This is a genomic window from Fluviibacterium sp. S390 (assembly GCF_049800695.1).
Taxonomy (GTDB): Bacteria; Pseudomonadota; Alphaproteobacteria; order Rhodobacterales; family Rhodobacteraceae; genus Meridianimarinicoccus.
This window is the reverse complement of the sequence record NZ_JBNAFN010000010.1, coordinates 1-57671: the sequence shown is the minus strand read 5'-3', so window position 1 is coordinate 57671 and position 57671 is coordinate 1. Positions and strand designations below refer to the sequence as shown.

General features: G+C 65.9%; 40 protein-coding genes and 1 pseudogene (1 of these 41 running past the window's edge). 21 read left to right on the top strand and 20 right to left on the bottom strand.

What is annotated here, in order from left to right; genetic code table 11:
* The 8 genes from ACP15K_RS09985 to ACP15K_RS09950 form a co-directional block, all read left to right on the top strand.
* Positions 1–511, top strand: the 3' portion of a protein-coding gene (locus ACP15K_RS09985) for a carbohydrate ABC transporter permease (protein WP_193142980.1). Its footprint begins 371 nt before the window's first position; only the last 511 of its 882 coding nucleotides appear in the window; its start codon lies off the left edge, out of view; it ends in the stop codon at positions 509–511.
* A gap of 4 nt (positions 512–515) precedes the next feature.
* A complete protein-coding gene (locus ACP15K_RS09980; RefSeq protein ID WP_193142979.1) occupies positions 516–1628 on the top strand; it encodes an ABC transporter ATP-binding protein in 1113 nt (370 codons plus the stop codon).
* A complete protein-coding gene (locus tag ACP15K_RS09975; RefSeq protein ID WP_424990424.1) occupies positions 1625–3124 on the top strand; it encodes an FAD-dependent oxidoreductase in 1500 nt (499 codons plus the stop codon). Before ACP15K_RS09980 ends, ACP15K_RS09975 begins: the two co-directional genes overlap by 4 nt.
* A 51-nt stretch (positions 3125–3175) precedes the next feature.
* A complete protein-coding gene (locus ACP15K_RS09970) occupies positions 3176–4765 on the top strand; it encodes a GMC family oxidoreductase (protein WP_193142977.1) in 1590 nt (529 codons plus the stop codon).
* Positions 4766–5794: a LacI family DNA-binding transcriptional regulator gene (locus ACP15K_RS09965; protein ID WP_424990423.1), complete on the top strand. Its 1029-nt coding sequence runs from the start codon at positions 4766–4768 to the stop codon at positions 5792–5794.
* Positions 5795–5815: 21 nt separating this feature from the next.
* Positions 5816–7912 (top strand): FAD-binding protein, encoded by a 2097-nt coding sequence (locus tag ACP15K_RS09960; RefSeq protein ID WP_424990422.1) that lies wholly within the window; start codon positions 5816–5818, stop codon positions 7910–7912.
* 194 nt (positions 7913–8106) lie between these two features.
* Complete coding sequence (locus ACP15K_RS09955) at positions 8107–9111, top strand: LacI family DNA-binding transcriptional regulator (RefSeq protein WP_424990421.1); 1005 nt, start codon at positions 8107–8109, stop codon at positions 9109–9111.
* 291 nt (positions 9112–9402) lie between these two features.
* Complete coding sequence (locus tag ACP15K_RS09950) at positions 9403–10551, top strand: CaiB/BaiF CoA transferase family protein (RefSeq protein WP_193142973.1); 1149 nt, start codon at positions 9403–9405, stop codon at positions 10549–10551.
* Between the two features lie 44 nt (positions 10552–10595).
* Here the strand turns inward: ACP15K_RS09950 and ACP15K_RS09945 are convergent, their stop codons facing one another.
* The 6 genes from ACP15K_RS09945 to chvE form a co-directional block, all read right to left on the bottom strand.
* Complete coding sequence (locus tag ACP15K_RS09945; RefSeq protein ID WP_424990420.1) at positions 10596–11513, bottom strand: dihydrodipicolinate synthase family protein; 918 nt, start codon at positions 11511–11513, stop codon at positions 10596–10598.
* 94 nt (positions 11514–11607) lie between these two features.
* Complete coding sequence (locus ACP15K_RS09940; protein WP_424990419.1) at positions 11608–12531, bottom strand: Gfo/Idh/MocA family protein; 924 nt, start codon at positions 12529–12531, stop codon at positions 11608–11610.
* On the bottom strand, positions 12531–14273 hold the full coding sequence (gene araD / locus ACP15K_RS09935; RefSeq protein WP_424990418.1) for an L-arabinonate dehydratase: 1743 nt from the start codon (positions 14271–14273) through the stop codon (positions 12531–12533). The genes ACP15K_RS09940 and araD overlap by 1 nt, the downstream gene beginning before the upstream one ends.
* Positions 14274–14276: 3 nt before the next feature.
* Positions 14277–15509 (bottom strand): multiple monosaccharide ABC transporter permease, encoded by a 1233-nt coding sequence (gene mmsB, locus ACP15K_RS09930; RefSeq protein ID WP_193142969.1) that lies wholly within the window; start codon positions 15507–15509, stop codon positions 14277–14279.
* Between the two features lie 12 nt (positions 15510–15521).
* A complete protein-coding gene (gene mmsA / locus ACP15K_RS09925; RefSeq protein WP_424990417.1) occupies positions 15522–17042 on the bottom strand; it encodes a multiple monosaccharide ABC transporter ATP-binding protein in 1521 nt (506 codons plus the stop codon).
* Between the two features lie 71 nt (positions 17043–17113).
* Positions 17114–18169: a multiple monosaccharide ABC transporter substrate-binding protein gene (gene chvE / locus ACP15K_RS09920; protein ID WP_193142967.1), complete on the bottom strand. Its 1056-nt coding sequence runs from the start codon at positions 18167–18169 to the stop codon at positions 17114–17116.
* 154 nt (positions 18170–18323) lie between these two features.
* Here chvE and ACP15K_RS09915 point away from each other — a divergent pair, with 154 nt between their 5' ends.
* Entirely contained in the window at positions 18324–19241 is a 918-nt protein-coding gene (locus ACP15K_RS09915; RefSeq protein WP_424990416.1) for a LysR family transcriptional regulator, read from the top strand.
* Between the two features lie 17 nt (positions 19242–19258).
* On the opposite strand, the gene ACP15K_RS09910 is transcribed toward ACP15K_RS09915, so the two are convergent.
* Positions 19259–20689 carry an aldehyde dehydrogenase family protein gene (locus ACP15K_RS09910; protein ID WP_424990415.1) on the bottom strand — a complete coding sequence of 477 codons (1431 nt, stop codon included), beginning with the start codon at positions 20687–20689 and terminating at the stop codon, positions 19259–19261.
* Between the two features lie 97 nt (positions 20690–20786).
* Positions 20787–22163: a glutamine synthetase family protein gene (locus ACP15K_RS09905; RefSeq protein ID WP_193142964.1), complete on the bottom strand. Its 1377-nt coding sequence runs from the start codon at positions 22161–22163 to the stop codon at positions 20787–20789.
* A 653-nt stretch (positions 22164–22816) separates the two neighbouring features.
* Here ACP15K_RS09905 and speB point away from each other — a divergent pair.
* Entirely contained in the window at positions 22817–23785 is a 969-nt protein-coding gene (gene speB, locus ACP15K_RS09900) for an agmatinase (RefSeq protein ID WP_193142963.1), read from the top strand.
* Positions 23786–23881: 96 nt separating this feature from the next.
* Here the strand turns inward: speB and ACP15K_RS09895 are convergent, their stop codons facing one another.
* The 6 genes from ACP15K_RS09895 to ACP15K_RS09870 are packed head-to-tail and all read right to left on the bottom strand — an operon-like array spanning position 23882 to position 35979.
* Positions 23882–25054 carry an acyl-CoA dehydrogenase family protein gene (locus ACP15K_RS09895; RefSeq protein ID WP_424990414.1) on the bottom strand — a complete coding sequence of 391 codons (1173 nt, stop codon included), beginning with the start codon at positions 25052–25054 and terminating at the stop codon, positions 23882–23884.
* Between the two features lies 1 nt (position 25055).
* Positions 25056–28823, bottom strand: coding sequence for a non-ribosomal peptide synthetase (locus tag ACP15K_RS09890; protein WP_424990413.1), 3768 nt, complete (start codon positions 28821–28823; stop codon positions 25056–25058).
* Complete coding sequence (locus tag ACP15K_RS09885) at positions 28820–32983, bottom strand: amino acid adenylation domain-containing protein (RefSeq protein ID WP_424990412.1); 4164 nt, start codon at positions 32981–32983, stop codon at positions 28820–28822. Before ACP15K_RS09885 ends, ACP15K_RS09890 begins: the two co-directional genes overlap by 4 nt.
* The gene (locus ACP15K_RS09880) at positions 32980–33234 is read right to left on the bottom strand and encodes a phosphopantetheine-binding protein (protein WP_193142959.1); all 255 of its coding nucleotides are present in this window, start codon (positions 33232–33234) and stop codon (positions 32980–32982) included. The genes ACP15K_RS09885 and ACP15K_RS09880 overlap by 4 nt, the downstream gene beginning before the upstream one ends.
* Positions 33235–33249: 15 nt before the next feature.
* Positions 33250–34782, bottom strand: a complete 1533-nt coding sequence (locus ACP15K_RS09875) for an amino acid adenylation domain-containing protein (RefSeq protein WP_424990411.1) — start codon at positions 34780–34782, stop codon at positions 33250–33252.
* A gap of 9 nt (positions 34783–34791) precedes the next feature.
* Entirely contained in the window at positions 34792–35979 is a 1188-nt protein-coding gene (locus ACP15K_RS09870; RefSeq protein ID WP_193142957.1) for a HupE/UreJ family protein, read from the bottom strand.
* 163 nt (positions 35980–36142) lie between these two features.
* On the opposite strand from ACP15K_RS09870, the gene ACP15K_RS09865 reads away from it, so the two are divergent.
* The gene (locus ACP15K_RS09865; RefSeq protein ID WP_424990410.1) at positions 36143–37225 is read left to right on the top strand and encodes an SAM-dependent methyltransferase; all 1083 of its coding nucleotides are present in this window, start codon (positions 36143–36145) and stop codon (positions 37223–37225) included.
* A 135-nt stretch (positions 37226–37360) separates the two neighbouring features.
* A complete protein-coding gene (katG, locus tag ACP15K_RS09860) occupies positions 37361–39556 on the top strand; it encodes a catalase/peroxidase HPI (RefSeq protein ID WP_193142955.1) in 2196 nt (731 codons plus the stop codon).
* Between the two features lie 57 nt (positions 39557–39613).
* Here katG and ACP15K_RS09855 read toward each other — a convergent pair whose 3' ends face one another.
* The gene (locus ACP15K_RS09855) at positions 39614–40786 is read right to left on the bottom strand and encodes a glycosyltransferase family 4 protein (protein WP_424990409.1); all 1173 of its coding nucleotides are present in this window, start codon (positions 40784–40786) and stop codon (positions 39614–39616) included.
* Positions 40787–41023: 237 nt separating this feature from the next.
* Here ACP15K_RS09855 and ACP15K_RS09850 point away from each other — a divergent pair, with 237 nt between their 5' ends.
* A complete protein-coding gene (locus tag ACP15K_RS09850; protein WP_193142953.1) occupies positions 41024–42154 on the top strand; it encodes a glycosyltransferase family 4 protein in 1131 nt (376 codons plus the stop codon).
* 9 nt (positions 42155–42163) lie between these two features.
* Here ACP15K_RS09850 and ACP15K_RS09845 read toward each other — a convergent pair whose 3' ends face one another.
* The 4 genes from ACP15K_RS09845 to ACP15K_RS09830 all read right to left on the bottom strand — a co-directional run bounded on the left by ACP15K_RS09845 (position 42164) and on the right by ACP15K_RS09830 (position 46907).
* The gene (locus ACP15K_RS09845; protein ID WP_424990408.1) at positions 42164–43219 is read right to left on the bottom strand and encodes a formylglycine-generating enzyme family protein; all 1056 of its coding nucleotides are present in this window, start codon (positions 43217–43219) and stop codon (positions 42164–42166) included.
* Positions 43210–44838, bottom strand: a complete 1629-nt coding sequence (locus tag ACP15K_RS09840) for a GMC oxidoreductase (RefSeq protein ID WP_424990407.1) — start codon at positions 44836–44838, stop codon at positions 43210–43212. Before ACP15K_RS09840 ends, ACP15K_RS09845 begins: the two co-directional genes overlap by 10 nt.
* Positions 44835–45755, bottom strand: a complete 921-nt coding sequence (locus ACP15K_RS09835) for a glycosyltransferase (RefSeq protein WP_193142950.1) — start codon at positions 45753–45755, stop codon at positions 44835–44837. The genes ACP15K_RS09840 and ACP15K_RS09835 overlap by 4 nt, the downstream gene beginning before the upstream one ends.
* Positions 45756–45854: 99 nt before the next feature.
* A complete protein-coding gene (locus ACP15K_RS09830) occupies positions 45855–46907 on the bottom strand; it encodes a Gfo/Idh/MocA family protein (protein ID WP_424990406.1) in 1053 nt (350 codons plus the stop codon).
* 180 nt (positions 46908–47087) lie between these two features.
* On the opposite strand from ACP15K_RS09830, the gene ACP15K_RS09825 reads away from it, so the two are divergent.
* From ACP15K_RS09825 to comE, 4 genes are all read left to right on the top strand, one after another.
* Positions 47088–48149, top strand: coding sequence for an NAD-dependent epimerase/dehydratase family protein (locus ACP15K_RS09825; protein ID WP_193142948.1), 1062 nt, complete (start codon positions 47088–47090; stop codon positions 48147–48149).
* Between the two features lie 65 nt (positions 48150–48214).
* Complete coding sequence (locus ACP15K_RS09820) at positions 48215–50146, top strand: acyl CoA:acetate/3-ketoacid CoA transferase (RefSeq protein WP_424990405.1); 1932 nt, start codon at positions 48215–48217, stop codon at positions 50144–50146.
* A 127-nt stretch (positions 50147–50273) separates the two neighbouring features.
* Complete coding sequence (locus tag ACP15K_RS09815; protein ID WP_424990450.1) at positions 50274–50780, top strand: sulfopyruvate decarboxylase subunit alpha; 507 nt, start codon at positions 50274–50276, stop codon at positions 50778–50780.
* Positions 50777–51331, top strand: coding sequence for a sulfopyruvate decarboxylase subunit beta (comE, locus tag ACP15K_RS09810; RefSeq protein ID WP_424990404.1), 555 nt, complete (start codon positions 50777–50779; stop codon positions 51329–51331). The genes ACP15K_RS09815 and comE overlap by 4 nt, the downstream gene beginning before the upstream one ends.
* An 8-nt stretch (positions 51332–51339) precedes the next feature.
* Here comE and ACP15K_RS09805 read toward each other — a convergent pair whose 3' ends face one another.
* A complete protein-coding gene (locus ACP15K_RS09805) occupies positions 51340–52113 on the bottom strand; it encodes an IclR family transcriptional regulator (RefSeq protein WP_193142945.1) in 774 nt (257 codons plus the stop codon).
* Between the two features lie 197 nt (positions 52114–52310).
* On the opposite strand from ACP15K_RS09805, the gene ACP15K_RS09800 reads away from it, so the two are divergent.
* The 4 genes and pseudogenes from ACP15K_RS09800 (at position 52311) to ACP15K_RS09785 (ending at position 57632) form a co-directional block, all read left to right on the top strand.
* Positions 52311–53813 carry an aldehyde dehydrogenase family protein gene (locus tag ACP15K_RS09800; RefSeq protein WP_424990403.1) on the top strand — a complete coding sequence of 501 codons (1503 nt, stop codon included), beginning with the start codon at positions 52311–52313 and terminating at the stop codon, positions 53811–53813.
* 4 nt (positions 53814–53817) lie between these two features.
* Entirely contained in the window at positions 53818–55080 is a 1263-nt protein-coding gene (locus ACP15K_RS09795) for an NAD(P)/FAD-dependent oxidoreductase (protein WP_193142943.1), read from the top strand.
* Positions 55081–55104: 24 nt separating this feature from the next.
* Positions 55105–56493: a 2-oxoadipate dioxygenase/decarboxylase HglS gene (gene hglS / locus ACP15K_RS09790; RefSeq protein ID WP_424990402.1), complete on the top strand. Its 1389-nt coding sequence runs from the start codon at positions 55105–55107 to the stop codon at positions 56491–56493.
* Between the two features lie 127 nt (positions 56494–56620).
* Positions 56621–57632: pseudogene (locus ACP15K_RS09785) on the top strand (IS30 family transposase).
* The last annotated feature ends 39 nt before the right edge of the window (positions 57633–57671 follow it).

The window sequence follows — 57671 nt, the reverse complement described above, 5'->3', positions numbered from 1 at the left end:
CCTGATGCTGTTTTCCTGCTTCATCCCGTTCCAGATCGTGCTGATCCCGATGGCGCGGATGCTGGGGATCATGGGGCTGGCCGGATCCACTGCCGGGCTGGTGCTGGTGCACGTGGTCTATGGCATCGGGTTCTCGACCCTGTACTTCCGCAACTACTATTCCGCCTTCCCGACCGAACTGGTGCGCGCGGCGATGATCGACGGCGCCGGGTTCTTCCAGATCTTCTGGCGGATCATGGTGCCGGTGTCCGGGCCCATCACGGTGGTCTGCGTCATCTGGCTGTTCACCAACATCTGGAACGACTTCCTGTTCGGAGCCTCGTTCGCCTCGGGATCGAAAGCGCCGATGACGGTGGCTTTGAACAACCTCGTGCAATCCTCCACCGGGGTAAAGGAATACAACGTGCATTTCGCCGGAGCGATCCTCGCGGCACTTCCCACGCTTCTCGTCTACATCGTCGCTGGCCGCTATTTCGTGCGCGGCCTGATGGCGGGTTCGGTCAAAGGATAACCCGATGGGCTTTCTCGATATCTCCAATGTTACCAAGTCCTACGGCAACACCGAGGTTCTGCACCATGTGGACATTTCGGTTGAAGAGGGCGAATTCCTTGTGCTGGTCGGTCCGTCGGGCTGTGGCAAGTCCACGCTTCTGAACATGATCGCCGGGCTGGAAAGCATCACCTCGGGCGATGTGTCGATCAAGGGGCGGGTGGTCAACGGCGTGCATCCGTCCAAGCGCAACATCGCCATGGTGTTCCAGAGCTACGCACTCTACCCCAACATGACCGTGGGCCAGAACATGACCTTCGGGCTGGAAATGCACGGTGTCCCCAAGCCCGAGCGTGACAAGGCGCTGGCGGATGTCGCGGCGCTGTTGCAGATCACGCCGCTGCTGGATCGCAAGCCGGGGCAGCTTTCGGGCGGTCAGCGGCAGCGGGTGGCGATGGGACGGGCACTGGTGCGCAATCCGGATGTGTTCCTGTTTGACGAACCCTTGTCGAACCTGGATGCCAAGCTGCGTGTCGACATGCGCACCGAGATCAAGAAACTGCACGAAAAGCTGAAGACCACCATCGTCTATGTGACCCACGACCAGATCGAGGCGATGACCCTCTCGACCCGGATCGCGGTGATGTACAACGGTTATGTGCAACAGCTTGGCACCCCGAAAGAGATTTACGACACCCCGACCAACCTGTTTGTGGCGGGCTTCATGGGCAGCCCGTCGATGAACCTGTTGCCGGTCGAGGTTGCCATGATCGACGGCGCGCCGCACGCGGTGACCACCGATGCCGACGGCGCACCGCTGCACCTGCGGCTGCATCAGCAGAACCTGTCCGAATGGGCCGGGCGCAAGATCATCCTTGGCATCCGGCCCGAAGCAATCACCGATCCCGAGGGCGCGGATCGGGCATCCTCGTGCATCATCCCGATGACCAACCGGGTCAGCGTCACCGAGCCCGCGGGCTCGGACACCTTCGCGACCATGACGCTGGCGGGGCAGGATTCCATCGCGCGGATGCGGGCGGATGCTTCTGTCGGGCCGGGCGAGATGTTCGAATTTGCCATCAACATGGAAAAGGCCGTGGCCTTCGATCCCGAAACCGAGCGTCGCATCGTGCCATGACCGCGCCCGAGGTGATCGTCATCGGATCCGGAATGGGCGGGGCCTCGCTGGCGGCCTCCCTTGCGCCATCCGGGCGCCGGATCCTGATTCTGGAGCGCGGCGAACATCTGCGCCCCTGCGCCGAGGATCGGGATGCCGGCGTGATCTTCGGGACAGATCACTTCCGGTCCGGCGAGGGCTGGCAGGACGCGCTTGGGCGCGACTTTTGCCCCGGCAACTACTACATGGTCGGCGGCAATTCGAAGTTCTTCGGCGGCGCCATGTATCGCTTTCGCACGCAGGACTTTGCGCCGCTGACGCATCTTGGCGGCACCACGCCGGGCTGGCCCATCGGCTATGACACGCTGGTGCCCTATTATGATCAGGCCGAGGCGCTGTTCCAGGTGCGCGGGGCCGCCGGTAATGACCCGACCGAGCCGCCGCGCAACCGCCCCTATCCGCATCCCCCCGTACCGGACGAGCCGGTGATCGCCGACCTGCGCCGCCGCCTGACGGCGCTGGGGCTGCATCCTTCGGCGATCCCGTTGGCGGTGGATATCGACCGCTGGCTGGCCGGCGGGCAAACGCCCTGGGACGGGTTTCCCGAAACCCGTGGCGGCAAGATGGATGCCGAGACCGCGGCCCTTGCCAGGGCCTTGTCCCACGACAATGTCACCCTGCGCACCGGGTGCCGTGTGCAGCGGCTGCTGGCTGGCGCTGGCGGGGGGATCATCGGCATCGAGGTCGATACCCCCGAGGGCGGCGAGACCCTGACCGCCCCGGTCATCGTGCTGGCAGCGGGCGCGGTGCAAAGCGCGGCCCTGTTGCTGCGATCGGCGGATGCGGACCATCCGGCGGGGCTGGCCAACCGCTCCGACCAGGTGGGGCGCAACTTCATGAACCACAACTGCTCGGCGGTGCTGGCCCTGCATCCGCTGCGCAAGAACCCGTCTGTCTATCAAAAAACACTGGCGCTGAACGATTTCTACCTGACCGGCGGCGCGGGCGGCACCCCGCTGGGCAATGTGCAACTGCTGGGCAAGATCTCGGGCCGGATCCTGACGGCCACCACCAGCTTGCCGCGTCCGCTGGCCCATTGGATCGCGGCCCGGTCCGTCGATTTCTACGCCATGTCCGAAGACCTGCCAAATCCGGACAGCCGGGTTACCCTGCGCGATGGGCAGGTGGTGCTGGACTGGAAACGGTCGAATTGGCCCGCGCATGAGGCGCTGGTGGCGCGGCTGAAAACCCTCCTGCGCAAGGCCGGGTTTCCCGTCATCCTGTCGCGCGCCTTTGATCGGCGCACGCCGTCGCATCAATGCGGCACCGCGCGGATGGGGGCGGATCCGCGTGCCAGCGTGGTCGATCCTTTCGGGCGCAGCCACGATCATCCCAACCTGTTCATTGCCGATGCCTCGGTGCTGCCGACTTCGGCCGCTGTCAACCCGGCGCTGACCATCTCGGCACTGGCCATGCGCACCGCAGATCACATCCGGGACACCGACCTTGCGATATAGGGCGGCCCCCGTGGTCAGACATTCGATCCTTCATGGTCCGGGAGAACGGCTATGACGACAGTTCATGATTTCATCATCGTCGGCGGCGGCTCGGCCGGTTCGGTTCTGGCGGCGCGGCTAAGCGAGAATGCCGGAACCTCGGTGCTGTTGCTGGAGGCCGGTGGCGGCGACCGGCATCCGTTGTATCACCTGCCCGCAGGCTTTGCGAAGATGACCAAGGGCATCGGGTCCTGGGGCTGGAAGACGGTGCCGCAGACGCACATGAAGGGCATGGTCATCCCGTACACACAAGCCAAGGTGCTGGGCGGCGGCTCCACCATCAACGCGCAAATCTACACCCGTGGCAACGCGCTGGACTATGACGAATGGCGGCAGATGGGCTGCGATGGCTGGGGTTATGACGATGTGCTGCCCTATTTCCGCCGGTCCGAGGACAACGATACCTACGACGACCGCTTTCACGGCACCGGCGGGCCTCTGGGGGTCAGCCAGCCAGCGGCGCCGCTGCCCATCTGCGAGGCTTATTTCGAGGCTGCCGCCAGCCTTGGCATTCCGCGCAATTACGACATGACTGGTGAAGCCCAGGACGGCGTCGGCTATTACCAGCTGACCCAGCGCAACACCCGGCGCTGTTCGGCCTCCATGGGGTTTCTGACCCCGGCGGTGCGCAAGCGTCCGAACCTGACCATCCGCACCGGCGCCCAGGTTTCGCGCATCGTGGTCGAGGGTGGGCGCGCCATCGGGGTCGAGATCGCGGGCGAAGGCGTGCTGCGCGCCGGGGCCGAGGTGATCCTGTCGTCCGGCGCCATCGGCAGCCCGCGCCTGCTGATGCTGTCGGGGATCGGTCCCGCCGATCATCTGACCGGTCTTGGTCTGCCGGTGGTGTTCGACCAGCCCGAGGTGGGGTCCAACCTGCAAGACCATATTGACCTGTTCGTGATCGCCGAATGCACCGGGCCGCACACCTATGACCGCTATGCCAAGCCGCAATGGTCGGTGCTGGCCGGGCTGCAATACTTGTTGACGCGCAAGGGGCCGGTGGCCTCCAGCCTGTTCGAGACCGGCGGCTTCTGGTATGCCGAACCCGACGCGCGCTCGCCCGACATCCAGTTCCACCTTGGCCTTGGCTCGGGGATCGAGGCCGGGGTGGCGGCCATGCCAGAAGGCGGGGTGACGCTGAACTCGGCCTACCTGCGGCCACGGTCGCGGGGCACCGTGCGGCTGGCTTCGGCCGATCCGATGGCCGCGCCGCTGATCGACCCGAACTATTGGCAGGATCCGCACGACCGCGAGATGTCGATACGGGGTCTGAAGCTGGCGCAGAAGATCCTGCGGCAGGACGCGCTGAAGCCCTTCGTCAAGGCCGAACGGCTGCCGGGCCCCGAGGTGCGCAGCGATCAGGACTATTTCGACTTCGCCTGCGCCCATTCCAAGACCGACCACCATCCGGCGGGCACCTGTCGCATGGGGCCGGATGCGGCAGCGGTGCTGGATACAAGCCTGCGGTTCCGGGGGATCGACGGGCTGCGGGTCGCCGATGCCTCGGTGATGCCGCGGCTGGTATCGTCGAACACCAATGCGCCGACCATCATGATCGCCGAGAAGGCCGCCGACCTGATCCGGGAGGCGCATGGGATCTGAATGAGCCGCAGACCGACCATCGTCGATGTCGCCCGCGCCGCCGGGGTTTCGAAATCCACCGTCAGCCTTGTCCTGCAGAATTCGCCGCTGGTCAAAGCCGACACGCGGGATCAGGTGCGCAAGGCGATGGTCGATCTGGGCTATGTCTACAACCGTGCTGCGGCCAAGCTGCGCCGCTCCAACGCGGGGCTGATCGGGCTGGTCATCAATGATCTGCGCAACCCGTTCTTCTCGGAATTCGCAACGGCGGTGCAGATGGCCCTGTCGGCGCGCGGCTATGTCACCGTGGTGGCCAACACCGACGACGATCCGGCGCTGCAGGCGCAGGTGGTCTCGGCCATGATCGAACACGGGGTGTCGGCGCTGGTCATCTGTCCGGCCTACGGCGGGCAGCAGGATACCTTTGACGCGATCCGCCGGTCCGGTCTGCCCTGCCTGCAGGTACTGCGCCGGGTGGCACCGCCCGGATCGGGCATCCCGCTGTGTGCCCCGGATTTTCGCGGCGGGACATGGTCGGCGGTGGATCATCTGGTCGGGCAGGGCGCGCGCCGCATCGCCTTTCTGGGCGGGATCGAGGGCCGCCCCATTACCGAGGAACGCCTGTCGTGCTATCTGGAACGGCTTGAGATCGCGGGGATGGAGCCGCTGTTCCTGCCCGGTCGCGCCAGCAGGAAGTTTGGCCATGACATCGCCTGTACGCTGGCCAAGACCCATGGCGATGTGGATGCCGTGATGTGCTTCAACGATCTGATCGGCCTTGGGGTGCTGAGTGGCTGTGCACAGGCGGGCCGGCAGGTCGGGCGTGACCTGCTGGTGGTAGGCTTCGACGACATCGACGAATGCGCCCACGCCTTTCCCGGCCTGTCCTCGGTGAGAACCTTCATCTCGGATTTCGGGGCGGGTATTGCCGGTTCGGTTCTGGCGTGGCTGGAAAAGGACCAGAAGCCCGAGCCCGAAACCCGCACGCCGGTGGACCTGATCGTGCGCGCCTCAAGCCGGATGGCAGGGTGCCGCCCTCTGCAAGACTGAAACAGGAACGGAACCGCTGCTGTGACGACCGACATTTCCCAAAGCATCCTGGACGCGCTGACCGATGTGGACATGCCCCGGTTGGTGCCAGAACCGCCCTTTCCCGCGATCACCAACGTGGACGGTCAGCGGCTGCCGACCTATCGCTGTGGTTGTGTCGTGCTGGGCAGCGGCGCTGCGGGCCTGCGCGCGGCGGTCGAACTGAAGCGGCGCGGCGGCGATGTGGTGGTGGTCAGCCAAAGCGCCTGGGGCGGCACCTCGGCCTGCTCGGGGTCGGACAAGCAGACTCTGCACACGGCCAACACCTCGGACCGGGGCGACAACTACACGTCGATGGCGCGGGCAATCCGGGCGGGCGGCGCGATGGACGAGGACACCGCCTATATCGAGGCCGTGGGTTCGGGCCGGGCCATGGCGTCGTTGCAATATCTCGGGTTGCCGCTGCCGCAGGATGAACTGGGCGGCACCCTGCGCTATCAGACCGACCATGACGAGGTCGGCCGCGCCACCAGTTGCGGGCCGCGCACCTCTCGTCTGATGGTGCGGGTGCTGGCCGAAGAGGCGCTGCGCCTTGGTATTCCGATCTTCAACCAGACCACCGGATTGCGGCTTCTGACCGACGGCACTGGCGACAACCGGCGGGTGGCCGGGCTGCTGGCCATCCGTAGCAGGGACCGCAGCGCCGACAACCCCCTTGGGGTCTGCGTGTTCCAATGCCCGGTGATTGTGCTGGCCGCAGGCGGCCCCGGCGAGTTGTACCGCGACAGCGTTTTTCCCAACGGCTGCTTCGGTTCGCTGGGCATGGCGCTGGAGGCCGGCATCGAAGTGACAAACATCACCGAGGCGCAATTCGGGATCAGCACCCGGCGCGAGGGGTTTCCGTGGAACCTGTCGGGCACCTATGTGCAGGTGATCCCGCACATCTATTCGGTTGATGGCAGCGGTGCCGAGCGGCATTTCCTTGGCGACTACTATCGCACCACGCGGGAGATGGCCTCGAACATCTTCCGCAAGGGCTATCAATGGCCGTTCCACGCCACACGGATGCTGGACTTTGCCTCCAGCCTTGTCGATCTGGCGATCTTCCGTGAAACCCAGTCCGGGCGGCGGGTGTTCATGGATTTCAACCGTAACCCGCTGCCGGTGCCGGGGGATCGGCCGTTCAGCCTTGCGCGGCTGGATCCGGACGTCAGCACCTACCTGCGCAACGCCGGTGCCGTGCAGGCGTTGCCGATCGACCGGTTGCGCCACATGAACCCGCTCGCGATCGAATTGTACCGCCGCTACAAGGTGGATATCGCCGCCGACCCGCTGGAGTTCTCGGTCAACAACCAGCACATGAACGGCGGCGTGAAAGTGGATATCTGGGGCCAAAGCAGCCTGGCGGGGGTCTATGCGGTGGGCGAAGCCGCAGGCACCCATGGGGTCACCCGCCCCGGTGGGTCGGCCCTGAACGCGGGCCAGGTGTTCGGCACACGGGCGGCAGAGCACATTGCCGCCAGCGGCACCGCCGACACCGCGCCCAAGGGCGATCTGTCGGGTCTGGTGGCCGACGCCGTGACTGCCGTGACCGGTCTTCTGAACCGGGACAGTCCCCTGACCCATGCTGACGTGCGCGAGACCGTGCAGGCCCGGATGAGCGACAATGTCGGCATCATCTGCACCCCCGAAACGGTGGCCGCCGCCCGCACCGACGCCGCCCGTCTGAACGCCGACATTCGGGCGCAGGGGATGTCCTTCAATCGCCCCGCCGAGGTGGGGCGCGTGGTCCAATGGCAGCAGATGGCGCTGGTCTCCGAAGCCGTCATCACGGCGCTGGATCACTACATTGAAGGGGGCGGTGGCAGTCGCGGCGCGCGGGCGATCTGCGAAACCGGGGGCGAGGCGTTGCCCATGGCGCGCTCCGGTCCGCTGGAGGGCTTCCGCTTCCGCACCGAGAAGCCCGCGCATCAGGCCGAGCAGATCGTGGTGCGCTGGACAGGCGAGGGGTTTGACCTGAGCACCCGACCGAACCGCACCTTCGACGAGACCGCGAAGGCGTTTTTCGAACGTGACTGGCCCGACTGGCTGACTGGCGGCATCTACACGGCCCGCACCCAGACACCTGCGAAGGGTTGAGGCAGGAGTCCGGACCCGCCGGAACGGTGCCTTTCCGGCGCGGCCCTTGCGCACCTGATCAGGCCAAGGTCAGGCACCTTGTGATGGGGGCATAAAACGTTTAATTTATTTTGGGTCCCGGGGCGCTGACTGAAGATCGACCGCTCTGGTTGTGAAGCACGGGGCGACGCCTTGCGAATTGCAGGAGACTTCAGGTGCAGAAGAAGCGCGTGAGCATCAAGGAAGTTGCCGAACACGCCGGGGTCTCGGCGGCCACGGTGTCGCTGGTGCTTAATGACAAGGGCAGCATCTCGGACAAGACCCGCAAACATGTGCGCAATTCGGCCCGTGAACTGGGGTTCATCCTGAACAAATCCGCCTCGCGGTTGCGGTCCGGCCAGTCGCTGCTGATCGGGCTTGTGGTCAATGACATCTCCAACCCGTTCTTTGCGGAACTGTCCGCCAATGTGGAAACCGAAGCCGCCAGCGCGGGCTATCTTTCGGTCATTGCCAACACGCAGGACGATCGGGACACCCAGAGATCAGTGATTGAAACCATGATCGGGCAGGGGGTTGCCGGCTTGATCATTTCTTCGGCCACCGGCTCGCAGGAGGCGGATTTCGACGTGATCCGCGAAAACGGCATTCCCTTCGTGCTGTGCGTACGGGATTTTCCCGGCTATGCGGCTGATTTCATAGGGTTTGACAACTTCCAGGCCGGGGTGATGGCCGGCGAGCATATCCTGGATCGTGGGTGTCGGCGCATCGCCTTTATGGGCGGCCTTGCGGGCAACACCAACCGGATCCGCCGATGCGAGGGCGTCAAATACGCCATGCAGCGTCGCGATCCCGATCTGACGCTGGTGCGCGATCTTTCCGGCCCGGCCACCCGGCAGTTCGGGCAGGACGCGGCATTGGACTTGCTGGCGCAAGACCCCGACACATCGGCCATCGTGTGTTTCAACGACTATGTCGCCATCGGTGCCTATGCCGCGCTGTACAAGATGGACCGCAAGGTTGGACGGGGCGTGGCGGTCATCGGGTTTGACAACCTGCCCGAATCCGCCGCCTGGAATCCGCCGCTGACCACCGTGGAGTTGTTCCCCCGTGCCATCGGCAGTCGCGCGGCCGAAGCGTTGATCGAAAGGATCCGGAACAACCAGGGCCCGCCGGAACGGATCTACCTCGCGCCGAAGCTGATAGTGCGGGAGTCCGCATGACCAATCCCGCAGACCGACTTGACAAGATGCGTGAAGGCAAGATTAAACGATTAACTGAATGGGCCGGAGAGTGGCCATCGGGCGAGGCGGGCGTTCCGCCCATGCGGTCCAGCGACGGACAACCTGTTGCGCCCGCGGGTGTGACCGAAACAGCGGGGGAGGCTATGATGATGAAGACAACACGTCGTGCGGTTGCGCGGTGCGTCGCTGCCCGTGATCTGCCCGCAAGACCCCATGCACCGTCCCGGCAATCTGCCGGGACCAAGCCATGCACAACACAGGACATCTGCCATGTATGATTTGCTCAAGGATATCCGGATCGTGGATTTCACCCATGTCTGGCAAGGGCCGGTCGCGACCTTGTTGCTGGCGGATTTCGGCGCCGATGTGATCAAGATCGAACGCCCCGGACGGGGGGACTGGTCGCGAGCCTGGGGGCCGTTCGCGGGGGACGTGAGCCTGCCGTTTGCCGGTCTGAACCGCAACAAGCGCTCGATCGTGCTGGATCTGAAGGCCGAGGACGGGCAGGCGGCGCTGGACAAGCTGTTGGCGACTGCCGACGTGGTGGTGCACAATTTTCGACCCGGGGTCGACCGCAAGATGGGCATCGATTTCGAAACCCTGCACGCACGCTTTCCCAAGCTGATCCACGCTTCGTCTTCAGGCTGGGGCGAGGCCGGACCGGATGCCGCGCGGGGCCGGGCGGGCCATGCCCAGATGGCAGCGGCAGAGGGTGGGCTGTTTTCGGCTGCCGACGGCGACCGCCTGCCGTCGCCGCCCACGGTGTCGATGGATCATATCGCCGGGCTGTTGCTGTCCAACGCGATCCTCGCGGCATTGGTCAGTCGCGCACGGACCGGTCTGGGGACACAGGTTTTCACCGATCTGCACAGCGCCGCATTGACCGCCCATGTGTGGGACGGGCCGCGCGCGCTGAACCCCTCGGCTGCGGATACCGGCGACGTGAACCTGTCGGTGACCGAGAAAACCCTGCAACACAGCTGGCGCACGGCGGATGGGTTTATCGAGATCTCGCCGGTGTTCACCGACAATCCTGTGCAATTGATCTGCCGGGGGCTTGGTTTGCCGGACCTGACGCAGGATCCGCGCTTTTCCGACCCGATGACGCAGTACGAAAACCGCGCGGCCCTGCGCGACTTGCTGGCCGCGCGGCTGGTGCAGAAGACCACCGCCGAATGGCTGCCGGCGCTGGAAGCGCAAGGCATTCTTTGTGCGCAGGTTCTGAGCCCCGAACAGGCCCTGACCCGCCCCGAAGCGGGCGTGAACGGCATGATCGTCGAGGTGGACCATCCGACCGCAGGCCCCATCCGCCTCGTGGGTTGCCCTGTGCGCACCACCACCGCGCCGCGCGCGTCGATGCCGCCGCCGATGCAGGGCCAGCACACGGAAGAGGTTCTGACGGAACTTGGGTTGAAATAGCCGCGATCACCGAAGGTAGCGTGCGCGGCCCCATCCCGCCTTTCCTATTTGCCCCAGTTCAGCGCAATCAGATCAAGCTCAGCCGCCAGCGACAGCAGCCGTTCCTTGGTGCGGTCGGTCATGGGCTTCAGCGGGTGGCGCACATGGTCGGATTTGATCACGCCGCCGGCCATCATCACCGTCTTGGCGGCGCGCAGCCCGCATTGGCGGTTCTCGTGGTTGATCAGCGGCAGGCAGAGCTTCCACTGCTCCAGCGCGGCATCGGTGTCTCCGGCGCGGTACCCGGTGACGATGGGGCGGATCTTCTCGGGTTGCAGGGCCGAGGTCATGGTGCCGGTGCACCCGGCGTCCAGATCGGCCAGCAGGGTTACGGCTTCTTCGCCATCGAAGGGGCCGAGGATGTGATCCCCGCCGGCTTCGATCAGCGCGGCCAGCTTGTCGGCGGCAAAGGGGGTTTCCATCTTGAAGTAAGACACGTTCGCGATCTCGCGGGCCATGCGCACCAGCAGCGGCACTGACAGGGTCGCGCCCGAGATCGGGGCGTCCTGCACCATGATCGGAATGCTGACCGTATCGGAAGCCGCCTGAAAATGCTCGAAGATCCCGGCCTCGGACGGCACCAGCCCGACACCGTGATAGGGCGCCATCATCATCAGCATCGCTGCGCCCAGGGCTTCGGCCTCACGCGCGCGGGCGGTGACGATTTCCGTGGCGAAATGGCTGACCGTGACGATGACCGGCACCCGGCCCGCCACATGTTCCAGGCTGGCTCGGGTCAGGGCAGCGCGTTCCGCGTCGGACAGCAGGAACTGTTCCGAATAATTGGCAAGGATGCAGATCGCGTCGACGCCCTGGTCGATCATGCAGTCCAGCACGCGGCGCATGCCGTCGATGTCGATGCGGCCGTCGGCGTAGAACGGGGTCGGGGCGACGGGAAGGATGCCGGTCAGGGGTTGGGTCATGGCAATGGTCTCTTGTCAGGGGGGAACGCGGCGCAGCAGGCCGCGCCGGTGTCGGGAAGAAGATCCGGTCAGAAGGATCAGGGGGCGGTGGCCCTCACCATTCGAAGGCCGGGGCCACCACGCGCTGCCCAAGGGTGAAGGCGTCGGCCACGTGACGCATCGGCGCCAGGTCCATGTCGATACCGCCCTGGGCCACCAGATCGGCCATCTGCGCGTAAAGGCGGGGGTATTCGCCCGCCAGCCCGGGCATGGCGTCCTGCACTTGCCCGTCCACGGTCATCTTGCCGCCGCCGTTTTCCAGAAGCAGCGTGCCTTCATCGGTGACGGCTTCGATGTTCCAGACCGGGGTTCCGGGCTCCAGCCAGTCCAGTTCCGCCGACACCTCGGCGCCGTCGGGATGGTGGAAGCGGCAGGTCGCGGCAATCGGGGTATCGCGGTTGGCCGGAAAATGCAGCTGCGCCTCGGTCAGATGGATCGGATCGGGCAGGATCTCGGTCACGATCGACAGGGCGTTGATGCCCGGATCGAAGATGCCCAGCCCACCGGGATCGAACACCCAGTCCTGCCCGGGATGCCAGTGGCGCACGTCCTCTTTCCAGGTCACGGTCAGCTTGCGCAGGGTCTTGTCGGCCAGCCAGGCTTTCGCCGCAGGCACCTTGTCGGCCTGCCGGGAATGCCAGGTGGCGTAAAGCGACACCCGGTGCGCGCGGGCCAGATCCAGCAGCGCATGGCATTCGGACAGGGTCGCGCCGGGCGGCTTTTCCAGCATCACATGACGCCCGGCCCGGATCGCCTGCGCGGCATAGTCATAGCGCGGCACCGGCGGCAGGCACAGCGAGACGACACGGATATCCGGGCGCGCGTCCAGCATCTTGCCGAAATCCGTGAAGGCTTCGACCCCATCGACCGTGCCATGGCGCGAGACGGTGGCGGCCAGTTCCCAATCCGCGCTGCCGGCGATGGCCGGAACATGCTGGTCCACCGCGATCTTTCCAATTCCAACCAGAGCAATCAACATCAATGAGAGTCCTTTCCAACGGGCGCGCCGCGGCAGCCCTTGAGAAAATCAAGATCCGCCCCGGTATCGGCGCCTTCTACATGGGTCTGGTGCAGCCACTCATAGCCGCCCTCTGCGGTGGGGTGTGCAGGGAACCATGTTTCAAGGCGGGCGGTCAATTCAGCGTCGGGGATGTCGAGATGCAGGCGCCGCGCGGCCACGTCCAGCTCGATCATGTCGCCATCGCGCACCACGGCCAGCGGTCCGCCCGCCGCCGCCTCGGGCGAAGTGTGCAGGATCACCGTGCCATAGGCCGTGCCTGACATGCGCGCGTCCGAAATGCGCACCATGTCGGTGATCCCCTTCTTCAGAACCTTGGGCGGCAGGCCCATGTTGCCGACCTCGGCCATACCCGGATAGCCCTTGGGGCCGCAGTTCTTCAGCACCATCACGCAGGTCTCGTCGATGTCCAGCGCGTCATCGTCGATCCGTGCCTTGTAGTCGTCGATGTCCTCGAACACCACGGCCCGGCCACGATGGGTCAGCAGGTGCGGCGAGGCGGCCGAGGGTTTCACCACCGCCCCCTTGGGCGCAAGGTTGCCCTTCAGCACGGCGATGCCGCCCTGCGGGGTCAGGGCCTGATCCAGCGGCAGGATCACATCCTCGTTCCAGTTGGTGACGTCCTTGACCTCGTCCCAGATGGTGTCGCCCGAGACCGTCAGGGCGTCCTTGTGCAACTGGCCGCCTTCGCCCAGACGTTTCAGCACCACTGGCAGACCGCCGGCATAGAAGAACTCTTCCATCAGGTATTTGCCCGAAGGCATCAGGTTCACGATGGTCGCCACGTCGCGGCCGCAGCGGTCCCAGTCGTCAAGGCTCAGGTCGATGCCGACCCGGCCCGCGACGGCCAGCAAATGGATCACCGCATTGGTTGAGCCGCCGATGGCGCCATTGGTGCGGATCGCGTTCTCGAACGCCTTTTTCGTCATGATGTCGGATGGTTTCAGGTCATCCTTGACCATCTGCACGATGCGCCGCCCGGACAGTTGCGCCATGACGCGGCGGCGGCTGTCCACCGCCGGGATCGCAGCATTTCCCGACAGCGCCATGCCAAGCGCCTCGGCCATCGAGGCCATGGTGCTGGCGGTGCCCATGGTGTTGCAGGTACCGGTCGAGCGGCTCATGGATTGCTCGGCCTCCAGGAAATCCTCCTGGGTCATCTCGCCGGCTTTCACCGCTTCCGAGAACTTCCAAAGGTGGGTGCCGGAACCGACCCGTTCCCCCCGGAAATAGCCGTTCAGCATCGGCCCGCCGGTGACCACGATCGACGGCAGGTCGGTCGAGGCCGCGGCCATCAGCAGCGACGGGGTGGTCTTGTCGCACCCCACCAGCAGCACCGCGCCGTCGATGGGCTGGCCGCGCATCTGTTCCTCGATGGAAAGGGCGGCCAGGTTGCGGAACATCATCGCCGTGGGCCGAAAGGTGTTTTCCGAGGCCGAGAATACCGGCACCTCGACCGGGAAGCCCCCGGCCTCCCAGATCCCGGCCTTCACCTTTTCGGCCAGCTCGCGCAGATGGCCGTTGCAGGGGGTCAGATCGGACCAGGTGTTCAGGATGCCGATCACCGGGCGCCCGTCGAACAGATCGTGCGGGTAGCCCTGGTTCTTCATCCAGCCCCGGTGATAGATGGTGTCGCGCGAGGTACCGCCGTACCACGACTGGCTGCGCAGCTTGCGGGGCCATTCGGCCGGTTTGAAGGTCATGGATCAGCCCTGCTTGTTCTTGTTGTAAACGTCGAAGATGACGGCCGCCAAAAGCACCAGACCCTTGATCATCTGCTGATAGTCAATGCCGATGCCCATGATCGACATGCCGTTGTTCAGCACCCCCATCAGGAAGGCCCCGACCACGGCGCCGACGATCTTGCCGACCCCGCCGGACATCGAGGCACCGCCGATGAACACCGCCGCGATCACGTCCAGTTCCAGCGCGAACCCCGCCTTGGGCGTCGCCGTGTTCAGCCGCGCGGCGAACACCAGACCGGCGATGGCGGCCAGAATGCCCATGTTGACGAAGGCCAGGAAGGTCAGCCGCTCGGTCTTGATGCCCGACAGCTTGGCGGCCTTCTGGTTGCCGCCCAGGGCATAGACCCGGCGGCCCAGCACCGTCTTTTCGGTCAGGAAAGCGTAGATGATGGTCAGCACGCCCATGGTGATCAGCACATTGGGCAGGCCCCGGAAGGTGGACAGCTTGTACATGATGAAGATCAGCGCCACGCCGACGATGGCATTGCGGGCGATGAAGAAGCTGCGCGGCTCGTCCATGATGCCGTAAGCCCGGTTGCGGGCGCGCTTGCGCATGCCGATCCAGAGAATGATGGCCGCCGCGACGATGCCGGTGCCAAGCGCCAGCACGTTCACCTGCCGGGCACCGAACAGCGGCGCGAGGCTTTGGCCGATGGCCGCCGGGAAGGCATCCGGCACGAAACCGTTGGCGATCACCTGGAATTCGCGCGGGAAGGGACCGACCGACTGGCCTTCCAGCAGCAGCAGCGACAGCCCGCGGAACACCAGCATGCCGGCCAGCGTCACGATGAAGGACGGGATCTTCCAGTAGGCCACCCAATATCCCTGCGCCGCGCCGATCAGCCCGCCGCAGACGATGCAGATGGCGATGGCGACCAGAATGGGTATCTCGTGGTTCACGATCATCACGGCCGCCAGCGCGCCCACAAACCCCATGACCGAGCCCACCGACAGGTCGATATTGCCCGACACGATGACGATCAGCATGCCAAGCGCCATGATGATGATATAGCTGTTCTGCAGCAGCAGGTTGGTGATGTTCACCGCCCGCAGCAACGTGCCCTGCGTCATGATCTGGAAGAAGACCATGATGGCGATCAGGGCGAACAGCAGCCCGTATTCGCGCAGGTGCGCCTTCAGGTAGTCGGTGACGCTCTTGGTCGGTTCGTTGTCCGTGGTCTCAGCCATAGCCATGCCCCGGTCTCCTTATTCTGTCACGATGAGCGACATGATGCGCTCCTGGCTGGCGTCCTTGGCCGAAAGCTCGCCCACCAGCGCGCCTTCGTTCATGACGTAGATGCGGTCGCACATGCCCAGCAGTTCGGGCATCTCGGAAGAGATCATCAGCACGCCTTTGCCCTGCGCGGACAGGTCGTTGATGATCCCGTAAATTTCGAATTTCGCGCCGACGTCGATGCCGCGCGTGGGCTCGTCCAGGATCAGCACATCGGGCTGTGCGAACAGCCATTTCGACAACACCACCTTCTGCTGGTTGCCGCCCGACAGGTTCATGACCCGCTGGAACACGCTGGGGGTGCGGATGTTCATCGCCTTGCGATACCGCTCGGAAACCTCGGTTTCCTCGTTCTCGTTCAGGATCCCGACCGAGGACACGCCCGGCAGATTGGCCAGCGTCACGTTGCGCTGGATGGTTTCCTCAAGGATCAGACCCAGGCTCTTGCGATCCTCGGTGACATAGGCCAGCCCGGCCGCAATCGCCTTCGGCACGTCCGAGACATCGGCCTTCTGGCCGCGGATCCTGACCTCGCCGCTGATGTTGCGGCCATAGGACTTGCCGAACAGGCTCATCGCCAGTTCGGTGCGGCCCGCGCCCATCAATCCGGCGATGCCCACCACCTCGCCGGCGCGCACGTTGTACGTGGCATCGCGGATGACCTGGCGGTCGCTGTGCTCGGGATGCCAGACGTTCCAGTTGGAAACCTCCATCAGCATGTCGCCGGCACGCCGTTCGCGTTCGGGGTAGCGATGCGCCATGTCGCGGCCCACCATGTCGCGCACGATGGCGGCTTCGGTGATCGGCTGGGCCTTGGCATCCATGGTCGACACCGTGGTGCCGTCGCGGATCACCGTCACGCTGTCGGCAACGCGGCGCACCTCGTTCAGCTTGTGGCTGATGATGATGCAGGTCACGCCCTCGGCCTTCAGTTCCAGCATCAGGTCCAGCAGCGCCTGGCTGTCGGATTCCGACAGCGCCGCCGTCGGCTCGTCGAGGATCAGCAGCCGGACTTCCTTGGACAGCGCCTTGGCGATCTCCACCAGTTGCTGCTTGCCGACGCCCAGCTTGTCGACCAGCGTCGAGGGCGCCTCTTTCAGCCCGACCTTGCGCAGCAGTTTTTCGGTCTGCTGGAAGGTGGACTGCCAGTTGATGATGCCGCCGCGCGCCTGTTCGTTGCCCAGAAACAGGTTCTCGGCGATGGACAGAAGCGGCACCAGCGCCAGTTCCTGGTGGATGATGATGATGCCCTGCCGCTCGCTGTCCGCGATGTCGCGGAACTGTGCCAGCTGGCCATCATAGTGAATTTCGCCGTCGTAACTGCCCGCCGGATAGACCCCGGAGAGCACCTTCATCAGGGTCGATTTGCCAGCACCGTTTTCGCCGACCAGCGCGTGGATCTCGCCTTCGCGGACGGTCAGCTCGACCTCATCCAGCGCCTTGACGCCCGGAAAGGTCTTTGTGATCGAACGCATTTCCAGAAGCGCAGACATGCCCAATCCTCATCTGTCATCGCGACCTGCCCGAAGCGGTGTTCGGGCAGGTCGGAAATTGCCCGTCGGGCTTACTGGATCTGGTCCATGGTGTAGTAGCCGGAGTCGATCAGACGCTCTTCCCAGTTGGCCGCGGTCACCGGCAGCGGCTCCAGCAGATACGAGGGCACCACCTTGACGCCGTTGTCATAGGTCGAGGTGTCGTTGATCTCGGGCTCGCCGCCCGCCAGCAGCGCATCGGCCATGCCCACGGTCACACCGGCCAGCGACCGGGTGTCCTTGAAGATGGTTGAATACTGCTCGCCCGCCAGGATCGACTTGACCGAGGGCACCTCGGCGTCCTGACCGGTCACGATGGGCATCGGCTGATCGCCCGAGCCATAGCCGACGCCCTTCAGCGACGACAGGATGCCGATGGACAGCCCGTCATAGGGCGACAGCACCCCGTGCACGGTCTGGTCGGTGTAATGCGCGGACAGCAGGTTATCCATGCGCGCCTGCGCGACCGAACCGTCCCAGCGCAGCGTGCCGACGGTGTCCATGCCCATCTGCCCCGACGCGATGTTGATCGACCCGTCGTCGATCAGAGGCTGGATGACGCTCATGGCGCCGTTGTAGAAGAAATAGGCGTTGTTGTCGTCGGGCGAGCCGCCGAAGAGTTCCACGTTCCACGGCTTTTGATCGCCGAAGCGTTCGTTCAGCCCGTTGACAAGGTTGGTGGCCTGCAGGACGCCGACCTTGAAGTTGTCGAAGGTGGCGTAATAGTCGACGTTGCCGCTGTCGCGGATCAGGCGGTCATAGGCGATGACCTTGATGCCCAGGGCGGCGGCGTTTTCCAACGCGTTCGACAAGGTCGTACCATCGATGGCGGCAATCACCAGAACATCGACGCCCTTGGTGATCATGTTCTCGATCTGGGCCAGTTGGTTGGGGATATCGTCTTCGGCATATTGCAGGTCGGTCTCATATCCGGCCGCGGTGAATTGCTCGACCATCGAGTTGCCGTCGGAAATCCAGCGCGCCGAGGATTTTGTCGGCATCGCGATGCCGACCTTGCCTTCGGCATAGGCCCCACCAGCAAGCAGGACGACAGCACCGGCCGAAGCCAGGAGCGATTTGAAAGTCATGTTGTTCCTCCACATGTTGCGCCCGTTGTTCTTGTGTTGGCGCGGTCTCCCTCGAACCTTCACGAGGTCCGTTGGGGCAGCTAACAGCCGGTTGACATAGCAATCAATTCGTATTCTCTGCGATCTGCATACCATTTCTGTTATACGGTCATTCATGGACATCGCTCACCGCCTGAAACCGAACCAGTTGCGCCTGCTGATGACCATTGCCGAAACCGGGCAGTTGCAGTTGGCCGCCAACAGGATCTCGGTGTCGCAGCCTGCGGCCTCGCGCATTCTGGCGGATGTTGAGAAACTGGTCGGCGGCGCGCTGTTCACCCGGCATCCCAAGGGGATGGAAGCCACGCCGTTGGGCGCCATCTGCATTCGCCACGCCAAGGTGATCCTGGAAGAGATGGATGAACTGGCCGCGGATGCCCAGCGGTTCAACGAGGGCAAGATCGGCCATGTGCGCGTGGGCACGGTCACAGGCCCTGCCGTCGGCACGCTGATGCCGGCCATCCAGAAGGTGAAGGCCGAAGCTGCCGATATCGAAATGACGATCGAGGTCGGCCCCTCGACGGAACTGGTTCGGGGCCTGATCGCGGGCCGGTTCGACTTTATCATATCGCGGCTGCCGGCGGGCTATGACAGCCGCGATTTCCGCCTGCATCCGGCCCGCAGCGAGGAAGTGACCTTCCTGGTCCGGGCGTCGCATCCGCTGGCGGCGCAGCGCGCGGTCGCGTTGACCGACCTGCTGGACAGCGAATGGGTGGTGCAGGTGTTGGGCTCACCGATCCGCGAGGCGGTCGATTCCGCGTTTCTGACCCATGACCTGCCCGCGCCGTCGCGGGTGACCAACACCGCGTCGCTGCTGGTGGCACTGTCCATGGTGCAGGCGTCCGACATCATTGCGCCGCTTTCGCGCGAGGTCGCCGCGATGTTGTGCGAAGGCCGCTTGAACGCGGATGTGGTCACGCTTGACCTGGCCACGCCGATCACCGTGCCGCCCTGTTTCGTCATTCAGAACCGGGAACAGCCGGTGACCCGCGCCGCCGAAAAAGTCTTCGCGGCGGTGTTCGAATTTCTCTGAGGCGCGTGGCGGCGCGGTCAGCGCCCCGCGATGGCCTTGACCTCGCAGAAATCGGCGATGCCGTGGAGACCGCCCTCCCGCCCGTTGCCCGATTGCTTGTAGCCGCCGAAGGGTGAGCCCTGGCCCAAACCCGCACCGTTGATCAGCACGGTTCCCGCGCGCAGATCCCGCGCCACGGCCATCGCCCGGTCGGGATCGGCCGACTGCACATAGGCTGACAGTCCATACAGCGTGTCATTTGCCATCGCGATGGCCTCGGCCTCGCTGTCATAGGGGATCAACACCAGAACCGGGCCGAAGATTTCCTCGCGCGCGATGGTCATGTCGTTGCTGACGTCGCCAAAGACCGTGGGTCGGACGAAATAGCCATCTTCCAACCCGTCCGGTTTGCCGAGGCCGCCGGCCAGAAGGGTTGCCCCCTCCGCGATGCCCTTGGCGATCATCGCCTGAACCCGGTCGAATTGCATGTCCGAGGCCAGCGGGCCGATGTGACGCCCGGGTTGCGCGGGGTCACCGACCATCGTCGTGCGGGCGGTGTCGGCGGCGATCTCGGCGGCCTTGGCGTACAGCGCGCGGGGCACCAGCATCCGGGTCGGCGCGTTGCAGCTTTGCCCGGTGTTGTTGAAGCACTGGCGTACCCCGCGGCGCACGGCCTTTTCCAGATCCACATCGTCAAGCAGGATGTTGGGGGATTTGCCGCCCAGTTCCAGCGTCACCCGCTTGATGGTCGCGGCGGCGGCGCGGCCGACCTCGACCCCGGCGCGGGTGGAGCCGGTGAAGGACACCATGTCCACATTCGGATGGCGGCTCAGTTCTGCCCCAACCGTCGGGCCGTCGCCGTTGATCAGGTTGAAGACCCCGGCAGGCACCCCGGCCTCGTCCAGGATCTCGGCAAACAGCAGCGCCGACAGCGGTGTCAGTTCCGAGGGTTTCAGCACCATCGTGCATCCCGCCGCCAGCGCCGGAAGGACCTTCAGCGCGATCTGGTTGGCGGGCCAGTTCCAGGGCGTGATCAGCGCGCAAACGCCAATGGGCTCATGGCGCAACAGGTCGCCCGCTGGGTTGATTTCCTCGAAGGCAAACCGCTTTGCAGCTGCAACCACCCCGTCCAGATTGCCAAGCCCGGCCTGCGCCTGCGCCCGGCGGCTGAGATCGATAGGCGCGCCCATCTCGGCGCTGATGGCTTCGGCCATCTCGTCGTAGCGCGCTTCATATCCCGCGCGGATCGCGGCCAGAAGATCCAGACGTTCGGCCAGGGTGCTGCGCGCAAAGCCGGGAAAGGCGGCGCGGGCGGCGGAGACGGCAGCCTCCACATCCGCGGCAGTCCCCAGTGCCACCGTGGCAATCGGTTGGGCGGTGGCGGGATTGATGACCGGCAGCGTGTCGCGGCCCTGTGGTGCCACCCATGCGCCGTTGATGTAGAAGCGGTCGGTGTGCAGTTTGGTCATCCCAGTCCCCTTGGTCGATGCGGCGGGCGGCCCCGCGGTTGTGATTCATAGAACCAGCCCCGCCGGACGGGCGCCAGCCGTAACCGCGCGGCAGGGTCTAGACGTTCAGCAGCAGGTGCTTGCGCTCCCACGGCGAGATTTCGCGCTGAAATTCGTTCAGTTCGGCCAACTTGATGGCGGACAGCACGGCGCAGAACTCGGCCCCCAGCAGCGCCCGCATCTCATGCGCCTCGTTGAAGGCGGCCAGCATATCGAACGGGCCCTCGGGCAGGATCGCGCCGTCGGTCCAGATCTCGCCCTGCGCGGCGCGGCGCGGCGCGATGCGGTCGGTCATGCCCTTCAGTCCTGCCGCCAGCGAAGCCGCCAGCGCAAGGTAGGGGTTCGCGTCAATGCCGATGACGCGGTTTTCCACCCGCCGGGCTTCGGGGCGGGCATTGGGGATGCGCAGACCGGTGGTGCGGTTGTCGTGGCCCCATTCCATGTTGGTCGGCGCGCTCATCCCGCCGGTCAGGCGACGGTGGCTGTTCACATAGGGCGCGATCAGCGGCATGACTTCCATCAGGTGGCGCTGCGAGCCGCCGATGAAGTGATAGAAAGCCTCGGACTCCGACCCATCCGGGTTCGAGAAGATGTTCTGTCCGGTGCGCTTGTCCAGCACGCTTTGATGAATGTGCATGGCCGATCCGGGCTGGTCGCGCATCGGCTTGGCCATGAAGGTGGCGAAGAACTTGTGCTTCAACGCGGCCTCGCGGATCGCGCGCTTGAAATAGAAGACCTGGTCGGCCAGCGCCATCGGGTCGCCGTGCATCAGGTTGATCTCGATCTGCCCGGCGCCGCCTTCCTGGATCAGTGTGTCGATGTGCAGACCCTGATCCTCGGCATAGTCATAGATCGTGTCGATGACCTCGCCGTATTCATCGACGGCCACCATGGAATAGGCCTGCCGGGCCGAGCCGGGGCGACCGGTCCGTCCCACCGGCGGCTTCACCGGATCGTTCCAGTCGAGGTTTGGCGAGATCAGGTAGAATTCCAACTCCGGCGCGACAATGGGCTGCCAGCCGTGTTCGGCATAGCGATCCAGCACCCGTTTGAGCACGTTGCGCGGCGCGATGGACACCGGGTTGCCGTGCCGATCCTCCAGATCGCAGATCACCTGTAGCGTGGCATCCGCCGCCCAGGGCACCGCCGAGGCCGTGGACATGTCCGGGCGCAGCACCATGTCGACCTCAGTCCACTGGTTCTCGATCCCCGCAATATCGACGTATTCGCCGCTGACGGTTTCATAGAACAGCGAGGTCGGCAGGGCATAGGTCTGCTCGGGCGAGAACTTGTGCGACGGCATCGCCTTGCCGCGGGAACTGCCGACAAGGTCGGGAACGATGCACTCCACCTCTTCCAGGCGGCGGTCGCCGCGATAGGTCAGGAACGGGGCTGGAAGGGCTGCCTGCCAGTCGGAAGAAGGGGCGGGGGCCATGGAAAATCCTTGGGATGGCCTGCGGGCGCGATCCCGGCGGGAGGGCGGCGCAGAGGGTACAGACTTCTGCAGATCTGGCGATCCGGTGCCGAGCAGACAAGGGCATCGAGTGATGATTTCAGACAGAATCGACGGATTTCACGCAAGGGCACGGACGCCATATGGGGCCATCGTGCATAAAAGACTATCACAAAGTTCGGCGATCGCGTGCAAAGGGCGTCGCGCGCCGCCGCGTGCCGGATTGCACCTCCCGCGCCATGGTCTTCCGGCGGCAGAATGATCAACTGGTCATACGGATGACGGGAAAAATGCTGATTGCTCGGCGGCCCTTGCACTCCGCAGAGGTCGCGCCGTCAATTGGCGAGATCGGGTCTCATGGGCACGCTTGTTCAGCGGGAACCGGTTGACAAGAGCCCGATAATTGATACAAATAATCATAAGAGTATCACAAATCAGCAAAAGCTACAAGAAAAGGGGCCCGTGGCCAAGTCCGGCCTAGAGCCACGGCGTTCAGCACCGCCCGGGATTGACAGCTATCTGACGGTGGTGGGACGTCTGAACCGACGCTTGCCGACCAGCCGGTGGTCCGACCAACCTATACGGTGCGGGGGTCTTGGTGATACGCAAAACACGACCAGCTTGGAGAATGGTTCATGACAAAGGGCGATCAGGCGTTCCGCCGCAAGGATACCGCGCGCGGCCGCTGGCACGAGATGACCTATGGCGGTGCGCTCAGCTTCCTGCGGCGCAACTACAGCCGCGATCTTGCGGGCGTCGATGTGGTGGTGACCGGGGTGCCCTTCGACACCGCCGTGACCTTCCGCCCCGGCTGTCGGCTGGGGCCGCAGGCGATCCGCGCCGGATCGGTGCAACTGGCCGAACTGAAGGCCTTTCCCTCGGGCATCGACCCGTTCGAACTGCTGGACGTCATCGACTATGGCGATGTGCATCTCGATCCGCACCACCCGCAAACCGTGCCCCCGGCGATCGAGGCCCATGCCGACGAAATCCTCGCCAGCGGTGCCAAGTTGCTGACGCTGGGCGGCGACCATTCCATCGCCTACCCGCTGCTGCGCGCCCATGCCAAGCGCCATGGCCCGTTGGCCCTGATCCAGTTCGACGCCCATTGCGACACATGGGACGATGATGGTGTCAGTCTGGACCACGGCACCATGTTTGCCCGCGCGGCCCACGAGGGCATCGTCGATGTCAGCCGCTCCACCCAGGTCGGGCTGCGCACCTATAATGACAGCACCCATGGGTTCGAGGTGCTGACCTCGCCCTGGGTGCATCGCAATGGCATTCAGGCCGCCATCGACATCGCGCGGGCGCGGGCCGGGGATGCGCCGGTCTACATCAGCTTCGACGTGGACGGGCTGGACCCGGCGTTTGCTCCGGGAACCGGCACGCCGGTACCGGGCGGGCTTGCGTCCTGGCAGGCGCTGGAGTTCATTCGCGGTCTGGAAGGGTTGAACCTGGTCGGGCTGGACGTGGTCGAGGTCTCTCCGCCCTACGATCATGCCGAGATCACCGCCATCGCGGCGGCGACCGTGGCGCATGACTGGCTGTGTCTGCTGGCCCTTGCAAAGGGTGCCGAACGGCATCCGGTGGGCCGGGTCTGAAGCGACATGGGATGCAATGGCGGTCTGCAGTCTGCGAACCGGCGAAATCCCGGATCGCGCCGCCGGAACACCGCCTGACGTCTGCGGAAACCGCGTTCAGCTCTTGGCGGCCCAACCGGGCAGGAACTGCGCGATGATGTTGCGCTGAATATCCGAGGTGCCGCCATAAAGCACACCGCCCACCGCGTCACGCAGATCGCGGGCGGCCTCGGCCTCCCACAGGAAGCCTTGCCCGCCCATGGTGCGCACCGCGTCCAGGCTCGAGGCCAGAAGCGCCTCGGAGATATGCAGCTTGGTGATCGCCGCCGCGGCCGCATCCCCGGTGCCGGTCTGCATCTGCCATGCCGCCCGGCGCTGCATCAGATGGCAGGTCTCATAGCGCACCCGCATGTCTGCAAGCCGGTTCGACACCGACTGGTGCCTGGCGATGGGCTGCCCGAAGACGCTGCGCTGCTGGCTGAAGGCGACGCAGGCTTCCAACTGTCGTTTCATGGCCCCGACATGCGCGCAAAGCACCATCTGTCGTTCCCATTCCGACGAACGGGCAAAGATCGACGCGCCTGCCCCTTCCGGGCCAAGACGGGCGCTGTCGGGCAGGCGCACATCGGTGAAGCCAAGGAACCCGGTGGGAATGGTGCGCAGGCCCAGTTTCTCGACCTCTGGGCCGCGCGTGACCCCCGGCAAGCTGGTTTCGACCAGAAATGCGCTGACCCCCCAGGCCCCCGCCGCCGGGTTGGTGCGCGCAAAGACCAGCGCAAGGTCACAACAGGGCGCCATGCCGATGAACGCCTTCTGGCCGTTCAGCACATAGCTGTCGCCGTCACGCACCGCTTCCGTCTGCAAGGCCATGGCGTCCGAGCCCGAGGCCAGTTCGGTCACCGCATCAGCGCCGATCCAGTCCCCCGACAGCAGCCGGGGCAGGTAGCGCGCCTGTTGCGCCTCGGTCCCGAATTCCACCAGCGGCCGCAGAACGGTCCACAGCGTGGCATTCAGCGCCAGCAACACACCTGTGTCGCGGCACCAATGGCCGACCTCGTGCAACACATGGGTTGCGGTCATCAGGTCGGTGCCGTCGCCGCCATGGGCGGTGTCCAGGCCCAGCCGCAGCAGACCGTGGTCGGCGGCGGCGCTCCAAAGGGACCGCCATTCGGCCGCCTCCAGCGTGCCGCGCCGGTCGCGTTCGGCCAATCCGGCGTTCAGATGGTCCTTGGCAAAGTGTCGGGCTGCGGCCCCGCGCTGTGCCATGTCATCGGTGATCGTCAAATCCATCTCAGGGCTCCGCCTCTTCCAACAGCATCCGGGTCAACAGCGCGGTCCATGCAAACAGCGCATCTGTGTCGTGCTGAAGGTCGAAATGGCTGACCTCCAGCCGGGAGTCGCGCCGGTTCGGGCAGGTCTTCGGCAGCCAGCCGCCGGGGTCCAGCAGCGCGGTGCCGTCCCGCGACATCACCAGGTGCACCGGACCGTCATAGCCCGCAGGCCGGTAAGCCAGGAGCGCCGCGCGGTAATAGTGGCCCACCGCCGATAACCGCAGGCGTTCGGCGTCCCCCAGCCCCAGCCGCGCACCGATATTCAGCGCGCGCGACAACAGCGCCGATTTGGCCCGATGGGCCGCTGTCACGGCGGCGGGCGCGTTGGTGCCGCCGCAATCCCACGACGGGTCCAGCAGGAAAACGAAGGGCACCTCGCAGCCCTCATTGCGCAACTGGCGGGCCAGCTCGATGGCCAGCACCGCGCCCATCGAATATCCGCCCAGCCGCACCGGGCGGCCGTCAAACAGGGTGCGGGCAAGGGGCTTCAGCGCGGCCACCATCGCCGCGATATCCTGTCCACGGGGCACCGGCCCGCGCAGATAGCTGGAGAACTGGAACCACAGCGGCGTGTCCGGCCCCAAAGCATGACCCAGATGCGCGCACATCTCGGGGCTGCCGTGGATCATCAGGAACGGATCCGCGTCGCCCTCTGGGTGCAGTCGCGCCAGCAGCCCGTCATCGGTGGTGATGACCTGTCCGGCCGGTCGGGCCTCGATCCGGGCGGCAAGCTGCGACAGCACCGGATGGTCGAAGATCTCATGCGCGGCAAGGGGCAGGCCTGCGGCCTCGGCGGCAAAGACCGCCCGCATGGCCAGCAGAGAGTCGCCGCCAAGGTCGAAGAAATTGTCGTCCGGACCGACACGGTCGATGTTCAGAAGCCCCTGCCAGATCCCGGCCAGTTGAGCGGCGATATAGCCGTCCGGTTCCCGCACGTCGGGCGGCATGGCAGGGCAAAGCTCCAACAAGCCTCGGCGGTCGATCTTGCCGTTGGGCAGACGCGGCAGATCGGGGATCACGCGAATTTCGGCGGGCACCATATGGGCGGGCAGGCGGGCAGTCAGTGCGGCGCGGATCGCCGCCGGATCGCCGGTCTGCACCACCGCCACCAGCCGGGTGCCGCCGGGGGCATCCTCGGCCAGCACCACGCGGTCGCCCAGATCGGGCAGGGTGCCGAGGGCCGCTTCAACCTCGGCCAGTTCCACGCGGTGGCCCCGGATCTTGACCTGCGCGTCGCAGCGCCCGCGATAGAGCACGACCCCATCGGGCCGCCGCACCCCCAGATCGCCTGTGCGATAGGCGCGCGTGTCTCCAACGCCGGAAAACGCCCCGCTGTCGATGTCCGGCCCCCCCAGATAGCCCGCAGCCACGCCGGGGCCGCTGACGGTGATCTCTCCCAGCGTGCCATCCGGCAGCGGCGCGCCATCGGGATCGGTGATCGCGATACGACTGCCGGGAATGGCCCGGCCAATGGGCACGTCATCGCCGCCGTCATGCGCGGCCGTGTCGAACGCGGTACACCAGACCGTCGCTTCGGTGGGGCCGTATTCGTTGAACAGCCGCGCGCCCAGCCTGTCGCGATGCGCCGCGATCAGGGCGGGCGGCAGCGGTTCTCCGGCGACGATCACGGTGTCGAGTGCGGCCAGATCGCCCGCGGCGGCCGTGTCCAGAAGGTGCTGGTACAACCCCGGCAGGCATAGCATGTGCGAGGGTCCTGTGCTGTGGATCAGCCGCGCAAGGGCGGCAAGGTCGCGGGTGGCCTCGGGCGGTGACAGTACCGCCTCGCCACCGCTGGCCAGCGCCCAGTACAGCCCGGCGACGGAACTGTCGAACCCCAGCGGCGACAGGATCAGGAATGCAGCCGGATCGCCTCCGTAAACTTGCCTGCGCACCCCGGTCGAATAGGCCAGGTTGGCATGGCTGACCTGCACCCCCTTGGGCTGTCCTTGGGAGCCCGAGGTGAACAGCACATAGGCAATCTCCTCCCCCGTCAGGGGCTCCGCCGGAACACGGCCCGATCCGGGAAGAAGGCGCGGCAGGTCGGTCCAGGCGTTGCGCCCTTCGTCTTCTGGCCGGGTCAGCACCGCCTTGGCCGCCACCGTGTCGAGGATGCTTTGCAGATGCGCGCGCGGATAGCTCAGGTCCAGAACCACATAGGCCGCGCCGCGCAGCATCACTCCCAGCATCGCCGCGACACAGGTCGTCGAACGCGCCATGGCCACCGGCACGATATCGCCGGGTCCGATCCCGGCTTCGGCCAGCGCGGCGGCCACCCCTTCGGCAGCCTGCATCAGCGCGCCATAGGTCATCTGTTCGTCGCCGCAGCGCAGGGCGGGGGCGTCGGGATCGCGCGCTGCATGGGCCGCAATGGCCTGTGGCAATGTGGGAAAGGACACCCGCGCTGCAGGTTCGGGGGCAGGGGGCTTGGCGATGCGACGGGCAAGGGCTGCGACCGGGGTTTCGGGGTGCTGCACCGCCTCAGCCACCAGATCCAGATAGTCGCGGGCGAAGGCCTCGGCTGTATCCGGATCATGCACCTCGCGGTTCACATGCAGGTCCAGCGCCGGGGCCGCGCCGGGATGATAAAGCAGCGCCATTGCGTCGGGGCTGGTCACATCGGTGGAAAGGTCGCGCAGGTGCAGCCCTGCGCCTTCGGGCGGCACCGGTGGCAGACCCTGGTAGACAAACAGCGTGTGATAGAGCGGCCCCCCCGCCCCCAACCCGGACCAGCGCATGACGTCGCGCAGCGCGGCGGTTTCGAACGGACGGCGGGTCAGCGCATCGGCGCTGGCCTGCCGGATCAGCTCCGCCACGGGTGCTTGCGGATCGATCTGCAAGCGGGTCGGCAGGGTGCTGACAAACGGGCCGACCATGGTGTCCGCCCCGGCCAGATCCGGCGGCCGCCCCGAGGCCGTCTGGCCGAACACCACGTCCTCGCCCGCGCCGAAACGGCGCAACTGCACCGCCAGCAGGGCCGAGAACACCGCTGGCGGCGTGACCCGCAGGTTGCGGGCCAGCGTGCTGACGGCGCGGTCCAGCGCCGGGTCCACCGGCAAACGCCGCACCTCGATCCGGGTGCTCGCGCCAGAGGGCGCGGCTGCGGGGATCGCCGCCGGCGTGGGCGGGGCCAGCCCGGCAAGATAGTCGCGAAAGAACGCCTCTGCGCCGCTGTCATCACGGCTGACCTGCCATGCCAGCAGGTCGCGAAACGGCGGGGCGGCAGGCACCGGCTGACCGCCGAGGCGGGACATGACCGCCTGCAACAGGATCCGGGCCGACCAGCCGTCGCAGATCAGATGGTGCAGAACCCAAAGGCAGACATGCCGGTCCGGGGCCAGCCGCAGCAGCACCGCGCGCGACAGGGGCGCCTGCCGCAGATCGCAGCTGCGGGCGCGCTCCTGTTCCGCCCTTTCGGCAATCTCGGCCTCTTGCCGCCCGGTCCAGTCTTCGATGGTCACAGGAAGGTCGGTCTGCGGGTGCAGAAGCTGCACCGGCTGCTTCAAGCCTTCCCATTCGAAGGACAGCCGAAAGACATCGCGCGCCGCTGCCGTTGCGCGCAGGGCCGTGGCGAAAGCCTGCGGGTCAAGTGTCCCGTCCAGCGTGAAGCGCAGCACGCCCAGATAGGCGCCCTCGGGGGCATCGCCACGGGTCAGTTCCAGCAGCATCCCGGCCTGCGCCGGCGCCAGCGGCAGGATTTCCTCGACCTCGGGGATTTCGCCTGCGATCACGGGGTGTCCACACGCGCCTTGCGCGCCCGTACCCGGCCCAGGGCGGCCATATCCTCGGCCCCCAGATCGATCAGCGGGGCGCGGGATTTGGTCACTTTCGGGGCGGGTTTCACCGGCGTGGCGCCGTCCACGGCCTGGGCCAGCGCCCGGATGGTCTGATGTTCGAAAACGGCGGTCGAGCCAACCGCAAGACCGGCCTCCCCGGCGGCCAGCGCGATCTGGATGGCCGCGATGCTTTCGCCGCCGATGTCATAGAAATTGTCGGTGACGCCGAAATCCTCGCGCCCGAGCATCCTCTGGTAGATCTCCAGAAGCGCCCGCTCGGTCGCAGTTTCTGCCGGTTCACGGGTGCTGTCGGGGGTGCTGAGCACCGGGTCCGGGCGCGGCAGGGCGGCGCGATCCACCTTGCCATTCGCGGTCAGGGGCAGGGCCGAAAGGCGCACCAGGTGCCTAGGCATCATCTCGCGCGGAAGGCGGGCGGCCAGATGCGCCCGCAACTCTGCCGAATCCACGTCGCCCGCCACATAGGCCACAAGGCCGCCGCGCCGGGGTGGCAGCGCGCGCTCCTCCAACCCGATCTGTGCCAGCAAGGCCTCGGCCTTGGCGGGATCAATGTCGTCGTCCAACTCGCGCAGGGCCTCGTCGCGGGTCTTGTGGCCCAGGCGCACGTCCCAGGCATAGGGCAGGGCATAGTTGTGATAGCCCTCGCGTCGGCTGTGCACATGAATGCCCAGATCGTTGATCAGGCAATTGGTGGACCGGCCGGTATCGCCAGGCCGCACCCAGGGCGCATGGGTGTCCAGGAAGCGGTAGATCTCGGACACCGGCACGTCGATGTAGCGATAGAGGTCGATGAAGCGGATATCCTCAAGCACCTCTTCGTCCAGAAACTCATGGGTTCCCAGCAGCCGGGCGACGCTGTCGTCCATGCCGTGATAGGCCTTGCGGGCGCGCAGCACCACGGCCTCGATCTCGGCGCGGCTGGGGGTCCGGCCCCGGAACAGGTCGGGCGTCAGGCGGGTTTCGAAGAACTGCCCGCGGCTCAGCCCGGTGACGATGGCCGGAATGCCCTCGTCCCGCGCGACCTTCAGGGCCAGTGCGTAGATGGTCTTGAAACAGCCCTGGCAGACGTTCGAAAACCGCTGCAACGAGTCCCGGAAGATCTCGTTCATCGCCGGGGTGGTCAGGAACCGATGCTCCAGCCCCAGATCGGCGGTCATGCGGCGGATGTTGTCCTTGGCCCCTTCGGACAGAAAGCCGTTGTCCAGTGTCAGCACCAGAACGTCGCGGGTCAGATCGGCCAGACGATACAGGGCATAGGCGCTGTCCTTGCCGCCCGACAGCAGCATGATGGCGTCGTGTTTGCCGGTCTTGCGGGCGCGGGCGCGGGCCAGTTCGGCCTGCAGGCCTTCGGGCGTGTCGAAATAGGCCTGCGCCGCATCGCGGATGCCTTCAAACGCGCGGCAGATGTCACAGATGCCCTCGACGTCCAGCGTGACATTGGGAACGGTGTCGCTCAACCCGCAGCGGGTGCAGCGCGCGGCCTTGCCGGTGCCGGGGGTCCAGGCCAGCACATGGGCGGCACTGACGGCGTCATGGCTCAGCAAGGCGGCCTCGACCTCGGCAGGTTCGATGCGCACGCCGGACAGTTTCAACTGCTGGTCGGCCCGGCCCAGATAGTTGACGGTCCCATCCGGGCACAGCCGTGCCAGATCGCCCGAGGCGTACAGCTTCGGGCCGGTGCCAAACGGGTCAGGCCGGAACACGGCGGCGGTCTGATCGGGGTCGTGGTAATAGCCGCGCGCCAGGCGATTGCCGCCGATGTGGATCTCGCCCACGATCCCTTCGGGTACCGGGTTGCCGCCCTTGTCGAGGATGGCGATTGTCATGCCGTCCGCAGGCTGGCCGATGGGCACATTGGCGCCGGTGTCGGTGGCCGGGTTGAACCGGTGCAGCATGCAGCCCACCACTGCCTCGGTCGGGCCGTATTCATTGGCCAGCGTCAGATGCGCGCCCAGCCGTGCCCGTGCCTTGCGACACAGGGCGGTGGTCAGGTTCTCGCCGCCCAGGATCAGCGTCGAGATGCGGCGCACCGGGGAGCCCTGCGCCACCGCCAGCGCCAGATGCGCCGGGGTCAGCTTGACCACATCCACCGCGTCCTGCGCAAAGACATCCAGAATGGCCAGATCGGTGCCGCCGGGGGTTTCCGGATAGACATGGATCGCCCCGCCGGTGACCAGCGGCACGAACAGCGCGGTCAGCGTCAGGTCGAACCCCAGCGCCGAGCACAACGGCATATCGGTTGGCCCCTGTGGTCCATGGCTGCGCGCGACCCAGTCGATGTAGCGGGCAAAGGCGTCGTGGGCGACTTCGACCCCCTTGGGCGTACCGGTGGAGCCCGAAGTGAAGATCACATAGGCCAGCGATCCCGGCCCCGGCGCGGTGGTGCCTTCGGGCAGATCCGCCTCAAGCGCCAGCAGCGGGGCAGTGTCGGATGGCAACAGGGCGCGCCCTGCCGCATCGGCAATGATGGCCGCGGGCTTCAGCCGGTTCAGGATCGCGGCAACGCGGTCGGGCGGCGTGTCCGTGGCAAGGGGCACGAAACAGCCCCCGGCCTTCAGCACCCCCAAAACTGCCGCCGGAAGGCGCAGGCTGCGCCGCGCGCAAATGGCCACCGGGCGATCCGGCGACACGCCAAGGGCCACCAGGGCGGAGGCGAAACGGTCCGACAGGCTGGCCAGTTCTGCGTGGCTGAGGCTGGCATCGCCACAGATCACCGCCGGGGCCGCGCTGCCTGCATGGGTGGCGATGGGGTCGAGCACGGAAGCGGGCGTAGCGGGACTGTCCGGGCCGGTCAGGATACTGTCGCGGTTGTCGGTCAGCGCCAATTGGTTCAACGGCCGCGAGGGACCTTCCAGCGCCGCGTCGATCAGGGACAGGAATTGCGCGGCGGCGGCTTCACCGGCCGGGGCGCTCAGCAGGGCCGCGTTCACATCCATTTCGACCGTAAAGGTGCCGGTGGCATTGAAGTCATAGACATGCAGCCGCAAGTCATGGGCGCCGTCATGGGCGCCAGCCTGCAGCCATTGCACATCCGTTTCCAGACCGGCCAGCGGCGGGATCTGCACCGGCATGAAGTTCAGCACCGCGTTGAACAGCGCCACGGTTTCCGGGGTGCCCGCGCCGGGCCGGGCGTGGCGCAGATAGTCGATGGCCGCGCTCAGGCAGCGGTCGAACAGGGTCTCCAGCGTGTCGCCTGCCTGCACCCCGACCGTCAGGGGCAGCATCTCGATGAACAGGCCGACGGTGTCCTGCTGCGCGGGGGTCAGGCGGTTGTGGAACGGTGCGCCGATGCGGATCACGGTGTCGCCGGTGATCCGGTGCAGCCATCCGGCATAAAGCGCGGCCCAAAGGGCAAAGGCGCCAAGGTCACGGCTGATCGCGGCGAAACGCGGATTGGCAAGGCAGGCGCGCAGGCGGGCGGATCGGTCGGCGCCGAAGTCCAGCCGCAGCCGTTGCGAGGCCGGCTGCCCCGGCTGCCGGGTGGCCCCGTAGGGCGGCGTCATCGGGCGGTGACCCTCGGCCTGCGCCTCCCAGAAGGCGCGGATCGCGGGGTCCGGCGGCGCGGCCCCGGCCAGCGCGCGGGCGTGGTCGGCGAATTGCGGCGGGCTGGGCAGATCGGTCCGGGCATAGGCTGCCCCCATCCGGCGCAGCAAGACAGCCCCCGCCGCCCCGTCGGTCGCGATGTGATGCTGGTTCAGGTACCAAATCCAGTCGCTGTCCCCCAGTTTCAGCAACCGGCTGCGCCAGGTCCCTTGGGTCAGGTCCACCGGGATCGCGGCATCGGTAGCAATCCAGTCGTCGGCGGCGCGTTGCGGGTCGGCCTCGCCACTCAGGTCCAGGACTTGCAGCGCAGGCCCGGCCCCGGCGACGGTCTGGACCGGTTGACCTTGCAGAGTTTCAAACCGCGCGCGCAGCATATCGGCACCGGTCACCACCTGCGCCCAGGCGGCGGCGAAACGGTCCGGGTCCAGCGCCCCGCGCAGTCCGATCCGCCAGACCATGTTATAAAGCGGAGCCTCGGGCGCCAGTGACTGGCCGGTCCAGATCAGGCCCTGGCTTTGCGTCAGCGGAATGGCGACGGTCTCCGGTTCGGTCATGCGCTGTCCTGCCTGTCCATATAGGCGCCGATGGCGTCCAGCGTGGTGAAGTTTTCGATCAGCACATCGGTGGGCGGGACCGGGCGGCCCGCGATGCGCTCGACCTCGGCCACAAGGGCCATGACCGCCAGCGAATCCAGCAGTCCCGACAGCAGAAGCTCCTCGTCACGGGCGACGGCGCGGCCCCGCAGCAGTGTCGTCTCGATAAAGGCTTGCACCTGGGACAGCCGCGCGGCCCTTGGGTCAGTCATCGCTCGGATCTCCGATCATTGTGCAGTGTCCACGGCCAACAGGCGGCGGCGGTCGATCTTGCCGGTGGCTGTGCGCGGGAATTGTGGCAGGACCCGAATGCTGGCAGGCACCGCGTGCGAAGGCAACCGCAAGGCCGCGATCTCGCGCAATGCAGCCTCCTGTGCCGTCTGTTCGGGCGCCAGGCGCACGAAGGCCAGGATGCGCAGCATGTCGGCGGACAGCAGGGCGGCAGCCTCGGACACGGCGGGGTGGGCTTCCAGCGCCAGTTCCACCTCGTCCAGTTCAACCCGGTAGCCACGCAGCTTGATCTGCCGGTCGGCGCGGCCCAGCAGCATCAGCGCGCCATCCGGGCCCCGGCGCACCAGATCACCGGTGCGATAGTACCTTTGCGGCGTCCCGTCGGTGCCGGGGCGGGTCACGAAACAGGTGGCATCCAGATCGGGACGGCGCCAGTAACCGCGCATCATGGCCGGGGTCGCCACCAGAAGCTCGCCGCTGTCCGCTGTCTCGCCATCGATCAACAGATCGGCATGGGCGCAGGCGTAGCCGATGGGCACCGGGGCAGTCGGATCGGTGCCGTCGGGCGCATGGTCCCAATGGGTGACGCCATTGACCTCGGCCGGGCCATAGAAATTGGAAAACCGCGCATGGGGCAGCACCGCGCGCAGTTCAGCGATGGGGCGCGGCGGCATCGGTTCACCGGCGTGGATCACCAGCCGCAGGGCGCGCAGATCCCGGGCCTCCAGCGCCCCGGCCTCGACCAGGCGGATCAACTGGAAAGGCACGGTATACAGCGTGGTGATGCGCTGATCTTCCAGCAATTGCGCCAGGCTGGCGGGCATCATGGCATGGGCTTCAGGGACCATGACGATGCAGGCGCCACTCAGCAGGCCCGCGAACATCTCCATGCAGGACATGTCGAAATGCAGGGCCGATGTCGCCGCCATCCGGTCTTTCGGACCCAAATCGTACAGGTCGGCGGCCATCCGGGCGAAGGACAGCGCGCTGGCATGGGTGTGCGTCAGCCCCTTCGGCACCCCGGTCGAGCCGGAGGTGAAGATGATGTAGGCAAGGTCGTCGGGGCCAAGGGTTTCACGATGCGGAGGGCTGTCCAGCGCCGCGTCGAAGGGCAGCGTGGTCAGCCCGTCCAGGGGGGCTGCGACCCCGATCACGCTGTGCAGGCCGGTGCCGGGCGCGGCCCTGGCAATCTGGTCGGCGCGGGCCTCCTGCGTGATCAGGACGCCGATGCCGCAATCGCGCAGGATGTGCTGCATCCGGTCCGGGGGCGCGGTCGGGTCAATGGGGACATAGGCCGCGCCCGCCAGCATCACGCCATAGACGGCCACCGGCATCTCGAGCCCGCGCTGCAGGCTGATGCCGATGCGGTCACCGCGCTGGACCCCAAGCGCCTTCAGCCTGCCGGCCAACCGCGCGGCGCGGTCGGCCAGACCGGCGAACGTCAGGGACTGATCGCCAAAGATCACCGCATCGGCTTTGGGCCGGTCCTGCGCCACGCGGGCCAGCCGATCTGTCAGCGAACCCTCCATGTGCGGCCCCTAGGTCCAGGCGGCCAGCAGCTGCTGTTGCAGGCGCCAGAAGATGCCCGAGCTGCGCTCGACGAACCAGACCGCCGCCAGCAGGATGAACACCACCGAGGCCAGCTGGGTTGCCAGCATCGGATAGACCGCCAGCCGCCGCAGCGCGAAGAGGATCGGGAACAGCACGATCACGATGGCCACTTGTCCGATCTCGACCCCGATGTTGAAGGCCGCCAGCCCGATGACCTTGGCCGACGGCTGAACCCCCAGCGGTGCCAGCACGTTGGCAAAACCGAAGCCGTGGAACAAGCCGAACACCAGCACCACCGCCAGCGTGTAGCGATGCATCGACGGGAAGAAGTTCATCACCGCCACCACGATGATCGACAGGGCAATCACCGCCTCCACCAGCGACACCGGCAGCGTCACGATCCCAAGCCCGGCCAGCGTCAGCGTGACCGAATGGCTGAGGGTGAAAACGGTGACGATCTTCAGAACATTGATGAAGGCGGCCCGGAAGTCGTCGACGGGCAGCCACTGACGGTTGTCGGCGCGCAGGACGGCGGGCAGCAGCAGCGCCACAAGGAACACCACGTGGTCGAAGCCCAGCCAGATGTGCCAGATGCCGTGGATCACGAATTCGACGAACACGGTCCACGGCGGGTCGCCCACCAGCGAGAGCCATTGCGCCGGGGCGTCTGCGTTGAAGATCACCGCGATATGGCCTTCGTTGTCCTCGACCCCGGTGCGGGTGTTGTTCTCGATCAACCCATAACCCAGATGGCCGGGGTCCGTGTCCTGGAAGGGCGAGCGGTAGACGACGTTCAGCCCTTCCGGCGTTTCCTTTATGCTCGGCACATCGAAATTCATCTGCACGAACACGCCCTGTGGCGTCGGCAGGAAGGTGTGATCGGTGAATACGACCGGATGATCGGTGCTGCCGTCCTGAAGCGTCAGGCGATCTGCAAAGCGCGCCAGAACGGCGTCGGCCTGAGCTTCGAATTCCTCGGGCGTGGCCTGCCCGTCGCCATCGGCATCCAGCCCCACCAGCCCGTCGAGATCTTCCAGCCGCGCCTCGATCCGGCCCGACAGGGTATCGTCGGTGACCGTGAAATAGACATAGGTTTCATTGAGCCGATGTGCAGCAGCAGGCAGGGCTGCCATCAGCAATACGGCGCAAAGTGCAAAGAAGCCGCGCAATTTCATTCTTTCAATTCTCCTCAACCAGAACATTTCGCAGTGGTACCAACAAACATGTATCTTAAGGAAATATTAGCCTGAATATTTCAAATGTCCGCAAAAATTTGACAAAAAATTTCGCGCGGGCAACGGTTCGGCAGTCGTTCCCAGGGTCTGCCGAGGTTGCCGCGTGACACAGACAAATCATTCCGCCGCGCTTGTGGCGGCCATCCACGATCAGACGGCAGCGCAGGTGGCGTCCGAACTGGGGACTTCCGGGGTCGCGCGCGATCTGGTTGCAGCCTGTGCTGCGATTTCCCGGCGGATGCTGTCGGTGCGCGAAGACGTCACGCGGGCTTGCCAGGCCGCAGGGATAAGCGTTCACCCTGTGGTCGGGCCGGAAGATCACGGCGCTTTGCAGCATCACCAGACCGCCCTGCGCCTTGCCACGCCGGATCTGGGACCGGCGCTGACCGCGCTTGCTCCGCTGGGCTTTGACCTGCCGTTTCAGCCGACGGCGGGGCAGGTGGCCGCAATGGGGCGGTATCTGTCCCGTGTCACCCTTGTGCGCAGCGATCAGGTGACGGCGCGCGTGGTTCTGTATCTGGAGGGGTCGGGCAGCGGATTGCCGGACAAGATGCAGCCGCGGATGGCCGACATTGTGGCACGGCCCCTGCCGGCGGTCCTCGGCTGGGCCTATCCCGCTTTCCGTCTGGCGCGCGTGATGCGCAATCGCCTGTCGGGCCGCAAGGCGCCGCTGTCGGACATCGATTTCCTGGGTACGCCCGCCCCCCTGATCGCCCCGCTTCTGAACGTCGTGGCCCCCGGACCAGAGGATGTTCTGGTCGATCTTGGTTGTGGCGACGGGCGGGTTGTTCTGGCGGCCGCGCAGCAATTCGGGTGCCGCGCCATCGGGGTCGAGGCCAACCTGGTGCTTGTCGCCGCTGCGAAGGACGCCCGCGCTGCGCTGGACCCGGCCTTGCAAGACCGTGTCGAGATCCTGCAGGGTTTTGCGGAAGAGGCCGACCTGAGCCGCGCCACGATCATCTTCCTGTTTCTGCCGACCTATGTGCTGACCTCGATCCTGCCCCGCGTTCTGAGCCGCGCCCGCCCGGGCGCCCGCGTTCTGGTGCACGAACAGACACGGCTGGGCGATCTGCCCGCGCCAACCCGCACGCAGGTTGTGGTTTCCAGCGAAGGGATCAGTGTGGCCCATTTCTGGCAGGTTGCGGAACCGATGGCGGGCGGGTCCGATGGCGGCACCGCCCTATAAGGCAAAATTATTGATTCAATAAAAACATGCTAATTTTCGTTATCGACAAGACTTGATACCCTCACCTCAGAACACACAACGGCGCGATGCTTCGCGACACAAACTTCAAATGAACCGACGATGGGAGAGACGACAATGGACGGAAACGACAGCGGCAAATGCCCGGTCATGCATGGCACGCCAGTGATGGCGGGCAACCGTGGCACTTCCAACAAGGAATGGTGGCCGAACCAGTTGAACCTGAAGATCCTGCACCAGCATTCGGCCAAGCCCGATCCGCTGCGCGGCACGTTCAACTATGCCGAGGAATTCCAGAAGCTGGACCTGGATGCGGTAAAGGCCGATCTGACCGCGCTGATGACCGACAGCAAGGACTGGTGGCCGGCGGATTATGGTCATTACGGCCCGTTCTTCATCCGCATGGCCTGGCACAGCGCGGGCACCTATCGCACCGCCGATGGGCGCGGCGGCGGCTCGTCCGGCAGCCAGCGCTTTGCGCCGCTCAACTCGTGGCCCGACAACGTGCTGCTTGACCGGGCGCGGCGCCTGCTGTGGCCGATCAAGCAGAAGTACGGCAACCGCCTGTCCTGGGCCGATCTGTACGTCCTGACCGGCAACGTGGCGCTGGAATCCATGGGTTTGAAGACCTTCGGCTTCGCCGGGGGCCGCGAAGATATCTGGGAGCCCGAGGACGACATCTATTGGGGCAAGGAAACCGAATGGCTGGCGGACAAGCGCTATTCCGGCGAGCGTGATCTGGAAGACCCGCTGGCGGCCGTGCAGATGGGCCTGATCTATGTGAACCCCGAGGGCCCGGACGGAAACCCCGATCCGCTGGCCTCGGCCGCCGACATTCGCGAAACCTTTGCCCGCATGGCCATGGACGACTGGGAAACCGTGGCGCTGACCGCCGGGGGCCATACTTTCGGCAAGGCCCATGGCGCCGGCGACGCGGCACTGGTCGGCCCCGAACCCGAAGCCGCGCCGATCGAACAGATGGGCCTGGGCTGGGCCAGCAGCTACAAGTCGGGCAAGGGCGTGGATGCCATCGGCAGCGGGGTCGAAGGGCCCTGGACCTCGAACCCCACCAAGTGGGACATGGGCTATTTCGATGTGCTGCTGGGCTATGACTGGGAACTGACCAAAAGCCCGGCAGGCGCGCAGATCTGGCAGGCGGTCGAACTTTCGAACGACGACCACGCGCCGCAGGTCGACGGGTCGGACGCACCCGTCAAGCTGATGATGACCACGGCGGACATGGCCATGAAGATGGACCCGGAATACGAGAAGATCTCGCGCCATTACCATGCCAACCCCGAGGAATTCGCCGATGCCTTCGCGCGGGCGTGGTTCAAGCTGACCCATCGCGACATGGGGCCGAAGTCCCGCTACCTGGGCAAGGAGGTTCCGGCCGAAGATCTGATCTGGCAGGATCCGATCCCGCCGGTGGGTCACGACCTGATCGATGCCGCCGATGTGGCCGATCTGAAGGCAAAGGTTCTGGCCAGCGACCTGTCCAACGCGGCGCTGGTGTCGGCGGCCTGGGCCTCGGCCTCGACCTATCGCGATTCCGACAAGCGCGGCGGTGCGAACGGGGCACGCATCCGTCTGGCGCCGCAGAAGGACTGGGCGGTCAACCAGCCCGACCAGCTGGCACAGGTGCTGTCGGTTCTGGAAGGCATCCAGGCCGACTTCAACGGCGCACAATCGGGCAACAAGAAGGTCTCTCTGGCCGATCTGATCGTTCTGGCGGGCGATGCGGCGGTCGAACGGGCGGCGAAGAACGCGGGGCATGATCTGTCCCTGCCCTTCACACCGGGACGCACCGACGCCAGTGCCGAGGAGACCGATGTGGAGGCGTTCGAGGTGCTGGAACCGCAGGCCGATGGCTTCCGGAACTACGCCAAGGCCGAGTTCACCGTCTCGCTTGAAGAACTGCTGGTGGACCGGGCGCAACTGCTGGGCCTGGCGGCACCGGAAATGACAGTGCTTGTGGGCGGGCTTCGGATGCTGGGGGCCAACCACGGCGGCACCAAACACGGGGTGCTGACCGACAAGTCCGACGCGCTGACCAACGACTTCTTTGTCAACCTTGTGGACATGGACACCGAATGGGCACCGGCCGAGAACGGCATCTATGAAGGTCGCGACCGTGCCAGCGGCGATCTGAAATGGACCGGCACCCGTGTCGATCTGGTGTTCGGCTCGAACTCGCAATTGCGGGCGCTGGCCGAGTTCTATGCCCAGAACGACTCCAAGGAGCGTTTCGTGGCGGATTTCGCCGCAGCCTGGACCAAGGTCATGGAGGCGGATCGCTTCGACGTGAAGTGATCGCGATACACACGACAGGGGGCGTGCCGGGACACCGGCGCGCCCCTCTTTCATGGGTCAGGCGCAGCGAGCCGCCTTTCGAAAACTCGCCTCGGCCAATTCCGCCGCCTTGTCCCAGCCAAAGGTGCCCGCCTGCGTCAGCGCCTTGTTGCGCAGATCCCCGGCCAGCGCGGTGTCGCACAGCAGCCGGATCGCGGCCTTGGCCAAAGCCTCGGGATGCTCCGGGTCGAAATAAAGCCCGCCGTCACCCACAACTTCCGGCAGGCTGCCCCGGTCCGATGACAGAACCGGTGTGCCGCAGGACATGGCCTCCAGCGCGGGTAGACCGAAGCCTTCCCAGAGCGACGGAAAAACCAGCGCCTCGGCCCCCGACAGCAGGGTCGCCAGTTCGTTGTCGTCGATTTCTCCGGTGAAGGTAATGGCGTCCGAGGCGCGCGCATCGGCGCTGGCCCCGGCCTTCAATTCGTCCACATTGTCCCAGAAGCGCGCGCCGGTGGTGCGCCCGACGATGGCCAGATGCGCCTCGGGCACGGCGGCCAGGATCTCGGGCATCGCCTCGATCAGGCGCAGCACGTTCTTGTGGCGGTTGAAGCCGCCCACATAGACCAGCAAGCGGGCGGTGTCGGGGATGCCGTGGCGCGCGCGCACCTGCGACAGCACCGCCGCATCGGTGACCGGGTTGAAGACCTCGGACGCGCCTTCGGTGATGACGTCGATGCGGTTGGGCCGGATGTTCAGGATCGATGACAGATCCTGCGCCGAAGCCTGCGAGATCGTCATCACCCGCGTGGCCTGTTTCTTGGCCAGCCAGCATTTGGCCTGCCACAGCCGGAAGTTCTTCTTCGACGGAAAGATCAGATCGGGGAAGTGTTCCGGTATGGTGTCGTGGAAACAGATCACGCTGGGGGTGCGCGACAGCAGCGGAAAGTAGGAATAGACCGCCGGGTAGAAGAACACATCCGCCGTCAGCCCCCGTGCGGCTCGGGCCATGGTGGCCAGCGTGGCGGAATGGCGGGCCGAAGTGCCGGTCGCGGCCTCGGACATGGTTTGCCCGGCCCCGGCGATCACGACCTCGACATTGTCGGGCACCGGGCGGGTCGGCGGCTGGTCGAACAGCAGGGTATAGCGCATCCCGCTGTCGCGCGCCGCCAGTGCGGCGATCAGATCCCGCGTGAAACGCCCGAAACCGCGTTCGTTTTCCCAGGGGCTGGCATCGACGGCAATCTTCATGGGCGGTCCCTTTGTCTGCGCTTTCCCAAGTCCTAGGCGGTTTCGGGCAGGCCTCAAAGACCTGTTCGCAAACAGGGTCTATCGGGCGCAGGTCGCCACACGGTTGTGTGCGTCCCCGGCAACCGGGTGTTTACCCTGTGGCGCATTTGGTCGCTGTTCCCGCTGCGGAAGCTACCGCTGCGGCGCGCTTGCGGCTAAACAGGGCGGCAACGGCGGTTTAACGGTATGAGGGTGCGCATGGGCGGGGACAAACTGCGGGTCTTGCAGATGGGCACCCAGTTCGGGGTCGGCGGGATCACCCGCCACATTCTGGCGTTGCGCGACTGGATGCGCGGGCAGGGGCACGAGGTGTTTCTGGCCGGCACGCCGGATGTCTGGGCCAGCGCCGAAACCGAACCGGCCTTTCTGGACCTGCCCACCCGCTATGTCGCGGGCGAAGGCGCGAACATGCCGCATCGGCTGAGCAACCTTGGCAAGGCGTCATGGCGGTTGCGGCAATGGCTGCGGCAGAACCCGGTGGACCTGATCCACGCCCATGAAAGCGCGCCCGCTCTGGTGGCCGATCTGGCGCGCATGGGCCTGAACATCCCACTGGCGGTGACCTATCACGGCTCCGAGCCCGAGCGGATCGCCGCTTTCGGACGGATCGCGCGGCGTTGCGATCTGGTGATCACGCCCAGCCACCGCTCGGCCGAGGATCTGGCCACCATCGGCGGGGTGCCACAGGACCGGCTGAAGGTCATCGGTCTGGGGGTCGCCCCCGCGCCTGATGATCCCGACGCCGAGGTTGCGGCCCTGCGCGCCGAGCTTCTGGGGGACGGCACGCATCTGTTGGTGACCATCGCGCGGCTGATGTACCAGAAGGGCGTCGATATCCTGATCGATTGCGCGGTCGAGCTGAAAAAGACCAACCCCGGCTATCGCTTCGTGGTCGCGGGCGACGGGCCGGACGAGGCCGCCCTGCACGCACTGGCGGACGAAAAGGGCGTGACGGACGTTTTGACTTTCGTCGGGCGCACCAGCCGTCCGCATCTGTACCTGCGCGCCGCCGACATCTTCCTGCTGACCTCGCGGTGGGAGGCACTGCCTTTCACCATCGTCGAGTCGTTCCAAAGCGGCACCCCGGCCGTGGCCTCGGCCTGTTCGGGGGTGGTGGAGCTGATCGACGACAGCACCGGCAAGGTGGTGCCCATCGCCGATGTGCCCGCCATCTGCGCGGGCGTGCGCGAGGTGCTGGAGGATCCCGCGCGGCTGGCCGCCATGGGCGATACTGCGCTGGCGCGATCGCGCGAGGACCGCTTCCGCCCTGACTGGGTGCACGAGCAGTTCGAAAAGACCTATCGGGCGCTTGCCGGAAAAGGGGCCTGAGCCCGGCTCCTACATCTCGCGTACAAGGCGGATGACCGAGCCCGGCGCGTCATTGTCCGGATGCGGGCCGACGCGCATGGCCGACCGGTTCTGCCACGGAGGGTCTTCGAAACTGCCGCCCCGGAAGGTGACGAATTCGCACTCTTCGAACAGATGGGCGCTGCCGTCGGTTTTCACCGGGTCGTGCCACGGGGCGAAGCAATCCTCGACCCATTCCCAGCCATTGCCGATCATGTCGTAAAGGCCGAAACCATTGGGCGGAAACCGGCCCACCGGGCCGATGCTCAATCCGTCCGAGGCCGGGCCGCAGCCGGCGCAGGCCGCCATGTCGCTGCCGATCTCCATCCCCCAGGGGCGGGCGGTGACGGTGCCGGCGCGGGCGGCGTATTCCCATTCCGCATCGGTGGCCAGCCTATAGGTCTGCCCGGTCCGGGCCGACAGCCAGCGGGCGTAGGCCTGTGCGTCGTACCACATGAAGCCGGTTGCGGGCAGGGTCTCGCGGTTGTCGGCCTGATAGGTCAGGGCGCGTGGGGGCTGGCCGCTGGCGGCTTCCCAGTCCGGGTCGGCCTGTGCCGCATCCCATTCGGCAAAGGTGATCTCATGGCTGGAAAAGGCCAGCGGTGCGGGGATCCGCACCAGACGGCGCGGCCCTTCGCGGTTGATGAAGGGCAGTTGTTTGCGCCACGGGCGGCGCGAGACCACATGCACATAGCGGTCCCCCTCGATCAGGGGGGAACCCATCAGGTAGTAGCCTGCCGGGATCGCGACCATTTCGGGGCAGAGGTCAGGGCAATCGCGAAACACCTTCCCGGCCACGACCGTGGCCCCGCCGGGCTGGTGCAGGGGCAGCAGTTGCGAGGTCACGAACAGGCCCAGACGTTGCAGCCGGGACAGATCGACCGGGGGGGCCGCGCCCTCGGCAACGGCCAGGGCGGCGGCGTCATCCAGCTTGCGCAAGGCCGATTTCGCCGGGAAGTACAGCGCCACAAGCACCACGACGCTCAGCAGCACCAGGTAGAACACCCATCGAAAGACGGTCGCCACGAAGCGGAAGATCAGGCGCATGGGGGTCTCCTGTCAGGGTCGGCAAGGTCTTCGGCGATGCGGGCCCCGGCGCGGGCGGACAGCGCCATGATGGTCAGGCCGGGGTTCTGGAACGGGTTGGTGGGAAACGACGCGCTGTCGGTGACAAAGACGTTGGGCGCATCGTGCAGGCGGTTGTCGGCATCGGTCACATGGCGGGCCGGGTCGGTGCCCATGCAGGCGCCGCCGGTTTCATGGATCGACGAGCCCGGCACCAGCGCGCCCTCGGGCGTGTAGACCAGCGGTCCGGCGAACTTGTAGGCAATCTTCGAGATCAGGCTTTCCTTGCCGAGCAGATCATCGGGCAAACCATAGGTGGCGCAGATGTCCCTCAGGGTCTTGTCCATGTCGCGCGCCATCGCGCGTTCGTTGTCGGAATGGGTCAGCGTGACCTTCGCGGCGGGAATGCCCCAGGCGTCGCGCTTGGACGGGTCGATTTCGACCCGGTTGTCGGCGCGCGGCAGCACCTCGCCGATGGCCATGAAGAACCAGCCCGGTTCCAGCCGCCCGACCGAGCCCAGCAGCGCATAGCCGCGCAGGAAGCCCGGATCGTCGCCCGCATCGCGGTTGCGGAACGAGGGGATATAGATCCCCGACTGCTGGCCGAAGTCATAGGGGTCATGGCCGCTGCCCATGCCTTCGATCTGTGGCAGGGTGCCGGCGCGGAACATCATCAGGTGATCGGACAGGTAACGGCCAAGATTGCCCGAGGAATTGCCCAGCCCCGCCGGATGCCGCCCGCCCTTGGAGTTCAGCAGCAACCGCACGCTTTCGATGGTCGAGGCGGCGACGGCGACAGTGCGGGCGGTCACCGTGATCTCTTCGTGGGTGTCCGCATCGATAAAGGTCACGCCGGTGGCCAAGCCGGTCTCGGGATCGGTCTCGATCCGCGACACCACCGCGCCCGAGCGCAATTCGAACCGCCCGGTTGCTTGCGCTGCGGCCAGCGGCGGCGGCGTGCGGTCGGGCATGTGATGAATGATCCGGCAGGTGGTGGCGGGGCGGTCGGGCCATTTTTCGGCCATCTCGGCCATCAGGTCGCGTTCGGCGCGGGTCAGCGGGTGGGGGCCGGAGTAATGACCGTCGGGCAGGTTCTCGATCCCTGCCGCTTGCCCGGTGACGCCCAGAAACGCCTCGACGCGGGCATACCACGGGTCCATCTCGGCATGGGTCACGGGCCAGGTATCGCCGAACCCGTCGCGGTCGGCGGCCTTGAATTCCTGATCCGACAGGCGCAGCGCATTGCGGCCCCACAGGTGCAGCCGCCCGCCGACCTGCCGCGACCGGTACCAGTTGAACCGCGCCTTCGCGCCGGTGGTATAGGGATTTTCACGATCGTTGACGAACAGATGCGACGTGGTCGGGGTGAAGGACATGCAGCGCGCCTGCACATGCTGGCCGCGCAGGATCGAGGTCACGCGCGAGACGATGGACACGCGCGAACCGCCTTCGTGGTCGGGTTGGGGAAAATCGGCCGGTGACAGCTTGCGCCCCGCTTCCAGCATCAGCGTTTTCAGCCCGCGCTCGGCCGCTTCCTTGGCCACCCAGCCGCCGGCCGCGCCCGAGCCGATGACGATGATATCCCAATCCGGCGTGGTCATGGCCGCTTGGTGATGGTGCCCCAGGCCTCGCCCAGGGTCCAGAAGACGGTCAGGATCATGACATAGGGCAGGGCGGTGAGATAGCGCAGCCCCTTGCCCTTGGATGCCTGCGTCAGCCCGTGGCGCACCCACAGCAACGGCGGGATCAGCGGGCTGGTCAGGATATAGCCCAGCCGCTTCCACGCCGGCAGATGCACGGCCCGGATATGGCCGAACAGGCGGCCCCAATGGAACCGCTCGGGCAACAGGTCGCCCAGCGTGGCGGGGGGGCGGACGTGTTCAACGACCAGTTCATTGGACAATAGCAGCTCATCTCCGCGATCTATCAGGAACCAATGGACAACGGGTTCGCGAAACCGCTCCTGCCACAGGTGGCGGGTGTCTTCCAAAACCTTTCGCGAATAGGTGACGTTCACATCCGACACCCATTCCGCCGGGCCACTGTCGAAGGGCAGGCCATAGCGCCCGAAATCGGTGACGTAGAAGGCCCAGTTCAGCAGGCCCACCGGTTCCTTGCAGTCGATGGCACCGCCGATGACGCCATAGTCGGTCTCGGCGTGCAGCCGGACCACGGTGCGTGCCCAGTCGGGCCGCGGATGGCCGCGATCTTCCAGAATGGCGATGATGTCGCCGGTGGCGGCGGCCAGACCGGCGGCGCGGCGGCGGTCGAACAATTCGTGCTGGCCCGCTTCGGTGGTGATCGGCCGGGCCGGGGTGATCTGCCCGAGGTCCAGAAACTGCACCTGCGGAAACGCGTCCTGATATTGCAGCACATCCGCAACCGAAGCGTCATAGGGCACGATCAGTTCCAGCGGCGGGGTATCTTCCATCCGCTCGCAGGCGGCCAGGAAATCGCGCAGGTAAGTGCCGCCGTCGACGATGGTCACCACGATGGAAAGCTTGGGATCGGTACTCATGAAACTGGGTCTCGCTTTGAAAAATGGGCCGACGGGCGGATGATTCCCTCGGGCCAGCCTACCCCCTTGCGGGCGGCCATGGGACAAAGAACGCCCGTGTCACGGGATCATCGGCCCGAGGTTCTCCAGATGTACCTCTTGGCCCGTGCGGGAGCTTTCGGGCACCGCCGCCGCGACCTCGACCGCGCGCAGGGCGGCATGGCCATCGGCGATGGCAAGACCGGTCTCGCCACGGGTCAGGCGGATGAACTCGTCCAGCTCCTGCTGGAACGACGCCAGTGCCGTGGTTTTCCAGCTTTTCAGCTTTTCGCGCACCATGATCTCGGGAAAGCGGTTGCGGTTGCGGGTCACCGGCCCGCCGGGCTTGGCCATGGTCAGCAACAGGGTTTCCATCGGGGCATAGGCCCCGCGCACCATCCCGTGCGAGCCATAGACCTCGACCAGAGACTTGTAGCCCTTCCAGTCGGTCCATGTGGCCTGATAGATCGCGTTCACCCCGGACGGCGCCTTGAAAATCGCCATGGCATTGTCTTCCGAGCCGGGTTCCTGCCACACGTTTTCGGTGGCCACCCCGTAGACCGAGGTGATCTCGCCCATCAGGAAGCGCGCCATGTCGGTCATGTGGATACCCACGTCCCACAGCGCGCCGCCGCCGGACACTTCGGCCTTGTATTCCCAGTCGTAGGCGAATTTCGGCAGACCTTCGTGGCCGCCATAGATGCGGATGTGGTCGACCTGACCGATCTTGCCGCTGTCGATGATGTCTTTCACATACGAAAAGGCCGGGTAATAGCGCATGTTGAACCCTGCCCCCAGATGGCAGCGCGCGGCCTTGGCCGCCGCGACGATGCGGCGGGCGGCGTCGACTGTATGGGCCAGCGGCTTTTCCGACAGCACGTTCAGGCCTAGGTCGAAGGCGCGCAGGCACAGCGGCTCGCGCACATGGGCGGGGGTCGAGATCACCACCGCATCCATCGGCGTTTCAAAAAAGCGGTCCAGATCGGTGAAGGCCGGGGCGCCATTGGCAAAGGCCCGCGCCTTTTCCTCGGTCATGTCCATGACCGCCACCAGTTCGGCGTCCGAATGGGCCATGATGGTTTCCACCCGCATCTGGCCAATCTTGCCCGCAGATCCGATAACGCCGAATTTCATGAGGTTACTCTCACTCTCGCCAAACTGCCCGGGGGTCGCGTGACCCCGTACTCATCAGAAAAAACCTACAAAATCGGTAACACGTGGGGTTACAGTCGGGCTATCTGTCAGGCTGACGCATGGTTACGGCGCGCCTGAGGTGGTCTAGTCTGGGAAGTACAACAGGGCAGGGGCGCAAGGATGGGCGGGCAAAACGGGTTGGCCGGAACGAAGGTATTCGTCACCGGGGGCAGCGGGTTCATCGGACGGCGGCTGGTGGCAGCCCTGACAGCGGCGGGGGCCGAGGTGACGGCCCTGTCGCGCGCAGGGCAGGTGGCCGGGGCCGCCCGGACGATCACCGGCGGGCTGTCGGATCCCGCTGTCCTGAAGGACGGGCTGGCAGGGCAGGCGGTGCTGTTTCACCTGGCCTATGACGTGCGCGCCTCGGCGGCCGACAACCTGGCCGGGTTCGAAACCCTGCTGGCGGCAGCGACCGAGGCGAGCGTCGGCCGCATCGTGCACACCAGTTCCATCGTCGTCTACGACGGCTGGCCCGACAGCGACCTGACCGAGGACAGCCCGATGGAGCAACCCGGCGGCAGCCCCTACCGGCAGGCCAAGATCCAAATGGAACGCCGGTTGATGGCGGGCAGCCTGCCCGCCGCGATCCTGCAGCCGACCATCGTCTGGGGGCCGGGATCGTCGTTGTGGACCGATGCGCTGGCCGAGGCGCTGACCGGCGGTGACGTGATCCTGCCCGAACCGGAAGGCGTGCTGAACGGTGTCTATGTGGACGATCTGGTGCAGGCGCTGCTGCAGGCTGCGCAGGTGCCCGATCTTGGTCAGGAACGATTCATCATTTCCGGCCCCGAGGGCCAGACATGGCGCGGGCTGATCGAGGGCTATGCCGCGGCCATCGGGCAGGGCAGGGTTCGACTGGAACCCCATGACGCGCTGGCCGCGCGGCTGGGTCCAAAACCGCCCGAGGGCGGCGATTCCGGCCCTTCGGCGGCGGCTCGGGTCAGTGCCATTGCACGGCGCCTGCTGGGGCGGGAGCGGTTCGAGGCCCTGGTCCGACAGGTCAAGCGGCGTCTGTCCAGGGGCGGCGACTTCACCCCCGACCACCACCTGCTTGAAGTCTACTCGGGCACCGGGCGCTGTGCCACCGACCGGGCGCAGACGCGGCTGGGCTATGCGCCGCAATTCGGTCTGGCCGAGGGTCTGGCCGCCACCGCCCCCTATCTGAAGAAACGCCTGACCTGAGCGGGCACGGGCGCGCCTGAAACGGCGCGCTCTCGGAAATTCTGCACGTCTGACGGGAGAGAGACATGCGCAACAAGGTAGTCACCGCCGCCGAAGCGGCCGCACTGATCAAGGATGGCGACACCATCACCACGTCGGGCTTCGTCGGGATCGGCGTGCCGGACGAGTTGCTTTGCGCCGTCGAGGACCGATTTCTGGCCAGCGGATCGCCCCGCGACCTGACCCTGATCTTCGCGGCGGGCCAGGGCGACGGCAAGGACCGCGGCCTGAACCGGCTGGGCCACGACGGTCTGCTGAAGCGCGTGGTCGGCGGCCACTGGGGCCTGATCCCCAAGGTGGCCGCGCTGGCGGTCGAGGGCAAGATCGAGGGCTGGAACCTGCCGCAGGGTTGCCTCAGCCAGTTGTTCCGCGACATCGCCGCCGGCAAGCCGGGGATGCTGTCGCGCGTTGGGCTGGAGACCTTCGTCGATCCGCGTCACGGCGGCGGCGCGATCAATGCCATCAGCACCGAACCGCAGGTGGAACTGATGCAGATTGGCGGCGAGGACATGCTGTTCTACCCGGCCCAGAAGCTGACCGTCGCGCTGCTGCGCGGCACCACCGCCGACCAGATGGGCAATATCACCATGGAGCGCGAGGCGCTGGTGCTCGACAACCTTGCGCAGGCCATGGCGGTCAAGGCCGCCGGCGGCGTGGTGATCGTGCAGGTCGAACGCATCGCGCGCAACAAGTCTCTGCCCCCGCGCGACGTGCAGATCCCCGGCATCCTTGTGGATGCGGTGGTGGTGTCCCGGCCCGAACACCATGTCCAGACTTACGGCACCACCTTCAGCCAGGCCTTCACCAACCGCATCCGTCCGCCCGATGGCGAAACCCCGGCGATGGAGCTGGACGCCCGCAAGGTCATCGCCCGGCGCTGTGCCTTCGAATTGCCGATCAACGGGGTGGTGAACCTCGGGATCGGGATGCCGGAAGGCGTGGCTTCGGTGGCCGCCGAAGAGGGGCTTCTGGATCACCTCACCCTGACCGCCGAACCCGGCGTGATCGGGGGTCAGCCCGCCTCGGGGCTGGATTTCGGTGCGGCGGTAAACACCGACGCGGTGATCCCGCAGAACAGCCAGTTCGACTTTTACGATGGCGGCGGGCTGGACATGGCCTGTCTGGGTCTGGCGCAGGCCGACCCCCTGGGCAACGTCAACGTGTCCCGCTTTGGCCCGCGTCTGGCCGGGGCCGGGGGCTTCATCAACATCTCGCAAAACGCCCGCGCCCTGGTCTTTGCCGGCACCTTTACGGCCGCAGGGCTGGACGTGGTGATCGAGGATGGGGGGTTGCGCATTGCGCGCGAAGGCCGGTTCCCCAAGTTCCTGCGCTCGGTGGAACAGATCACCTTTTCCGGTGCCCGCGCCGCGCGGCTGGGCCAGCCGGTGCTCTATGTCACCGAACGCTGCGTGTTCGAATTGACCACCCAGGGGCTGAAGCTGGTCGAGATCGCGCCGGGTGTCGATCTGGACGCCGATATTCTGGCCCATATGGAAACCGCGCCGCTGATCGACGAGATCCGGCAGATGGACATTCGCATCTTCCGCCCGGCGGCGATGGATCTTCGGGTCGATCTGCTGCATCTGGATCTGCCCATGCGCGTGGCGCTGGATGCCGAAGCGGACCGGCTGTTCCTGAACTTCGAGAAAATGCGCATCCGCAGCGCCGATGACGTGGCCATGGTGCGCGCCGCCGTAGAGCGTGTCTGCGCACCGCATCCGCGCAAGGTGGATGTGATCGTGAACTACGACGATTGCCGCATCGATGATGATCTGGTCAATCTCTGGGCCCAGATGGTCGAAGACCTGCAACAGCGGTATTATGCCAGCGTGTCGCGCTATGCCGGGTCCGCCTTCATGCGGATGAAGCTGAGCGAGGCCTTCCCCAAGGCGCGCCCGCATATCTATGAAACCCGCGAACAGGCCAGCCGCTATCTGGAGGACAAATCCACAGACTGAGGCCAGCCTTTGGGCGTCATGCCGGAACTCGCGGAAAGCCCGAGGCCGGTCTTGCACCTTATTCTTGTGGCCGCCTAGAGACTGCCCCTCAATCTTGCCAGCAACAGGAACTGCCATGCCGCCTGACCTGACCATCGACCAGAAGATCGCCGGGGATCTGATCGCCAACGACGTTTCCTTCGTGACCACGGTGCCCTGCAAGCAACTGGCCGGGGTGATTGCCGAGATCGACCGCCGCCCCGAGATCCGCCATGTGCCCGCCAACAAGGAAGACGAGGGCATGGGCCTGTGCGCCGGGGCGTGGATGGGCGGCCAGCGCGCCGCGATCATCATGCAGAACACCGCCCTGGGCGTGACGCTGAACACGCTGGCCACGCTGATCCAGTTCTACCGGATGCCGCTGCCGCTGCTGATTTCCTATCGCGGAGAGCTGCGCGAGCCGGTGGCCTGCCAGGTCGAAATGGCGCTGCACACCAAGGCGCTTCTGGCGCAGCTGCACATCCCGACCTATCACTTCCACACGCAGGCGGATGCGGCCGAGCTGGATGCGATCCTGAAATACAGCTTCATGTGCAACAAGCCCGTGGCGGTGCTGACCGACGCGTCCTTCTGGGGAGGCTATGGCGACCAATGATCCGTTCCGAAATCCTGCGCGAAATCGCCCCGATCCTTCGCGATCACCTTGTCATCAGCAACATCGGCATTCCCAGTCAGGAACTGCATGCCATCGACGACCAGCCCAGCAATTTCTACATGCTGGGCACCATGGGGCTGGCCTCTTCCATCGGGCTGGGGCTGGCGCTGGCGCAGCCCAAACCGGTGATCGTGATCGACGGCGACGGCTCGGTCCTGACCAACCTCGGCACCCTGCCGACCATCGCCAACAACCCCGCCGACAATTACATTCTGATGATCATCGACAACGGCTCCTACGGCTCGACCGGCGACCAGCCGACCTATACCAGCGGCAAGACCTCGCTGGCGGGCATGGCGCGGGCGGCGGGGTGTGAGCGGGTGGTTGAATGCAGCGGGGAGGAGACCGGCCCGGTTCTGCAAGAGGCGCTGGACAGCGGCCAGATGACGGTGATCGTGGTACGCTGCGACAGCGGCAACGCCAAGATGCCGGTGATCACCCTGGACCCGGTGGTGATCCGCGACCGTTTCATGAAAGCCGTGCGCGCCTAGGCGGCGCTTCAGGCCTCGTCGATCAGGGCACCCAGCCGCGCGGCGGTGGCATGCAGTTGCGGCACCAGATGCACCGCATTCTTCAGCGCCAGCCGCTGTTCAGGTGCGTGAAAGGACAGCGTCGACAGCAACCGGCCCGACCCGTCAAGCACCGGCACCGCCAGCGACACCATCCCGTTCAGGAATTCGCCATTGTCGATCCCGAAGCCGCGATCGCGCGTGCGGCGCACGGCTTCGGCCAGCCGGTCGGGATCGGTGATCGTGCGCGGCGTCCGATCCTTCAGCGCGGTGGTTGTGATATAGGTTTCCAGCGGCGTATCGTCGAAGGTGCTGAGAAACATCTTGCCACTGGCCGTGCAATACAGCGGCATCCGCGTACGCAACGGCAATTGGATGCGCAGGGCGTGGCGGGTTTCGGCCTGCTCCAGCCCGATCATCGCGTCCCGATCCGGCACCGCGAGCACGCAGGTTTCGTGGATCTCGGCGGCCAGCCGTTTCAGGATCGCCACCCGCGCCGTGCGCATCCTCAGCGATGACAGAACCCCGGCGGAAAGCTGCCGCAGCCTTGGGGCCGGGGCATAGCCGCGGCCGTTGAATTCGCGCTGGATGAAGCCTTCGTCCTCAAGCGTGTTGAACAGTCGGTGAATGGTCGGCTTGGGCAGGCCCAGCTGGCGGTTGACCTCGGTCGGGGTGACCGGCACGCCGGCCTCGGCCATGGCTTCCAGCACCAGCAGCAGCCGCAGGTTGGTGGGGATCGTCCCGTCCTTGTCCGTCTCGTCCATCAGGGATGCCCCGCTTTCCCGCGCTCCGGTGATCTAGCCCGAAGGCCGCGGGGGCGTCGATGGGGCAGGGCCGCGCGGGCCTTGGCATATATTTCGTTTTCCAAGCCCCGGCACGCTGTGTCACCATGGTCCGGACCGGCATCGCGCGGATGTTTCACGCCCACCCGCACAGGCCCAGACAAAAGGGACCCACGCCCATGGCCCATCAGCAGATCCTGACCGCCTGCGGCCTGACCACCGCGCAGACCACCGGCGGCGACCTGCCCGTGACCACCCCAGTGGATGGCAGCGAGATCGCCCGCGTGCACAGCCAATCCCCTGAGCAGGCCACCGCCACCATCGCCCGCGCCCGCACCGCGTTCGAGGCGTGGCGCCAGGTGCCCGCACCGCGCCGCGGGGAATTGGTGCGCCTGCTGGGTGAGGACTTGCGCCGCGAGAAGGAAAACCTGGGCCGGCTGGTGACGTTGGAAAGCGGCAAGATCTACCAGGAAGGCCTGGGCGAAGTGCAGGAGATGATCGACATCTGCGACTTTGCCCTCGGCCTGTCGCGGCAGCTTTATGGGTTGACCATCGCCTCGGAACGTCCCGGTCACACCATGCGCGAGACCTGGCATCCGCTGGGGGTCGTGGGGATCATCACCGCCTTCAACTTTCCCGCAGCCCCCTGGTGCTGGAACGCGGCGCTGGCGCTGGTTTGCGGCGATCCGGTGATTGCCAAACCCTCCGAGAAGACCCCACTGACGCAACTGGCGATCCAGCGGATCTGTGACCGGGCCGTGGCCGCCTTTGGTCCCGATGCGCCCGAGGGCCTGATCCAGACCCTGATCGGCCAGCGCGACCTTGGGCAGGTGCTGACCGCCTCGCCGGATGTGGCGCTGATCTCGGCCACCGGGTCGGTGCCCATGGGCAAGGCCGTGGCATCCGAGATTGCGCGGCGGCTGGGCAAGACCATTCTGGAACTGGGCGGCAACAACGCGATGATCGTCGCCCACTCGGCCGATCTGGAAATGGCGGTGCGGGCCATCGTCTTTTCCGCCGTCGGCACCGCCGGGCAGCGTTGCACCTCGCTGCGCCGCCTGATCGTGCATGGCGACATCTACGACATGTTGGTACCACGCCTGATCCAAACCAATGCGGGCCTGTCCATCGGCAGCCCGTTGGAGCCCGGCACGCTGATCGGCCCGCTGATCGACGCAGGCGCCCTGACCGCGATGGAGGCCGCGCTGGAAACCGCACGCGCCGAGGGTGGCACCGTGCACGGCGGCGGGCGCGCACTGGCCGACCGGTTCCCGGACGCCGCCTATGCCCATCCGGCCATCGTCGAAATGCCCGCGCAGACCGCCATCATGCATACCGAGACCTTCGCCCCGATCCTCTATGTCGTGAAATACCGCGATCTGGACGAGGCCATCGCCCTGCAAAACGCCGTCCCGCAGGGGTTGTCGTCCTGCATCTTCTCGACCGATGTGCGCGAGACCGAGTATTTCCTGTCGGCGCAGGGGTCCGACTGTGGCATCGCCAATGTGAACATCGGCCCCTCGGGCGCCGAGATCGGCGGGGCCTTCGGCGGCGAGAAGGACACCGGCGGCGGGCGCGAAAGCGGCTCGGATGCGTGGCGGGCCTACATGCGGCGGCAGACCTCGACGGTGAACTATTCGCGTGACCTGCCGCTGGCGCAGGGCATCACCTTTGAAATCTGAGGCGATGATGGACGCGCCCCACAGCCTCTGGCGAGCGACGGTGCCCGAGCCGGGGTCTTTCCCGGCACTGGAGCGGAACCTGTCCGTGGATGTGGCGATCATCGGCGGCGGATACACCGGGCTTTCGGCGGCCTGCCACCTGGCCGAGGCCGGGGCCAGCGTCGCGCTGGTCGAGGCCCGCAGCATCGGCTTTGGCGGCTCGGGGCGCAATGTGGGGCTGGTCAATGCCGGTCTGTGGGTCCCCCCCGACTCGGTCGAGGCGCGGCTAGGGACACCTGCCGGAACCCGCCTGAACGCGGCGCTGGCCGAGGGGCCGGAGGTGGTCTTCGACCTGATCGCACGCCACCAGATCCGCTGCGAGGCTGTGCGCAACGGCACCCTGCATTGCGCCCATTCCGCCGCCGGGCTGCGTGATCTGACGGCCCGCTTCGCGCAACAGCAGGCGCGCGGTGCGCCGGTTGCCCTGCTGGATCCCGCACAGACCGCGTCGCGGACCGGCACCACCGCCTATCTGGGGGCGCTATGGGATGGCCGGGCCGGCACGATCCAGCCGCTGGCCTATGCGCAGGGGCTGGCACGGGTCGCCAGACAATATGGGGCGCAGATCTTTGAACACAGTCCCGCGCTTGCCGTGTCACGGACGGGCGACGGCTGGAGCGTGAGCACGCCCAAGGGGACGCTGCGCGCGGCGCGCCTGATCCAGGCCACCAATGCCTATGGCGCAGGGCGGGCCGGACAGAACCCGGTGATCCCCGCGCATTTCTTCCAACTGGCCACCGCGCCGCTGCCAGTCGCCTTGCAATCCGCGATCCTGTCCGGGCGGGAAGGCTGCTGGGACACAGCGCCGGTGCTGACCTCCTTGCGGATGGAGGCGTCGGGGCGCTTGCTCCTTGGCGCACTTGGCAATCTTGATGGACCGGGCCGGGGGCCTCATGCGGCGTGGGCACGGCGCAAGCTGGAAAAGCTGTTTCCGCAATTGCGCGGCATCGGGTTCGACCATGCCTGGACCGGGCGTATCGCCATGACCACCACCCATCTGCCGTGCGTGCACAGCCTGGGACCGAAGGCCGTTTCGATCTTCGGCTACAGCGGGCGCGGCATCGGTCCCGGCACGGTCTTTGGCCGCGCCGCCGCGCAATGGGCATTGGGCACCGGCGATTTCCCGGTGGCGATCACCGATCCCGCACCAGAACCCGCCGTCGCCCTGAAAGCCGCCGCACTGGAAACCGGGGCGGTCCTGACGCACCTTGTGGGCGCGCGCCACTGACCCGAGACCTGAAGGAACCTGCCCATGACCCGCCGTTCTCGCAGCCCCAATCAGATCCGCGCCGATTTCTCGGCAGCGATGTCGGCCATGTACCGGACCGAGGTGCCCGCCTATGGCGATCTGGTCAAGATCGTCGGCCAGACCAATGTCACCGTCCTGAACAGCCCGGCCCGCGACGCCCTGAACCTGACGCCGGATGAGGACACCACGCGGATTTCGCAGGAACGCCACGGCGCGATCCGGCTGGGTACGGCGGCGGAACTGGCCATGATGGCCCGCGTCTTTCGCGTGATGGGGATGCATCCGGTGGGCTACTATGACCTGTCGGTGGCCTCGGTGCCGGTGCATTCCACCGCCTTCCGTCCAATCGCACGGGCCGATCTGGCGGAAAACCCGTTCCGGGTGTTCACCTCGCTGCTGCGGCTGGAACTGATCGCGGACGCTGCCTTGCGGGAAAAAGCCCAAGCGGTGCTGGACCGACGCCAGATCTTCACCGAAACGGCCATTGCACTGACCGAAACGGCCGAGGCCAATGGCGGTCTGGAGGACGGTGATGCCGCCGACTTCGTGCGCGAGGTGCTGGAAACCTTCCGCTGGCATCCCGAAGCCTGCGTCGATGCCGAAACCTTCGCCGCCCTCATCAAGGCGCACCGGCTGATCGCCGACGTGGTGTCGTTTCGCGGCCCGCACATCAACCATCTGACCCCGCGCACGCTGGACATCGACGCAGCACAGGACGGCATGATCGCGCGCGGCCTCCCGGCCAAGGCGATCATCGAGGGGCCGCCACGACGCACCTGTCCGATCCTGTTGCGGCAGACCGCCTTCAAGGCGCTGGATGAGCCGGTGCGGTTCCCCACGCCTGCGGGCGGCTGGCACGACGGCCACCATACCGCCCGGTTCGGCGAGATCGAACAGCGCGGTGCGGCGCTGACCCCGAAGGGGCGTACGCTGTATGACCAGTTGCTGGCCGAGGTACGCGCGGCAGTTCTGCCGGCCGCTGATGGCACCAACACCGCCGAATATGACGCCAAACTGGCGGAGGTTTTCCGCAAGTTCCCCGATGATTGGCGCAAGCTGTACGATCAGGGGCTGGCGTACTTCAAGTTTGCCGTCACGGGGATGCCGCCACCGGGAACACCACAGGACGTGGCAGCCCTTCTGGACGCCGGTGTCCTGACCCTCAGCCCGATCATCTACGAGGACTTCCTGCCGGTCAGCGCAGCGGGCATCTTCCAGTCCAACCTTGGCGACGAGGCGCGGGACAGGGTGCAGCCGGTTTCCAACCAGCAGCAGTTCGAAGCGGCCCTTGGTGTGCCGGTGGCCGATGAGTTCGCGCTGTACGACGCCCTGCAAGCGGACTCGCTGGCGGCTTGTTTGCGACAGCTGTCTGGAACGACATCTTCTGGCTAGACGCCACCATCCGCACCCATTGTTTATACATAAGTCTGATTACAGCGTCTTCGCATAGGATCAGGGTGGATTCACAAACGAAGTGCAAATTTTGTACGAATACAGAGAGTTGCATGGAGTATGAAGAATGGGAACCCACTATTGTCACCTGAAGCTGGACGAACGGCGCAAGCTCGCAAAGTGGCTGGAAGCCAAAATGCCGGTCTCAGAGATTGCGGATAGATTGTGCCGCGACCCCTCGACGATCTACCGGGACATTAAAGCGGAACCGATATACTGACGAAGAAATACCGGAGCTGAACGGCTATCACGCTCTCGTCGCTCAAGACAAATACGAGCAGCGCCGTGCTGTCCATCGCAAGATGATCGCTCATCCTGAACTCAAGGCCGCCATCGAGGATCGGCTGAAGGCTGGCTGGTCGCCAGAGCAGATAGCCGGTCGCATGCGATTGGAACGTCATCCGATCCGCGTGAGCCACGAGACGATCTATCGCTTCGCCTATTCCAAGGACGGTCGCGAGGAGCAGTTTTATCGGCACCTTCCCGAACATCGCCGCCGCCGCAGGCCGCGTGGCTATCGCAAGCATAACCGGACCCACATCTTCGACGTTCAAAGCCTGTCCCACAGGCCTGAGCGCATCTCTGAGCGTGCCGAGTTCGGCCATTGGGAGTGCGACCTGATGATGTTCCGCAAGGAGCATGGAAAGGTGAACGTGACGTCTCTGGTCGAGCGCGTCAGTCGTTTCGCCGTTGTCATGCGCAATGAGGATCGCCAATCCAAACCGATCATGGAGGCGCTGATCCAGGGGCTAGCTCCCCTGCCCGCCGATGCACGCCAGTCGATCACCTTTGATCGCGGCACCGAGTTCTCCGCCTGGCGGCACCTGAAAGCCGGGATAGGTGCAGATGCATGGTTTTGTGACCCACAAGCTCCGTACCAGAAAGGCACAGTCGAGAACACGAACAACAGGCTGCGGAAGTATCTCCCCAGATCCACCGAACCGACGGCGCTGACAAATCGATACTTGAGGTCGATTTGCCACCGCGTCAATTCCACGCCGCGCAAGTGCCTCGGCTACCGAACGCCCGCTGAGGTGTTTCAAAGCGAGCTGATGGAGTTACAGAACCGGCTGGAGTAAAACGACATATCAGGAACTGCACTTCACCGTGAGCTCACA

Excerpts from the sequence above, each read along its gene's own strand:
- ACP15K_RS09980 (WP_193142979.1), top strand. The coding sequence starts at position 516 with ATGGGCTTTCTCGATATCTCCAATGTTACCAAGTCCTACGGCAACACC.
- ACP15K_RS09975 (WP_424990424.1), top strand. The coding sequence starts at position 1,625 with ATGACCGCGCCCGAGGTGATCGTCATCGGATCCGGAATGGGCGGGGCC.
- ACP15K_RS09970 (WP_193142977.1), top strand. The coding sequence starts at position 3,176 with ATGACGACAGTTCATGATTTCATCATCGTCGGCGGCGGCTCGGCCGGT.
- ACP15K_RS09965 (WP_424990423.1), top strand. The coding sequence starts at position 4,766 with ATGAGCCGCAGACCGACCATCGTCGATGTCGCCCGCGCCGCCGGGGTT.
- ACP15K_RS09950 (WP_193142973.1), top strand. The coding sequence starts at position 9,403 with ATGTATGATTTGCTCAAGGATATCCGGATCGTGGATTTCACCCATGTC.
- ACP15K_RS09945 (WP_424990420.1), bottom strand. The coding sequence starts at position 11,513 with ATGACCCAACCCCTGACCGGCATCCTTCCCGTCGCCCCGACCCCGTTC.
- ACP15K_RS09940 (WP_424990419.1), bottom strand. The coding sequence starts at position 12,531 with ATGTTGATTGCTCTGGTTGGAATTGGAAAGATCGCGGTGGACCAGCAT.
- araD (WP_424990418.1), bottom strand. The coding sequence starts at position 14,273 with ATGACCTTCAAACCGGCCGAATGGCCCCGCAAGCTGCGCAGCCAGTCG.
- mmsB (WP_193142969.1), bottom strand. The coding sequence starts at position 15,509 with ATGGCTATGGCTGAGACCACGGACAACGAACCGACCAAGAGCGTCACC.
- mmsA (WP_424990417.1), bottom strand. The coding sequence starts at position 17,042 with ATGTCTGCGCTTCTGGAAATGCGTTCGATCACAAAGACCTTTCCGGGC.
- chvE (WP_193142967.1), bottom strand. The coding sequence starts at position 18,169 with ATGACTTTCAAATCGCTCCTGGCTTCGGCCGGTGCTGTCGTCCTGCTT.
- ACP15K_RS09915 (WP_424990416.1), top strand. The coding sequence starts at position 18,324 with ATGGACATCGCTCACCGCCTGAAACCGAACCAGTTGCGCCTGCTGATG.
- ACP15K_RS09910 (WP_424990415.1), bottom strand. The coding sequence starts at position 20,689 with ATGACCAAACTGCACACCGACCGCTTCTACATCAACGGCGCATGGGTG.
- ACP15K_RS09905 (WP_193142964.1), bottom strand. The coding sequence starts at position 22,163 with ATGGCCCCCGCCCCTTCTTCCGACTGGCAGGCAGCCCTTCCAGCCCCG.
- speB (WP_193142963.1), top strand. The coding sequence starts at position 22,817 with ATGACAAAGGGCGATCAGGCGTTCCGCCGCAAGGATACCGCGCGCGGC.
- ACP15K_RS09895 (WP_424990414.1), bottom strand. The coding sequence starts at position 25,054 with ATGGATTTGACGATCACCGATGACATGGCACAGCGCGGGGCCGCAGCC.
- ACP15K_RS09885 (WP_424990412.1), bottom strand. The coding sequence starts at position 32,983 with ATGACCGAACCGGAGACCGTCGCCATTCCGCTGACGCAAAGCCAGGGC.
- ACP15K_RS09880 (WP_193142959.1), bottom strand. The coding sequence starts at position 33,234 with ATGACTGACCCAAGGGCCGCGCGGCTGTCCCAGGTGCAAGCCTTTATC.
- ACP15K_RS09875 (WP_424990411.1), bottom strand. The coding sequence starts at position 34,782 with ATGGAGGGTTCGCTGACAGATCGGCTGGCCCGCGTGGCGCAGGACCGG.
- ACP15K_RS09870 (WP_193142957.1), bottom strand. The coding sequence starts at position 35,979 with ATGAAATTGCGCGGCTTCTTTGCACTTTGCGCCGTATTGCTGATGGCA.
- katG (WP_193142955.1), top strand. The coding sequence starts at position 37,361 with ATGGACGGAAACGACAGCGGCAAATGCCCGGTCATGCATGGCACGCCA.
- ACP15K_RS09855 (WP_424990409.1), bottom strand. The coding sequence starts at position 40,786 with ATGAAGATTGCCGTCGATGCCAGCCCCTGGGAAAACGAACGCGGTTTC.
- ACP15K_RS09850 (WP_193142953.1), top strand. The coding sequence starts at position 41,024 with ATGGGCGGGGACAAACTGCGGGTCTTGCAGATGGGCACCCAGTTCGGG.
- ACP15K_RS09845 (WP_424990408.1), bottom strand. The coding sequence starts at position 43,219 with ATGCGCCTGATCTTCCGCTTCGTGGCGACCGTCTTTCGATGGGTGTTC.
- ACP15K_RS09840 (WP_424990407.1), bottom strand. The coding sequence starts at position 44,838 with ATGACCACGCCGGATTGGGATATCATCGTCATCGGCTCGGGCGCGGCC.
- ACP15K_RS09835 (WP_193142950.1), bottom strand. The coding sequence starts at position 45,755 with ATGAGTACCGATCCCAAGCTTTCCATCGTGGTGACCATCGTCGACGGC.
- ACP15K_RS09830 (WP_424990406.1), bottom strand. The coding sequence starts at position 46,907 with ATGAAATTCGGCGTTATCGGATCTGCGGGCAAGATTGGCCAGATGCGG.
- ACP15K_RS09825 (WP_193142948.1), top strand. The coding sequence starts at position 47,088 with ATGGGCGGGCAAAACGGGTTGGCCGGAACGAAGGTATTCGTCACCGGG.
- ACP15K_RS09820 (WP_424990405.1), top strand. The coding sequence starts at position 48,215 with ATGCGCAACAAGGTAGTCACCGCCGCCGAAGCGGCCGCACTGATCAAG.
- comE (WP_424990404.1), top strand. The coding sequence starts at position 50,777 with ATGATCCGTTCCGAAATCCTGCGCGAAATCGCCCCGATCCTTCGCGAT.
- ACP15K_RS09805 (WP_193142945.1), bottom strand. The coding sequence starts at position 52,113 with ATGGACGAGACGGACAAGGACGGGACGATCCCCACCAACCTGCGGCTG.
- ACP15K_RS09800 (WP_424990403.1), top strand. The coding sequence starts at position 52,311 with ATGGCCCATCAGCAGATCCTGACCGCCTGCGGCCTGACCACCGCGCAG.
- ACP15K_RS09795 (WP_193142943.1), top strand. The coding sequence starts at position 53,818 with ATGATGGACGCGCCCCACAGCCTCTGGCGAGCGACGGTGCCCGAGCCG.
- hglS (WP_424990402.1), top strand. The coding sequence starts at position 55,105 with ATGACCCGCCGTTCTCGCAGCCCCAATCAGATCCGCGCCGATTTCTCG.